The 54,906-nt window shown below is 55.2% G+C and carries 51 protein-coding genes and 2 pseudogenes; 23 read left to right on the top strand and 30 right to left on the bottom strand.

All coding sequences use genetic code 11. From position 1 onward, the window contains the following. The coding region (locus BLO51_RS21910) for an HNH endonuclease (RefSeq protein WP_143006938.1) at positions 1-295 on the top strand (295 nt) is incomplete at its 5' end. 164 nt (positions 296-459) lie between these two features. Here the strand turns inward: BLO51_RS21910 and BLO51_RS21905 are convergent. Beyond that, a protein-coding gene (locus tag BLO51_RS21905; protein WP_090675232.1) for an IS630 family transposase occupies positions 460-1,504 on the bottom strand; the annotation gives its coding sequence in 2 pieces (ribosomal slippage) (positions 460-999 and positions 1,001-1,504; 1,044 coding nt in all). A gap of 3 nt (positions 1,505-1,507) precedes the next feature. Between BLO51_RS21905 and BLO51_RS30470 the strand changes: the two genes are divergently transcribed. Next, the gene (locus BLO51_RS30470; RefSeq protein WP_090675230.1) at positions 1,508-1,888 is read left to right on the top strand and encodes an FGGY-family carbohydrate kinase; all 381 of its coding nucleotides are present in this window, start codon (positions 1,508-1,510) and stop codon (positions 1,886-1,888) included. A 16-nt stretch (positions 1,889-1,904) separates the two neighbouring features. Continuing rightward, positions 1,905-3,695: an L-fucose isomerase gene (locus BLO51_RS21895; protein WP_090675229.1), complete on the top strand. Its 1,791-nt coding sequence runs from the start codon at positions 1,905-1,907 to the stop codon at positions 3,693-3,695. A gap of 106 nt (positions 3,696-3,801) precedes the next feature. Here the strand turns inward: BLO51_RS21895 and kduI are convergent, their stop codons facing one another. Both kduI and BLO51_RS21885 read right to left on the bottom strand, forming a co-directional pair. Beyond that, a complete protein-coding gene (gene kduI / locus BLO51_RS21890; RefSeq protein WP_010497914.1) occupies positions 3,802-4,635 on the bottom strand; it encodes a 5-dehydro-4-deoxy-D-glucuronate isomerase in 834 nt (277 codons plus the stop codon). A 277-nt stretch (positions 4,636-4,912) separates the two neighbouring features. Further along, positions 4,913-5,689: a DeoR/GlpR family DNA-binding transcription regulator gene (locus tag BLO51_RS21885; RefSeq protein ID WP_090675227.1), complete on the bottom strand. Its 777-nt coding sequence runs from the start codon at positions 5,687-5,689 to the stop codon at positions 4,913-4,915. A 246-nt stretch (positions 5,690-5,935) separates the two neighbouring features. Between BLO51_RS21885 and BLO51_RS21875 the strand changes: the two genes are divergently transcribed. After that, a complete protein-coding gene (locus tag BLO51_RS21875) occupies positions 5,936-7,243 on the top strand; it encodes an aminotransferase class I/II-fold pyridoxal phosphate-dependent enzyme (RefSeq protein WP_090675224.1) in 1,308 nt (435 codons plus the stop codon). 48 nt (positions 7,244-7,291) lie between these two features. Beyond that, positions 7,292-7,635, top strand: a pseudogene (locus tag BLO51_RS21870) (cation:proton antiporter domain-containing protein); the annotation flags it as partial. Positions 7,636-7,696: 61 nt separating this feature from the next. On the opposite strand, the gene ilvA reads toward BLO51_RS21870, so the two are convergent. Beyond that, the gene (gene ilvA / locus BLO51_RS21865; protein ID WP_090675223.1) at positions 7,697-8,950 is read right to left on the bottom strand and encodes a threonine ammonia-lyase IlvA; all 1,254 of its coding nucleotides are present in this window, start codon (positions 8,948-8,950) and stop codon (positions 7,697-7,699) included. A gap of 357 nt (positions 8,951-9,307) precedes the next feature. Continuing rightward, a complete protein-coding gene (locus tag BLO51_RS21860; protein WP_090675221.1) occupies positions 9,308-10,537 on the bottom strand; it encodes an S-layer homology domain-containing protein in 1,230 nt (409 codons plus the stop codon). A gap of 340 nt (positions 10,538-10,877) precedes the next feature. On the opposite strand from BLO51_RS21860, the gene BLO51_RS21855 reads away from it, so the two are divergent. Next, positions 10,878-12,491 (top strand): FAD-dependent oxidoreductase, encoded by a 1,614-nt coding sequence (locus BLO51_RS21855; RefSeq protein ID WP_090675220.1) that lies wholly within the window; start codon positions 10,878-10,880, stop codon positions 12,489-12,491. A 169-nt stretch (positions 12,492-12,660) separates the two neighbouring features. Continuing rightward, complete coding sequence (locus tag BLO51_RS21850; protein WP_090675218.1) at positions 12,661-13,107, top strand: MarR family winged helix-turn-helix transcriptional regulator; 447 nt, start codon at positions 12,661-12,663, stop codon at positions 13,105-13,107. 192 nt (positions 13,108-13,299) lie between these two features. Here BLO51_RS21850 and BLO51_RS21845 read toward each other — a convergent pair whose 3' ends face one another. The 3 genes from BLO51_RS21845 to BLO51_RS21835 form a co-directional block, all read right to left on the bottom strand. Then, positions 13,300-13,842, bottom strand: a complete 543-nt coding sequence (locus tag BLO51_RS21845) for a hypothetical protein (protein ID WP_090675217.1) — start codon at positions 13,840-13,842, stop codon at positions 13,300-13,302. Positions 13,843-13,929: 87 nt separating this feature from the next. Then, positions 13,930-15,354, bottom strand: coding sequence for a DEAD/DEAH box helicase (locus BLO51_RS21840; protein WP_090675216.1), 1,425 nt, complete (start codon positions 15,352-15,354; stop codon positions 13,930-13,932). Positions 15,355-15,437: 83 nt separating this feature from the next. Further along, positions 15,438-16,298, bottom strand: a complete 861-nt coding sequence (locus BLO51_RS21835) for an alpha/beta hydrolase family protein (RefSeq protein ID WP_090675214.1) — start codon at positions 16,296-16,298, stop codon at positions 15,438-15,440. An 82-nt stretch (positions 16,299-16,380) separates the two neighbouring features. On the opposite strand from BLO51_RS21835, the gene BLO51_RS21830 reads away from it, so the two are divergent. Next, entirely contained in the window at positions 16,381-16,659 is a 279-nt protein-coding gene (locus BLO51_RS21830; RefSeq protein ID WP_090675212.1) for a DUF2573 family protein, read from the top strand. A 149-nt stretch (positions 16,660-16,808) separates the two neighbouring features. Continuing rightward, positions 16,809-17,306 (top strand): pentapeptide repeat-containing protein, encoded by a 498-nt coding sequence (locus tag BLO51_RS21825; protein WP_090675210.1) that lies wholly within the window; start codon positions 16,809-16,811, stop codon positions 17,304-17,306. Between the two features lie 177 nt (positions 17,307-17,483). On the opposite strand, the gene BLO51_RS21820 is transcribed toward BLO51_RS21825, so the two are convergent. The 6 genes from BLO51_RS21820 to BLO51_RS21795 form a co-directional block, all read right to left on the bottom strand. Further along, complete coding sequence (locus BLO51_RS21820; RefSeq protein ID WP_090675209.1) at positions 17,484-18,260, bottom strand: SDR family NAD(P)-dependent oxidoreductase; 777 nt, start codon at positions 18,258-18,260, stop codon at positions 17,484-17,486. A 132-nt stretch (positions 18,261-18,392) separates the two neighbouring features. Continuing rightward, entirely contained in the window at positions 18,393-18,851 is a 459-nt protein-coding gene (locus BLO51_RS21815) for a chemotaxis protein CheX (RefSeq protein ID WP_090675207.1), read from the bottom strand. A 415-nt stretch (positions 18,852-19,266) separates the two neighbouring features. After that, positions 19,267-19,719, bottom strand: coding sequence for an NUDIX hydrolase (locus BLO51_RS21810; protein WP_090675205.1), 453 nt, complete (start codon positions 19,717-19,719; stop codon positions 19,267-19,269). A gap of 94 nt (positions 19,720-19,813) precedes the next feature. Next, entirely contained in the window at positions 19,814-20,617 is an 804-nt protein-coding gene (locus BLO51_RS21805; RefSeq protein ID WP_245719765.1) for an ABC transporter permease, read from the bottom strand. A gap of 25 nt (positions 20,618-20,642) precedes the next feature. Beyond that, positions 20,643-21,446, bottom strand: a complete 804-nt coding sequence (locus BLO51_RS21800) for an ABC transporter permease (RefSeq protein WP_174551295.1) — start codon at positions 21,444-21,446, stop codon at positions 20,643-20,645. Further along, the gene (locus BLO51_RS21795) at positions 21,443-22,429 is read right to left on the bottom strand and encodes an ABC transporter ATP-binding protein (RefSeq protein WP_090675203.1); all 987 of its coding nucleotides are present in this window, start codon (positions 22,427-22,429) and stop codon (positions 21,443-21,445) included. The genes BLO51_RS21800 and BLO51_RS21795 overlap by 4 nt, the downstream gene beginning before the upstream one ends. 220 nt (positions 22,430-22,649) lie before the next feature. Here BLO51_RS21795 and BLO51_RS21790 point away from each other — a divergent pair, with 220 nt between their 5' ends. Then, positions 22,650-23,573: a hypothetical protein gene (locus tag BLO51_RS21790; RefSeq protein WP_090675202.1), complete on the top strand. Its 924-nt coding sequence runs from the start codon at positions 22,650-22,652 to the stop codon at positions 23,571-23,573. Between the two features lie 62 nt (positions 23,574-23,635). On the opposite strand, the gene BLO51_RS29380 is transcribed toward BLO51_RS21790, so the two are convergent. From BLO51_RS29380 to BLO51_RS21755, 7 genes are all read right to left on the bottom strand, one after another. Then, entirely contained in the window at positions 23,636-23,776 is a 141-nt protein-coding gene (locus BLO51_RS29380) for a hypothetical protein (protein ID WP_167670280.1), read from the bottom strand. Between the two features lie 140 nt (positions 23,777-23,916). Next, positions 23,917-25,242 (bottom strand): GntT/GntP/DsdX family permease, encoded by a 1,326-nt coding sequence (locus BLO51_RS21780; protein ID WP_090675200.1) that lies wholly within the window; start codon positions 25,240-25,242, stop codon positions 23,917-23,919. A 71-nt stretch (positions 25,243-25,313) separates the two neighbouring features. Continuing rightward, on the bottom strand, positions 25,314-26,027 hold the full coding sequence (locus tag BLO51_RS21775; protein ID WP_090675199.1) for a GntR family transcriptional regulator: 714 nt from the start codon (positions 26,025-26,027) through the stop codon (positions 25,314-25,316). A 10-nt stretch (positions 26,028-26,037) separates the two neighbouring features. Beyond that, entirely contained in the window at positions 26,038-27,054 is a 1,017-nt protein-coding gene (locus BLO51_RS21770; RefSeq protein WP_090675197.1) for a sugar kinase, read from the bottom strand. Beyond that, entirely contained in the window at positions 27,047-27,802 is a 756-nt protein-coding gene (dagF, locus tag BLO51_RS21765; RefSeq protein WP_090675196.1) for a 2-dehydro-3-deoxy-phosphogluconate aldolase, read from the bottom strand. The genes BLO51_RS21770 and dagF overlap by 8 nt, the downstream gene beginning before the upstream one ends. Positions 27,803-27,804: 2 nt before the next feature. Beyond that, on the bottom strand, positions 27,805-28,908 hold the full coding sequence (locus tag BLO51_RS21760) for a DgaE family pyridoxal phosphate-dependent ammonia lyase (protein WP_090675194.1): 1,104 nt from the start codon (positions 28,906-28,908) through the stop codon (positions 27,805-27,807). Continuing rightward, on the bottom strand, positions 28,886-29,986 hold the full coding sequence (locus tag BLO51_RS21755) for an amidohydrolase/deacetylase family metallohydrolase (RefSeq protein ID WP_090675192.1): 1,101 nt from the start codon (positions 29,984-29,986) through the stop codon (positions 28,886-28,888). The genes BLO51_RS21760 and BLO51_RS21755 overlap by 23 nt, the downstream gene beginning before the upstream one ends. A gap of 456 nt (positions 29,987-30,442) precedes the next feature. Between BLO51_RS21755 and BLO51_RS21750 the strand changes: the two are divergent. Continuing rightward, positions 30,443-30,886: pseudogene (locus BLO51_RS21750) on the top strand (IS4 family transposase); the annotation flags it as partial. A 404-nt stretch (positions 30,887-31,290) separates the two neighbouring features. Here BLO51_RS21750 and BLO51_RS21745 read toward each other — a convergent pair. After that, positions 31,291-32,601, bottom strand: coding sequence for a serpin family protein (locus BLO51_RS21745; protein ID WP_090675190.1), 1,311 nt, complete (start codon positions 32,599-32,601; stop codon positions 31,291-31,293). Between the two features lie 83 nt (positions 32,602-32,684). Continuing rightward, a complete protein-coding gene (locus BLO51_RS21740) occupies positions 32,685-33,182 on the bottom strand; it encodes a cysteine dioxygenase (protein WP_174551294.1) in 498 nt (165 codons plus the stop codon). Positions 33,183-33,498: 316 nt separating this feature from the next. On the opposite strand from BLO51_RS21740, the gene BLO51_RS21735 reads away from it, so the two are divergent. The 3 genes from BLO51_RS21735 to BLO51_RS21725 all read left to right on the top strand — a co-directional run bounded on the left by BLO51_RS21735 (position 33,499) and on the right by BLO51_RS21725 (position 36,844). Continuing rightward, the gene (locus BLO51_RS21735) at positions 33,499-34,212 is read left to right on the top strand and encodes a response regulator transcription factor (RefSeq protein ID WP_425415825.1); all 714 of its coding nucleotides are present in this window, start codon (positions 33,499-33,501) and stop codon (positions 34,210-34,212) included. Continuing rightward, positions 34,205-35,905 carry a sensor histidine kinase gene (locus BLO51_RS21730; protein ID WP_090675187.1) on the top strand — a complete coding sequence of 567 codons (1,701 nt, stop codon included), beginning with the start codon at positions 34,205-34,207 and terminating at the stop codon, positions 35,903-35,905. Before BLO51_RS21735 ends, BLO51_RS21730 begins: the two co-directional genes overlap by 8 nt. Positions 35,906-36,046: 141 nt before the next feature. Beyond that, positions 36,047-36,844, top strand: a complete 798-nt coding sequence (locus BLO51_RS21725; RefSeq protein ID WP_245719764.1) for an HAD-IIA family hydrolase — start codon at positions 36,047-36,049, stop codon at positions 36,842-36,844. On the opposite strand, the gene BLO51_RS21720 is transcribed toward BLO51_RS21725, so the two are convergent. The 4 genes from BLO51_RS21720 to BLO51_RS21705 form a co-directional block, all read right to left on the bottom strand. Next, a complete protein-coding gene (locus BLO51_RS21720; protein WP_090675184.1) occupies positions 36,841-37,719 on the bottom strand; it encodes a DinB family protein in 879 nt (292 codons plus the stop codon). The two genes, BLO51_RS21725 and BLO51_RS21720, sit on opposite strands and share 4 nt — an antisense overlap. A gap of 115 nt (positions 37,720-37,834) precedes the next feature. Continuing rightward, a complete protein-coding gene (locus BLO51_RS21715; RefSeq protein WP_090675234.1) occupies positions 37,835-39,202 on the bottom strand; it encodes a dicarboxylate/amino acid:cation symporter in 1,368 nt (455 codons plus the stop codon). Between the two features lie 140 nt (positions 39,203-39,342). Continuing rightward, positions 39,343-39,555 carry a hypothetical protein gene (locus tag BLO51_RS21710; RefSeq protein WP_090675182.1) on the bottom strand — a complete coding sequence of 71 codons (213 nt, stop codon included), beginning with the start codon at positions 39,553-39,555 and terminating at the stop codon, positions 39,343-39,345. Between the two features lie 28 nt (positions 39,556-39,583). Continuing rightward, positions 39,584-44,146 (bottom strand): DEAD/DEAH box helicase, encoded by a 4,563-nt coding sequence (locus BLO51_RS21705; RefSeq protein WP_090675180.1) that lies wholly within the window; start codon positions 44,144-44,146, stop codon positions 39,584-39,586. Positions 44,147-44,376: 230 nt separating this feature from the next. Between BLO51_RS21705 and BLO51_RS21700 the strand changes: the two genes are divergently transcribed. Next, complete coding sequence (locus BLO51_RS21700) at positions 44,377-44,811, top strand: MarR family winged helix-turn-helix transcriptional regulator (RefSeq protein ID WP_090675178.1); 435 nt, start codon at positions 44,377-44,379, stop codon at positions 44,809-44,811. 125 nt (positions 44,812-44,936) lie between these two features. Here the strand turns inward: BLO51_RS21700 and BLO51_RS21695 are convergent, their stop codons facing one another. After that, on the bottom strand, positions 44,937-46,496 hold the full coding sequence (locus tag BLO51_RS21695) for an MDR family MFS transporter (RefSeq protein ID WP_090675176.1): 1,560 nt from the start codon (positions 46,494-46,496) through the stop codon (positions 44,937-44,939). 241 nt (positions 46,497-46,737) lie between these two features. Here BLO51_RS21695 and BLO51_RS21690 point away from each other — a divergent pair, with 241 nt between their 5' ends. Next, the gene (locus BLO51_RS21690; RefSeq protein WP_090675175.1) at positions 46,738-47,640 is read left to right on the top strand and encodes a LysR family transcriptional regulator; all 903 of its coding nucleotides are present in this window, start codon (positions 46,738-46,740) and stop codon (positions 47,638-47,640) included. Between the two features lie 9 nt (positions 47,641-47,649). Continuing rightward, complete coding sequence (locus tag BLO51_RS21685; RefSeq protein ID WP_090675173.1) at positions 47,650-48,456, top strand: histidinol-phosphatase; 807 nt, start codon at positions 47,650-47,652, stop codon at positions 48,454-48,456. Positions 48,457-48,544: 88 nt separating this feature from the next. Here the strand turns inward: BLO51_RS21685 and BLO51_RS21680 are convergent, their stop codons facing one another. Continuing rightward, on the bottom strand, positions 48,545-49,066 hold the full coding sequence (locus tag BLO51_RS21680) for a hypothetical protein (RefSeq protein ID WP_090675171.1): 522 nt from the start codon (positions 49,064-49,066) through the stop codon (positions 48,545-48,547). Positions 49,067-49,233: 167 nt separating this feature from the next. Here BLO51_RS21680 and BLO51_RS21675 point away from each other — a divergent pair, with 167 nt between their 5' ends. The 6 genes from BLO51_RS21675 to BLO51_RS21650 all read left to right on the top strand — a co-directional run bounded on the left by BLO51_RS21675 (position 49,234) and on the right by BLO51_RS21650 (position 54,392). Further along, positions 49,234-49,965, top strand: a complete 732-nt coding sequence (locus BLO51_RS21675; protein WP_090675169.1) for a response regulator transcription factor — start codon at positions 49,234-49,236, stop codon at positions 49,963-49,965. After that, complete coding sequence (locus BLO51_RS21670; RefSeq protein WP_090675167.1) at positions 49,962-51,365, top strand: HAMP domain-containing sensor histidine kinase; 1,404 nt, start codon at positions 49,962-49,964, stop codon at positions 51,363-51,365. Before BLO51_RS21675 ends, BLO51_RS21670 begins: the two co-directional genes overlap by 4 nt. An 83-nt stretch (positions 51,366-51,448) precedes the next feature. Continuing rightward, positions 51,449-52,363 (top strand): ABC transporter ATP-binding protein, encoded by a 915-nt coding sequence (locus tag BLO51_RS21665; protein WP_090675165.1) that lies wholly within the window; start codon positions 51,449-51,451, stop codon positions 52,361-52,363. Next, the gene (locus BLO51_RS21660; RefSeq protein WP_090675163.1) at positions 52,360-53,091 is read left to right on the top strand and encodes an ABC transporter permease; all 732 of its coding nucleotides are present in this window, start codon (positions 52,360-52,362) and stop codon (positions 53,089-53,091) included. The genes BLO51_RS21665 and BLO51_RS21660 overlap by 4 nt, the downstream gene beginning before the upstream one ends. Before the next feature lie 26 nt (positions 53,092-53,117). Then, complete coding sequence (locus BLO51_RS21655; RefSeq protein WP_167670279.1) at positions 53,118-53,843, top strand: ABC transporter permease; 726 nt, start codon at positions 53,118-53,120, stop codon at positions 53,841-53,843. A gap of 168 nt (positions 53,844-54,011) precedes the next feature. Continuing rightward, on the top strand, positions 54,012-54,392 hold the full coding sequence (locus tag BLO51_RS21650) for a winged helix-turn-helix transcriptional regulator (protein ID WP_090675159.1): 381 nt from the start codon (positions 54,012-54,014) through the stop codon (positions 54,390-54,392). A 196-nt stretch (positions 54,393-54,588) separates the two neighbouring features. Here BLO51_RS21650 and BLO51_RS31270 read toward each other — a convergent pair. Next, on the bottom strand, positions 54,589-54,906 hold a 318-nt coding region (locus BLO51_RS31270; protein ID WP_425415824.1), incomplete at its 5' end, for a transposase.

Genomic DNA, 54,906 nt, shown 5'->3' with positions numbered 1-54,906 from the left:
AGGCGCGACCGACAAGAAATACAATTTCGAATATTTCTTGAATCGAGCTTACGCTTTTAACCGGGACAAAGGGAAATGCAGGGTCTGTGACGAAGAACTAAAACCGTTCAATCTTCACATCCATCATATTGACCCTCACCTACCACAGGCATCCGTCAATCGAGTCAACAATTTAGCCGCGGTACATGAACATTGCCACAGACAGATTCACAGCCGAGAGGATTATGCTTCGTTAGGGAAGAAGATCTGGAAAAAGATTATAGCGTTCAGAGAAAAGTTGAATCGTCTCATGTAGAAGGTCATGATGGAGCGCCGTATGATTCGAAAGAATCACGTACGGTGCGAAGGAGGGCGAAAAGGAGAGCTGACCAAGTCGTGTTGAAGACTCTCCTTAGCTATTCCTATACGAGAACTTTTCACTGTCCAGAACTATATAAGTTGAACTATTGAATCGACTGGTTAGAGCCTGATACAAAGACGATCAATGATCGACAATGGGGATTTCATGATTTCGTCCATAAACTGCTGAACATTGTTGCGGATTTCTGCCACTGTATGATAGAACACATTGTTAATCACATCAGACTTCAGCCATTTCCACAGACCTTCAACAAGATTCAGTTTCGGGCTGTAAGGCGGTAGGAAAACCAGTTCGAGTCGACTTTTCATATCTTCCAAAAACGGCTGAAGCAACTGGGCATGGTGAATACGGGCGTTGTCCAACACGATGACGATTTTGCCCTTTGGATAGTGAGCGACCACTTTTTGAAGAAAGCTTAAGAAGGTCTCTGCTGTGTACTGCACGTCTTCCTGCCAAACAATTTCGCCAGTGGCATAGTCAACTGTTGCCAGCAGTTTGACGCCGCGGTGCTTGCCTGTGGTGCGGATGATTCGTTGCTTGCCGCGCAGAAACCATGTTTTTTGAATGGCTTGGTAATCGCGGATCATCGATTCATCCTCAAATAGTAAATGGTCAATCTCCTCGTCCATCAATTTTTTTTAATTCGGGGAACGTGACTTCTGAAAACTGGCGCTGCTTTTCTTCATCTGCCGCCGCTAAGGTATACGTGGGTTTTGTATAGCTTAACCCTTGGCGATGCATCATTTTCGAGACGCCACGAAGTGAATACGTATAGCCAAATTCACGTTTAATAAAGGCTGCAATGATTTCTAATGTCCAATTGTGGCGGGCCGTAAAACCCACCTCATGAGGAACCGAATTTACAATGGTCTGCTTCAGTTTTTCCTGCTGCTCTTTCGTTAAGCGAACCGGCGCTCCTGGTGAATGATTCATTTTCAGAGCGGATAGACCACCTGTTTCATAAGCCCGAATATAACCTTTTACAGTTTTGACACTTCGGTCTAGAACAGGTGCAATCGCTTCTGCCGGAGTACCCTGTAAATGTAAATACAGCGCCTGATAACGCTCGAACATGCGGCGATCCTTTGCTTTTTTCATCGCTTGTTTTACTTCTTCAAGTCTTGATGTGTCTTCCATTTTCATTCCCTGCCTGTCTGTTTATGTTTCCTTACTTATTCGACAAGCAGGTATGTTTTTCCTTACCATAGTTTTCTAATCTTTAATTCAACTTATATAGTAGCTGGTGGCGCAATCAAATCCCAATTATGGAGACAAATTATTGCCGATGTGACAGGACATCCGGTTGTTTGCCCCAAACATGATGTCGAGGCTAATTTGGGAGATGTTATGTTGGCAGGAGTAGGTACAGGTCTGTTAAGTTGGGAAGAATTAGAAAAATGGCAAACTCTAGATAAAAAGGTTTATCCAAATGAAAAGGCACATCGTATCTACAACCAGATATATCCTGTTTATCGTTCCAGTTATTTAAATTTAAAAAGTGATATGGATGTATTGGCGAAATTATAAGTTGGGAGGGCTTACAATGTCAATTGAAATGCACCGATATGCCGGCGGATTCCCGAAGATCGGTATCAGACCGACGATTGACGGACGCCGCAGAGGAGTTCGTCAATCATTAGAAGATCAAACCATGAATATGGCGAAGGCGACCGCTGCTTTGCTTTCTGAAATATTGCGTTATCCTAACGGCGATCCTGTGGAATGCATCATTGCGGACAGCTGTATTGGCGGTGTGGCCGAGGCTACCGCATGCGCGGATAAATTTGCCAAAGCAGGTGTGGGGGTATCGATAACTGTAACGCCTTGCTGGTGCTATGGCACAGAGACGATGGATATGGACCCGTCCATACCTAAAGCGGTGTGGGGCTTCAATGGCACTGAGCGTCCCGGAGCTGTATATTTGGCTGCCGTACTGTCCGGTTATGCGCAAAAGGGCTTGCCGGCATTCGGCATTTACGGCGAACAGGTTCAAGATTCTACAGACGCTTCTGTTCCCGACGACGTAAAGGATAAACTGATCGGATTTGCCAGAGCCGGTCTTGCGGTGGCATATATGCGCGGCAAGTCGTATTTGTCGATGGGCTCTGTGTCCATGGGCATTGCCGGCTCCATTGTAAGCGACTCGTTCTTCCAGGAATATCTCGGCATGAGAAATGAATACATTGATATGTCGGAGTTCGTCCGCCGCATCGACGAGAAGATTTATGACGAGGTAGAATTTAACAAAGCGATGGCTCGGGTAAAAGAACATTGCGTAGAAGGCCCCGACAACAACGATCCGGACATTCAATCGACTAGAGAAAAGAAGGATAGAGACTGGGAAACTGTTGTCAAAATGACGCAAATCGCCCGCGACCTCATGATTGGCAATCCGCGCCTGGCGGAGCTTGGCTTCGGCGAGGAAGCGATGGGGCATAACGCCATCGTATCCGGCTTCCAGGGACAGCGTCAATGGACGGATCATTTCCCTAACGGCGACTTTTGGGAAGCGATGCTTAACTCTTCCTTCGACTGGAACGGCATTCGCGCGCCATATTTGGTGGCGACGGAAAACGACAGCTTGAACGGTGCGGTTATGCTGTTCGGCAGCCTGCTTACGAATACAGCCCAAATCTTCGCCGACGTGCGCACGTATTGGAGTCCGGAATCGGTTGAGCGCGTAACCGGGCATAAGCTTGGCGGCGCTGCGCAAAACGGCATTCTTCATCTTATCAACTCCGGTTCAGCGACTTTGGACGGAACAGGCGAGCAAACGAAAGACGGCAAACCGGCAATGAAGCCCTTCTGGGAAATTTCTGAAGAAGAAGCAAATCGCTGCCTGGCTGCGACATCATGGCGTCCGGCTAACATGGGTTATTTCCGCGGCGGCGGCTACTCCTCCGATTATTTGACCAAAGGCGGCATGCCGATGACGATGTCGCGCCTCAATCTTGTGAAGGGTATCGGCCCTGTTCTCCAGATTGCCGAAGGCTATTCGGTTGATCTGCCGGAAGAAGTGCATGAAGCGCTTGATCATCGTACGGATCCTACTTGGCCGACAACTTGGTTTGCGCCGATTGTAACCGGCGAAGGAGCGTTCCGTTCCGTTTACGATGTTATGGATAATTGGGGAGCGAACCACGGATCGATTAGCTATGGACATATCGGTGCAGACTTAATTACGCTAGCATCCATGCTGCGCATTCCTGTAAACATGCATAATGTTGCTGAAGAGCGCTTTTTCCGCCCGCGTGCGTGGGGACTGTTCGGAACAGCGCAAACCGAAGGCGCTGACTATCGCGCATGCTCCAATTTTGGACCACTTTATAAATAGAAGGATCGCTTCACCGGATATTGTACAAACGAAAAAGCACAGCCTCTTGAGCCGTACCCGTAAGGTTCGCGCTTCAAAGAAACTGTGCTTTTTGCTTCCCGGTGCCTTATTTCAAATCTTTCATGGCGACTGCGTCCATGTCGGAGAACTCCTGGTTCTCTCCGGCCATCGCCCAAATGAACGTATAATTGCTCGTGCCTACGCCACTGTGGATCGACCAGCTTGGGCTGATGATCGCCTGCTCGTTGCGGACAACCACGTGACGGGTTTCCGTCGGCTCGCCCATCAGATGGAAAACGACGCCGTCTTCCGGCATATCGAAGTAGAAGTACACTTCCGAGCGGCGGTTATGCGTATGGCAGGGCATCGTGTTCCACATGTTGCCCGGCTTCAGCAGCGTCATCCCCATCACGAGCTGGCAGCTTTGGATGCCGTTCAAGTGAATGTATTTGTAGATCGTGCGCTCGTTGGAGTTGGTGATCGAACCGAGATGCTGCGGCTCCGCCTCGCTGATCGCCACCTTTTGCGTTGGGTAATTTTTGTGCGCCGGAGTCGAGCTCAGGTAGAAGCGCGCCGGATTCGCGGCATCCGCGCTCTTGAACACGACTTGCTTGTTGCCGAGGCCGACGTACAGGCCGTCTTTGTTCTCCAGCACGTAATCGGTGCCGTCGACCGTGACGATGCCTTGGGCGCCCACGTTAATGATCCCGATTTCGCGGCGCTCAAGGAAATAATCCGCCCCCATGTCGTGCTTATCTGCTTCGAGCAGAACCGGCTCCGTCGTCGGTACGGCGCCGCCCGTAATGAAGCGGTCCACGTGGCTGTACACCAGATTCAGCTTGCCCGGCACGAACAAGCCTTCGATCAAATATTCTTGGCGCAAACGTTCCGTATCGTACGTTTTCGTTTCCGTCGGGTTGGTCGCATAACGAATTTCCATAGCCATCGTATAATTCCTCCCGTATTTGTATGGTCACTGCTATTATAAACCATACGTTCATTTAAGTTCAAATGAATTATTTTTGAACCAAAATGAACCAATAAGGACATACAAAACCGCAGACGCAGGTAACGAGCATGTTCGTTCGCCCCCTCCGCCCTTTTCAGCGCATTTGCCGGCCGGATGCGCAGGCTTCCGGATCGCAAGCGTCCCCATGCGGCACTCGCTGCGGCGCGACGGATGGTCAAGCCGTATCTGAGAGCATGCCGCTCCAACGCTACCTTCCGACTCGGCTCCGCCGGTTCCGCTCGATTTGCGTGCCTGCCGCTTCGTAGCTTCGCGCCGTCTCCTCCGGCAAATACGGATCGGTCACGATCACGCCGATTTCGGACAGCTTCGCGAACGTGATCAGGGCGCACTTGTCGAACTTGCTGTGGTCCGCCACGCAAAACACCTGCTTCGCGGAATCGATCATCGCCCGTTTTTGCCCGACGTGGGAATGGGTGAAGATCGTAAATCCATACTCCGGGTGAATCCCGGTCGTGGACAGGAACGCCTTCTGCACGTTCAGCCTACTGAGAAATTCCGCGGCTTCTTCGCTGACCAGCATATTCCGGCTGCGGAAGCCGCCGGGGACGACCAGCCGTACGCGGTCCTTCTTGATCAGCTCGCTGATGATATGCAGATCGTTCGTGATGACCGTCAGCGGCGCATTGTCGAGCAGCTTGGCCATCTCCAGCGTCGTGCTGCCGCTGTCTAGCGCGATAATGTCGTTCGGCTCGACGAACCGCAGCGCCCACTCCGCCGCCTCCCGCTTCTCGTCCGGATGCTTCGGATTCGGCGCGAGCCCGGCCAACAGGCCGGAGTAGCCTTCATTGGCCAGCACGGCGCCGCCGTGAGTCCGGTGCAGCAGTCCTTTGCTTTCCAGCTTCTCGAGATCCTGCCGGATCGTCTTGCCCGTCACCCCGAGCTTGCCCGCCAAATCCGCAACGGACACCTCACGGTGCGCCATGAGCAGCTCCATAATTTTCTCGTATCGTAGAATGGCCGACATCATTGTCCCCCGCTCTGCGGATCGTCGCTCCTCACGCCAATCCGCACCCATATTTTTGCTGCCCCTATGGTAACACAGCTTCTTTGGGAAAACCAAGCCTCCCCGGCAAATTTGCCCGTATGCCCGTTCCCCGCCCCTTGCAGGCGGTCTCTGTCGTTAAATCCGAAACTCCGTGACGCTGCCGTACGAAAAGTGTTATAATATGGTCTAATGTAAGCAATGAAGAACATGGAAGGATGGACCGTCATGAACCCTCTTGCCCAAAGTTTAAATGAAACCATTCAAAAGGAAAACCCGCACGTCTACGAGATGCTGTCCGAGCTCGGCAAACAAATTTATTTTCCGAAGGTCGGCATCCTGAGCCAATCCGCCGAAGCGAAGGCAAAGGCCAAGAAGTTCAACGCCACCATCGGCACGGCGCTGGAGAACGGTCAGCCGATGCATCTGAAAGTCATCCAAGATACACTGTCCACTTACAATCCGAAGGACATTTACGAATATGCCCCGCCGGCGGGCAAGCCGGAGCTTCGCACCGCATGGCGCAGCAAGATGATCGAGGAAAATCCGTCCCTTCAGGGCAAAAACCTCGGCAATCCGATCGTGACGAATGCGCTTACCCACGGACTGAGCATCGTGGCGGATTTGTTCGCCGGTCCCGGAGACGCCGTCATCATTCCGGATAAAAACTGGGAAAACTACGAGCTGACCTTCGGCATTCGCCGTGGCGCCGAGCTCGTATACTACCCGCTCTACACGGAAGACCGTCAGTTCAACGCGGCAGCGCTCCGCGACGCCCTGCTTGCGCAAAAGAGCAAAGGCAAAGCCATCGTCGTGCTGAACTTCCCGAACAACCCGACCGGCTACACGCCGGCTCCCGAAGAAGGACGCGCCATCGTAGCGGCGATTAAGGAAGCGGCGGAAGCCGGCATCAACGTCGTGGCCGTCACGGACGACGCTTACTTCGGCCTGTTCTTCGAAGAATCGCTGCACGAGTCGCTTGCCGGCCAATTGGCGGGGCTTCATCCGCGCGTGCTGTCGGTCAAGATCGACGGCGCGACGAAGGAAGAATACGTGTGGGGCTTCCGCGTCGGCTTTATTACGTACGTCGGACAAAGCGATGCGACGCTGGCGGCTCTGGAGCAAAAAACGATGGGCATTATCCGTGCGACGATTTCCAGCGGCCCGCATCCGTCGCAGACGTTCGTGCTGCATGCGCTGCAATCGCCGGACTTCAAAGCCCAGAAGCAGGAGAAATTCGACATCATGAAAGCCCGCGCCAACCGCGTCAAAGCGCTGCTCGATACCAGCAAATTCGATCAGGTATGGGATTACTACCCGTTCAACTCCGGCTACTTTATGTGCCTGAAGCTGAAGACGGTCGACGCCGAAACGCTGCGCTTGCACCTGCTCGATAAGTACGGCGTCGGGACGATCGCCCTCGGCGAAACCGATCTCCGCGTCGCCTTTTCCTGCATCGAGGAAGCGAATATCGACGAGCTGTTCGAAACGATCTACCAAGGCGTTCTGGATCTCCAAAATGTCGCCGCGAAATAAGAAAAAGCCGAGGTTCGCAAGAGCCTCCGGCTTTTTTTGCATTTGCAATCGACCAAAGCGGTGCTGCTGACGCTCGTCGGCAATTACGTGGCGGGATGCTGGCCGGGCGAAGCGCCGGGCTATCTCCGAAAGCTTCGTCCAACATCGGGCTGACGATCGTCTCCCGGGGAGAGTTCTCCATCATTATGGCCAATCTCGGAAAAGCTGGCGGACTGATGACCGTCCTGCAGCCGTTCGCCGCGCTGTACGTATTGATTTTGGCGATTCTCGGACCGCTGCTGACGAAGGAATCGAAGCTCGTGTACGGCTTGCTGAATCGTTGGTTTAAGTTCGACAAAACGGCTGCTGCGCCGCCGGACCGCTCCAAAGCGCAGGAAAACCATCCGGCCTGACGACGCAAACAAGCCTGACGGAAGGGATCGCTCCCTTTTCGTCAGGCTTGTTCATGTTGGCTTAGATCAACAAATTAAACAAGTTCGGGTCCTTATTAATCTCGCTGAACCGCAGCCCGCGCTGCTCCATCCGTTCGATCAGCGGACCGTAATCGTCCTTGTGCTTGAGCTCGATACCGACAAGCGCAGGACCGTTTTCTTTGCTTGTTTTCTTCGTATACTCGAACCGTGTGATGTCGTCGGTCGGTCCGAGCACATATTCGAGAAACTCCCGCAAAGCGCCTGCGCGCTGCGGAAAGTTGACGATGAAGTAATGCTTCAGGCCCTCGTAGATGAGCGACCGCTCCTTGATCTCCTGCATCCGGTCGATGTCGTTATTGCCGCCGCTGATGACGCACACGACATTTTTGCCGGCGATCTCCTCACGGTAAAACTCCAGCGCTGCCACCGACAGCGCTCCGGCCGGCTCCGCCACGATGGCGTTCTCGTTGTACAGTTCAAGAATCGTCGTGCACACTTTGCCTTCCGGCACGACGATGATATCGTCAAGGAGCTCGTGGCAGATGTCGTACGTCAGCTCACCGACCCGCTTGACCGCTGTGCCGTCAACGAATTTGTCGATCTCGCCGAGCGTGACGATCTCGCCCGAATCGACCGATTGCCGCATCGAAGGCGCTCCGGTCGTTTCCACACCGACGATCTGAGTGGTCGGGCTGACGCCCTTGATATATGTGCTCATGCCGGCGATGAGTCCGCCGCCGCCGATCCCGGCGAATACGTAGTCGACCGGACCCTGCATATCGTTCATCAGCTCCAGACCGACGGTGCCCTGCCCGGCAATGACCTTCGGATGATCGAACGGGTGAACGAACGACAATCCTTCGCGCTCTCCGTAATCCAGCGCTTCCCGCAGCGAATCGTCGAAGGTGTCCCCGGTGAGCACGACGTCGACGAACGGGCCGCCGAACAGCTTGACCTGCGATATTTTTTGCCGTGGCGTTGTCGTCGGCATGAAAATTTTGCCGGGAATTTGCAGCGCTTTGCAGGAATAAGCCACGCCTTGGGCATGGTTGCCGGCGCTGGCGCATACGACGCCTTTGGGCAGCTTATCCTCCGACAGGCTGCGGATCATATTGTAGGCGCCGCGAATTTTGAACGAGCGGACCACCTGCAAGTCCTCCCGCTTCAAGAACACGTTGCAGCCGTATTTTTCGGATAAAATGAAATTTTTTTGCAAGGGGGTCTGATGTACGACGTCCTTCAGCAGATGGCTGGCGACGAGAATATCCTCTAGTTTGATATGCTGTGCGGTCATAGTCGCTTTTCCTCCAACCCGATGTACGTAAGTCTCGCGCCCGGCAGTACGGGCTTGCTCGCAATTTCTCCTAATTATACACCGTTCGGCGCATCTGTCCATCCCCTATGCCCAACTGCGGGGATAACCGGCTGCCGGTGTTGCAAAGCGATGGATGATCCGGTACGATGACAGTATCGAGGCATGACTCGACAAGGGATGAAAGCATTGTCCGCATTTATGAAGCAAATCGAGTATATTCGAACAGGATCTCAGATCTACGTGTAAAAAAACGGACCTTCCAGCAGCATCTGACATGGCTGCAGGAAGGTCCGTTTCCCGTTGCAACTCTAACCTTTTTTAATCGTTTTCTCTCATTTATCGAATGATGATGGTGTGTACGAGTTGGTTTTTGCCTCTCAGCTCCAAAGTGCGTCCTGCGGTCAACTGGCTGACGTCGCCGGAAATGTAGACTTCAGGAGCAACTCCATAAACAGCCGTTTGCACGCCGCCGTTCACGTTTTGGTTAATCGTAATGTTGGCGAGTCCGCCTTTGGCGTTCAGCGTGTAGCTGTTCAGCGTTCCCGTTACCGTAAAGTCGACTTGCTGCTGCGGATCATTGGTCGTGTTCAACACTTCGACGTAGATCGCTTTGCCGCCGTACGTGCGGATCAGCACCTGATCGCCCGTACGCAGGTCGCCGGGAGCTACGCGGGAGCCGTTGCGGAATACGAATACGTTCGAATCCATCTCGACGTTCAGAGCTTCGTTGTTTTGCAATTTAACCGGCAGCAGGTTGTTGTTCAGTGCGCCGGTTACCGTACCTTTCACCGATGCGTGGTCCGGCAGCTGGCTGCCCGTACGATCCAGCAGCGCGGCAAGCTCGGCGCGGGATACCGACTTGTTCGGGCGGAACGTGTTGTCCTCGTACCCGTCAATCAAGTTTTTCTCGATCGCCACGGCGACATAGCCTACGGAACCGGCAGGAATTTTGTCGGCATCGCGGAACGGAAGCTTGGCGTTCATTTTCGCTTTGGCTTCGTTCTGCAGCTTCATCGCTTTAACCAGCAGCGTCGTTGCCCACAGGCGGTCCGCTTCTTTTTCCGGCTGGATCATGTCGTCCGTCTCGGTAAACAAGTCGTTTTGCAGCGCGACGGAAACGTAGCCGGTCGCCCACGGATATTTTTGCTTTAATTTGTCCGCATCCTTGAAGTTCAGGTTAGCCGCTTTCGCATCAGCCGACTCGGCTTGATCGCGCAGACCCATCAAGCGAACTGCAGCGGTAATCGCCTCGATGCGGGTGATCGTTTTGCGCGGCTGGAACGTGCCGTCCTCGTAGCCTTCGAATACGCGCTTGGAAGCGAGAGAAGCGATGTAACGCTGCGCCCATTCCACGTCCTTGCCCTTCAGGTCGTCAAACGTCAGCTTAATGTTAATATTAACATCTTTGCCATAATCCACTTTTTTCACGATCGTGTCGCGGTTGTCACGGTCCTTGTCCTTGTCGTGACCTTTGCCTTTGCCGTCGGCGAAAGCCGCGGTCGAACCGCCAAGCACCATCGCCAAGGTTAATCCGGAAATCACGGTCTTCTTGAATGCTTTGCTCATCATTCATTCTCCTTTGTCAAGTGGGTTGTATCGCGGTCCCCATCCCGACGAACGCACGGACAGCACAGGACCCGCCGCCGCTCGAATAGCGGAGAAAGTCCGTTGCCCGTCGATCAACCAGGCCGGGTGCGATATGTGATGAAGTATGAAAAGAGGATGGTTCAGAACCTTCGCGAAGAGTTCCTGACTTCCCTTACATCGTTCGCCCCCCTGAAATTGTTTAGGGGGGTCACTTTAGAACACCTGCCAAAAATGTTAAACTTAACAACGTACCCCCGGGATTGTCCGTTTTCGGACCCTGTCCCGGTATCTACCATAAACGAAAGATAAGGAGAGAGAGATGAAACTTAGTGGCAAAAAGCTGACGGTTGTTCTGGCTCTGGTGGTCTTGGTCGCTCTGGCTGGGGTCTATACGTTCCTGCAGCGGAGCGCGGACAAGTCGTCTCCGACCCCAACGGCAACCGCAGGTAAAGACAATTCGAACGGCGGCACAACCGCCTCCAAGACGGACGGCAAACAATCCGACCTCCCGGCGGAGCAAACGGATATCGTTGTCATCGGCAGCGAACTGGAAGGGCTCTATCTGGCCCGCGCTGCGGCAGATGAAGGATTGAAGGTCAAAATATTGGACCCGCGCAGTGCGTTCGGCGGCCAAGTGCTGCAGGGAGAGATGCTGTTCCTAGACGAAACCCGCGACGATCAGCACCGGCTGCTGGTCCAAGGCCGGGCGAAGGAGCTGTTCGACGGCTTCCGCAACGGCAAAATCCGCAAGCTGAAGGAATTCGAGCAATATTTTGACAAGCTGAAAAAGGACATTCCCGTCGAGCAGGGGATCAAGATCGAGAGCATCGAGCAAAACCCCGGCCAATTCGGCGGGCAGGCATTAAACGGCATCGTCTACACAACCAAGGACGGCCAGAAGAAACGGATCGTCGCCTCCTATTGGGTGGAGAACACCGATTACGCCGCGATGGTCAGCAAGCTTCAGGCGACCCGGATGCCGGGACTGGAGAAGTTCTACGGGCAAAATAACATCGAGTATATGAGCTCTGGCATGATGATGAAGTTCAAAAACGTCGATTGGGCGAAATTCCAGCAGAGCTTCAACAATATGTCGAAGGAGGATCGCAGCGCCAAATTCGGCTGGGGTTCGGTGGACAACAGCTTCGCCATCAGCCTCGCGGGCATGACGAGCAAGTACAAGCCGACGAACGACCGCGTGTTTCTGCGCGGGCTGAATGCAGTGAGCCAGCGGGACGGCGAAGTGATTATCAACGCTTTCCTGATCTATACGGTCGATCCGTCGGACGACAAATCGGTAGCCGATGCGATAGAGCTCGGGAAGAAGGAAATTCCGCTGATCCTGAACCATTTCCGCAAAAGCTTGCCCGGCTGGGAGAAAGCGGAGCTGAACGGGTTCCCGAACTACCTGTACATCCGTGAATACAACCACTACGAGACAGATTACGTACTGAAGCCTTCGGACATGCTCGGGGCGAAATCGTTCTGGGACAACGTGAGCATCGGCGGCTACCCGCTTGACCTGCAGGGCACCAGCGCCAACAAATGGGGCATCGAGATGGGCCGCCCGGACAAATACGGGATGCCGCTGCGCAGCTTCCTGCTCAAAAATTACGACAACGTCATTATGGCCGGCAAAAACGTCGGCGCCTCCGCCATCGCTTACGGCAGCGCGCGTATTCAGCCGAATACGAGCTTGGCGGCCGAATCGATCGGCGTCGTTCTGGGGCAAATTCAAGGCAAGAAGAAGCTTCGCGAGCTGAAAGAAGCCGACATGCCGCAGCTTCAGCAGTATCTGGCCTCGAAGTATAGCATCAAGCTGACCGGCGTCACCGGCAACAACAAGCTGTCCGGCTGGTCGGCCGACGAAATCGCCAAGCTGGATACCGGCGAAATCGTCTATGCGTCTTATGTGAAAACACGCAAAAAATAACTAGCAAGCCCTCCTGCGCCGGATCATGCTTCCGGTTGTGGGAGGGCTTTGTTTTATGATTCCTCACCTTTTGACACATCGGGTAAAACGGAGTACAATAATTTAGTTCAAAATTTGAATTATTCATAAATAAAATTATTAAGAGCTAAAATTCAAAGGGGGAGACGTCATGCAGGAGCAAGGGCTTCATGCGTCCACAGAGATTGAAAAATGGACCCGGCTGGCGATGCGCCGATGGATCTCCGAAATAACAGGCCGGCTGAAGCACGGGCTGCCGATTCAGCAGTACTATTTGCTGGAAAGCCTTCGGGCGAACGGGACGATGCGGTGTTCGGAGCTGGCGGACACGCTGCAAATTACGCTGCCAGCCGTGACGAACCTCGCCAATAAGCTGGTGGCCGGCGGTTATGCGGAACGGGCGTATAACGAAACGGACCGACGGGTCGTTATGGTGACGATCACGCAGAAAGGTCTGGGCGCTTTGGGCGAGTTGGACGAGAAAGCGGCGGAATTGGTGGCGTGGTTCTGGCAAGGGCTTGAGCCGGGCGAAACCGCTGAATTGACCCGGCTGCTCCGCAAAGCGGTCGAGTATAGAACGGTTGTAGATAGAGACTAGAGAACGGCGGACCGGTTCAGGCTTGGGCGGGGCAAAAGGCAGCCCGAAGCTGCGCCGGGTCCGGGCTTGTCGCAAAAGACTTCGTAAGAGAGCTGACGAAGTCAGGAGAAGATGGGATGGTTTTGTACTTCCCCCCACCTACAAAGGGACGGTTTCCTTCGACTAGGAAGGAAACCGTCCCTTTTGCTTTCATCATAAGCGCAGCCCGAAGGTCACGCGTACCGTGGACCCTTCAAATGCTACGTCCCGAATCGCCACATGCCTTGGCATATAATCGTTCAGATCAACTTGGATCGACTGGAGGCTCAGCCATTCGCCCGGTACGGTAACATCCCGGACGACGGTGCCGGTATGGACGGCCGTCAAATACGGCTCGTTCCAGACAAGGTCGAAATTGAGCCGGGCGCCCACCTTCCAGCGGTCTTGAAGCAGCAGCGTCACGTCTGCCGCGAGCCGTTCTCCCTGAAGGAAAAATCTTGCTCCCGTCAGCTTAACGCCGGGACGAAGCTCAGGCTTGCGGGCAAGCGCTTTTTTCAGCAAATCGCCCACCTCCTGCTCCGTCAACACCGCTTCCGGCTTGAGGTTGATCACCATAGCAGCGAGCTTTTCGCGCACCGGAAGATCATTGTACGACAAGTCCAGCGCCGCTTGCGGCTGCGCGTACCATAATGCCCCGGCGGCCAGCAGCGCGCCCAGAATCACGATCGTGACGATTCCTTTGAAGAGCGATTTCATCTGACTTCCCCCTTAAAAGGAGCCGGTCCACACCTGAGCCTGATGTCCTGTCCCGAAGTTTGACAGGCGGAATCGGCGGCTCGTTCGTTACTTTTTCGGTTTCCCCGACGGATCGCGCTTTTCCTTGAGCCAGCGCGGCGCTCCTTTGTTTTTGCGGTCCCGCTCCCGGTCCGCCTTGCGTTTATCCGGGGCAGCCGGAGCCGGGGGGCGGCCCGTGCCGGTCTGTGTCGGCTTTACGCTCTTGCCTTCCGTACGGGGAAGCTTCGGAGCTCCCGCCTGGGCAATACGCGCTTCAGGTTTTTCCCTTCCCGACGGCGCTTCGTCCGACACACGGCGTTCCACGAGCTTCTTCGCTTCCCGGTGAATAGTCCGCTCCTGCTCGGGATCGACGATTTTGCCATGAAACATCGTCCGCCGCTTGATCTCGATACCGAGCGCTTTGGCGAACTTATCGATAATGAACTGTTCCCGCGGAGTAATGATCGAGACGGCCGTGCCTTTGCGGCCCATCCGCCCCGTCCGCCCTACGCGGTGCACGTAATGGTCCGCATCGATCGGCGGGTCGAGGTTGATCACATGCGTGACTTGCGGTAGGTCCAATCCTCTGGCAGCTACATCGGTCGCCAGCAGCAGTTGGAACTTGCCCGCGCGGAACGCCTGCATCGCCTTGGCCCGCTCTTGCTTGAAGGAATCCCCGTACAAGCCTTCGACCGACAGGCCGACGTATTGCAGCTTCGCCACCGCTTCCCCGATATCGTCGGTCTCATTGACGAACACGATCACGGCCTTCGGGTTATACAGCCGGACAATCCGGCGCAGCATATCGATTTTCTCCCGTTCCTGACATACGAAATACAAGTGCTCCAGCGTTTCCGAGGTGTGCTGCGCCGGATTTACCCGGACGTAGACCGGTTCGCGCATCCAGCGGTCGATGACGTCCTGCAGCGGCGGCGGGAACGTGGCGGAAAAAAACAGCAGCTGCCGGTCGCGCAGCATGCCTTTGAACAACGCCTCCACATCCTGCATGGACCCCAGTTCGAATACTTGATCGACCTCGTCGACGACGACCGTGCGGATTCCGTGCAGCTTCAATTTGCGAAGCTTGACCAGCTCCTGCACGCGGCCGGGCGTCCCTACCACGATCTGCGGCTTGAGCTTCAACCGGTCGATCTGACGCTCGATGGATGCGCCGCCGATCAGCTGCTGCACGCGGATGTCGCTATCCTTCACAAACTGCTCCAGCGTCTGTACGATCTGCATGCCGAGCTCCCGTGTCGGCACCAGCACAAGAGCTTGTACCTCTCTCGCGCCCGTGTCTATTTTTTGCAGCAACGGCAGCGCATAGGCCAGCGTTTTCCCCGTACCGGTCTGCGATTGCGCGACAACATCTTTTCCTTCAAGCGCGATCGGTATCGCTTCCGCCTGTATGTCCGACGGCTCCGTGATACCGAGCTCCTGCAGCCGCTTGACATACTGCGGAGCGATATGTAAAGCTGCAAACCCCGTATTCATTCGATCATCCTCTCTTCCTTTGCGTTTCCTTAGTATACCAGAATATGCGGGCGATTGCCCCCACCCGGCGGGAAACGGCCGGCTTACCGGTCCCGAACTTCCACTCGCTCCCGCTTGCTTGTGATCCATCCGAATATCGCATCAAGCGCGCGTTCGTCGTCCTCCTTCGGAAAGCGGTGCCCAAGCCCGTCGTACAGCTCCATCTTATATTCCTTCCCGGCCCGCTCCAGCGCCGCTCCCAGCTTGCGCGCCTGCTCTACGCTGACCTGCACATCTGCCGTACCGTGCACGATCATGACAGGCACACGGATCGCATCGACCCAGCAGACGGGCGACCGCCGCTCGTAGCATTCGGCCTGCTTGCGCGGATGGCCGACGACCCGCTTCAGCATCCGCCTCAGATCGACCCGCTCTTCATACGTATCGAGCAGATCGCTCACGCCGCCCCAGACGACGATCAGACCGGCGCCTTCACACTCTTTGGCCGCCAGCAGCGCCATCAATGCGCCGCGCGAGAAGCCGATCAGCGGAACCAGTCCGGACTGCACCTCCGGCAGCGATTGCATGAGGGTAATGGCATGATGCACGTCAAAGCGGTCTTCTCCTCCGAAGTCCTCCCGTCCCTCGCCGCCTTCGTTGCCCCGGTAAAACGGCGCAAATACCGCGTACCCGCGCCGCGCCATCGAGAAAATGCGGCGTTTGCGCACCATTCCGACCTTGCGGATGCCTCCCCGGCAGTAAATTAAGCCCGGAACGGGCATGATAGCATCAGGCACGGCAAGATAACCTTTAACCTGAAGTCCTTGGCTAATATATGTCAGCCGGAAAAGCGATATACCCTTCGCCAGGCTGCGGAGACTTTCCCTCTGGACCAGCGTGCCGTCGGCTGGAACGCCGCCGGTTAACCCCCTTGGCGGAAGGTTTGTATCGGTAGGTATAGGCATGTTCGGTTCACTCCATTTTTTGACACAAAGTCGTTCCGGCGTTACACTAAGATGTATTATGACCGGAAAGGTGGATTTTCAAATGAATTCCCGTTTTGCCGCCGAATTCGAAGGGCTGGTCGAGAAATATACCGAGCTGCTGACCGGCGACGCTTCCGCCGAAACGGTGGAAAAAATTAAAGCTTGGGCAATCTACAACCATATCCATAAAACGATGCCGGCTCTCGCCAGTCATTGGAATCAACAGCATCCCGAGGGCAAAGCCGATGTCCGCAAGCTGTTCGAAGAGGTCCGCGACCTGAATCAGAAGCTGAAGGCCGCCAATCAACAGGCAGAAGCGAAGCCGGAGCAAGAAGCCTGATCACTGAGAACCTATGCTACCTTTACCATACCCTGCACGAAGACCGAAAAGCAATCGACCTCGGTCTTCTTTTCTTCATTTTTTCGCTGACAGAGGAAGGCGGAATACCGACTTGCAGGACAAACAACGAATAGGTGGTGGGCTAAAGGATGGATAACAGCAACATCATTGAAATTAAGGACAAACGGGACAGCGGAACGCAAATTAAGCTGAGCAATACGGTATTCGACGGTTCCCAGTTCGAGAACGGGCAGGGCAGGCAAGTTTCGTTCAAAAACGTATTCATGCCCGAACTTTCGTTTCAATGCGGGGATTTGAGAGGAATGAAGTTAACCAACGTGAACCTGAGCGGCTGCCGCATCAGCGACGCCGACCTGAGCGATCTGGAAATCGACGGCGCCCAGCTTGGCGGGGCTTTTATTCACAGCATCGGATTGCCTCCAGAAGGACATCCAGAGCACAAGGCGGGCGCGAAGCAGCGTCCGCTTCGGTTCGAGGATTGCGATCTGCAGGGAAGCCGGATCGAGAATTGCAACCTCGGTGGCGTGAGTATCAGCGGGTGCCGACTCGAAGGAATGACCATCGACGGGATTTCCGTGGAAGAGCTCCTTGAGGCGTACCGGGCGAAGCAAAACCATGCGAACTAGCCAGCCGCTTCCTGAAAGCTATTCGCAGCTGCGCGGCAGCGCAGTCCCGGGTCCGCTAAGACGAGCCGAATAAAAGAAGACCGCCGCCCCTCGGAGGGTGTCGCGGCCTTCTCGCATGTAATCTGCCCATTTGCCATACGGCGCCGCATTCCTTCGCCTTACAGGTCGGACGTGGGGCTATTTCTTGTTGAGCAATTTATAGGCTACGCGGTCGAATAGCCGCGGAAACAGCTGATACAGCTTCACTCCGGCAGCCGCCATGAACGGCAGGTTCACCTCGGGCGTTCCCCGCACGATGGCTTCCAGCACCGCCTGAGCGACGCGCTCCGGCTTCAGCATAAACCACTGGACGTTTTTCACGTAGCTGCCCGAAGGGTCGGCCCGGTCAAAAAACGGCGTATCGATCGGTCCGGGGTTGACGGCGGTCAGACGAACGCCGGTGCCGACAAGCTCCTGCCGCAGACAACTGGTCAAGCCGAGCACGGCATGCTTGGTGGCGGAGTAGCCGCTCGACTTGGCCGAGCCGATCTTTCCGGCCATGGAGGCGATATTGACGATATGGCCGCTCCCCTGCTTCAGCATGGAAGGCAGCACCGCTTTCGTACAGCGGACCGTCCCCATGTAATTGACATCCATCATGCTCTCGAATTCGCTTAAGGGCGCCGTCACGAACGGATCAAACACGCCGTAGCCCGCATTGTTGATCAAAATGTCGATCCGGCCGTATTCGGCGATCACTCGCTCCATCGTTGCCGTCACCTGCTCCGCCGAAGTGACGTCGAGCCGATAGACGCCGTGCTGGCCCTGTATTTTAGCGGACGCCTCCGCCAGCTTTTGCTCCGACCGCGCCATCAGCACAGGAACGGCTCCGCGCTGCGCCAGCATCTGCGCCATCAGCGCGCCGATCCCGCTGGACGCTCCCGTGATTACCGCGATTTTGCCCTGAAAATCCATCCTCCGGTTCCTCCTGTCTTCTATACGAACAAAAAAGCGAAGCGCTCCCGGCGTTATCGGAACCGGAGAAACGTTCGCTTACAGCTTACACGTTATGGACTTGTCATTTCAACTATAGAGCATGCCGCTCGGTTAAGCGATCAGCACTTGAATATCCAGCTCCCCGATGCCTTCCATAATCAGCGGGATCGTCAGCGCCTTTTGCGCGTTAAAGCCGACCGCATGCGCGGAATGAAGCAGCTTGGGCGGCGTAATATCAACGCGAACCCCTTGGTTGAACAGCATCGTGCTGGCATTGCCGCTGATCATATTACTGAGCTCGGAGATGGCGCTTTTGCCGATATCGTTCATTTCGGTGATCGAGAATCCGCCCATCATGGCGGACACGACCTTGAGCGCAACTTCCTCGTGCAATCCGAAGACGATGTCCCCTTCCATTTGCCCGGTCATGCCGATTTGAATCCAAATGTATTTTTCAGCAAACTTCACGTCCTTGATGCCGAGCTGTCCGGTGGTCGGTCGTACATTGGCGACTTGTTCGATGACGATTCTGGCCGACTCCAAAAACGGGTTGATAAGCTCTGCCTTCATAAGATGACCGGTCTCCTTTTTTCGACAATATGCCTCAGATCCATAGGACTTTTTTGTTATTTCATTATACCTAAATTCATGATGTAAGTATAGAACTTTTGTCGCGTTTCGTGTGAAATATAACAAAAAACACAGGATTGAAGCACCTTTCAAAAAAACGGTCTGATTCTTTATACACACTACAAGCGGCTCCCTGGGGACTTCGCCGGGGCCGGCTTTCTCCTACAAGCAGGGCTTGTACATTATAATGGCGTGGTTCTCGGCAACGAACTGTTCGTCCCGTCCTCCCCTCCCTACCTCCATTCTAGCAAAAACCCGATCAGCTTACTACGAAAAATCGACACATGCGTCGAATTTTCGTCTAAGATGACAAAAGGCGGCCAAGCTCCCCGAACGGGTCTCTCCGCCGCCTGCCTTATTCCTGCCATCCGTAGCTGTCGTAAAATACGCCCGCCAGCGTGTTCTCAACCGCTTGGCGCACATGGGGAATCATATCTTCCGGAAGGCCGTCCAGCGGATACCATGCCATTTCGGAGCATTTGTCCGGTTCCCGGTTGTGCGGCTCTCCCTCCCATCGCTTCACGGTCAGAAAAAAATCGATCCATTCGCCCGTATCCGAAAGCCGGTGCATGACGCTCGCTACTTCCAGATCGCCCGGGTCCACCCGGACGCCGCTTTCCTCCCACGCTTCGCGCGCAGCCGCCCGCTTCACTTCTTCGTTCCCGTCCATTTTGCCTGCTACCAGACTCAGCTTGCCATCCTCGTAGCCGGTATTGGTCCGGCGAAGCAGTAGCAGCTTGTTGTCCCGCACAAGGAGCAGATACACGGCGCTGTGTACCCGAAACCACTCTTTTTCGGTCGTATTCATAAGCGTCCTCCGCAGTCATTTATCGTAGGGTCGATCCTAGAAATCAAGCTTCACCTTTCATTCCAGAACCATTATACACCTCTTGGGACGGCTTTCACATCCGAAGCCCCATCGCGTTGCCGGAGCTGTACCGCCGCAAGCCGCGCTGAAAGAACCATAGGCCGGCCGCGGTGACGATCCCCGCCATGCCAAGCGCCTGCAGCGTGAACGCAAGATCCGCTTCCCGCAGCAGTCCGATCGGCAAATAGCTGATGAATCCGGCGGGGATGACCGTGAACAGAATCAGCCGGCCCCAGCCGCTGAAAATGCCCGTCGGATAAGTGGAGAAGGTCATAATCGCGTTAAACAGCTGCAGGCCGATGCCCTCGGCCTGCCCAATGTAAAAGGCGAGCGACTGCGTCGTCACCACGAAGAACAGAAAAATCAGCATCGCGATCAGCAGCGCCAGCGCGAATTTCAGCAGACCGAGTGGCGAACGGTCCCCAAACAGCCCATATAGCAGCAGGGCGAACAGCACGTCCCCGATCGCAGAGACGGACATCCGGCTGACCAGGATATGAAGCAGCACCGGCTTCGGCTGCGTCAGGTACAGATCGAGCTGACCGCCCGCAACCAGCGAGGCCAGTCGGTACGCATTGCCGAACAGCACGGCGGACAGGCCGAAGCCGCCGGCGCTTACCGCCCACATCATCATGACGTCTTGCAGCTCCCAGCCGTTCACGACCGGAAACCGATGAAAATAAAGCCCCCAGAAAAAAATCCAAACGGCATTGTTCACCATCATCATACCTGCTGTCATCAGAAAACTCAGCCGGAATTCCATTGCGCCGGTTAAATTGAGCTTCCAGCACGTCCATACGAACCGCAGCAGCGGCATCATTTTCGAATTTTGGCGCAATGCGCCTCCCTCCCTTCCTGGCGGCTCAGCCGCCGTTGACGTTCAGCTTGCGGACGCCTTTCCGATAGATAAGCCAGACGACCAGCGCCAGTACGACCACCCACGCCCACTGGACCGAAAGCATCGGAGCAAGATGGACTTCCTCCCAGCGGACGGCGGTTTTGGCCGGAAAATACAGCACGACCTGAAACGGCAGCCAGCGGCACACCTGCTGCAGCGCTTCGGGAAACAGTTCAAGCGGCATCAGCATGCCCCCAATCGTAAACAGCAGCTTATTGTACACGAACTCCAGTCCCCGCGTCTCCTCGACCCAGAACGCGCTCAGCGACAGCGCCATGTTGAGCATAAAGTTCACGGTCATCGCTCCGAGACTCATGGTGAAAAATCCAAGCCAACCCCAACCGAACGACGGAGGACCGAAAAAGGCCAAGCCGAGCGCGCAGCCGACGGCAAGGTTTACAAGCAGCCGGACCGTCACTTCGCTTACATAAGCCATATAATGGTAGCCTATATAGCTGAACGGCCGCGTCAGCTTGTAGCCGACATCGCCGCTCTTCACTTCCTCCTCCACGCGGGTGCACAGGCTGGGAAACGCCATCGTCAGCGCTTCGGCAAACAAAATGTACCAAATGATCTGCTCGAAGCTGTAGCCCGCGATCAACTGCGACCCTTCCCCACGGTACGTCGTCTGCCACAATTGAATGAAGATGTACATGATGATGATCAGGAAAATCGAGCGGATTATAAAGTCCAGCACGTAAGCAAAATGATTCCGCAGGCTGATCCGCCCGATCGCTCCGTATTTCAGCAGCTTCGGACTCAGATTCATACGCTTTCCTCCCGCTCGTAAATATGCGTAATGATGCTCTCCATCGGAGGATCTTCGATCGTGATATCCGACACGCGGTATGCCGCAACGAGGCGGGAAAGCACCTCCTGAGCGGCAATGGCCGACGTATCGACGGAAAGCGCCAGCTCTTGGTCCGTTTGCGTCAGCACTTCCACGCCGTCGTGCCGGAACGGCGGGCCCGGTTCCAGCAGCTTGAGCCGGATCGTCTTGCCCGTCAGCAAATCCCGCTTCATCGCCTCGACCGTATCGTCGAAGATCATCTGCCCGTGGTTGATGACAACGGCCCGCCGGCAAAGCTGCTCGATATCTCCCGCATCGTGGGAGGTTAGGAACACGGTCGTCCCTTCCTCCCGGTTCATGAACCGGATGAGCTCGCGTATGCTCTGCTTTACCACCACGTCCAGCCCGATCGTCGGCTCGTCAAGGAATAGGATCTGCGGCCGGTGCAGCATCGCAGCCGCAATCTCGCAACGCATCCGCTCGCCGAGCGACAGCTTCCGCACGGGAGTATGTAAATACGGCTCCAGCTCGAAGCGGCGGACGAGATCGTCCCGCCGGGCGAGATAATCGCTGCGCTTCAATTCGTAGATGCGGCTCATCAGCTCGAACGAGTCGGCGGGCGGAAGGTGGTACCAGAGCTGCGATTTCTGCCCGAAGACGGAGCCAATCCGGTAAGCCAGCTTGCTGCGCTCCTTCCACGGACAGTAGCCGAGCACCTCCGCGTATCCGCCGGACGGATGCAGAATGCCAGTCAGCATCTTGATCGTCGTCGATTTGCCGGCGCCGTTCGGTCCGAGAAACGCCAGCGTCTCCCCCTGCGGGACGGTCAGGTCGATGCCTTGCACCGCCGTCTTCTCGCTGTACTGCGGCCGCAGCAGCGAACGTACTCCGGCCTTGAAGCCTTCCTCCTTCCGTTTCACGGCGAACCGTTTTGTCAACCCTTCGGCCCGTATCGCATTCATGTTCCTCCTTCTCCTTTCCTCTGCTAAAGCAGAAAAGACCCCATGCCGTTTCGCCTTGTCGGCGGAACTTGCACGAGGTCTTTTATCCCTACGGTGTAGCGCGGCTCCAGGAGCTGCGCGCCGGCTTCGCTTGGTTCGCCCGGCCGTTCAGCCGTCGGATCCCTAGAAGCCCTTCCACGTTAATTGTTATATACTACCATGCGATGTAAGGAATGACAAGATGAAATTGTTCAAAAAAAACGAGATGAGTAAAGCGACCTTGGACGCGGCGAAGGCATCCCACTGCTATTTGCTGACCCGTGCACCGAAGCATTTGAAAATCGTCAAGGCTGCGCTGGAGGCCGCCGATGCGCCGGATGCGCCTTGGGCGGAAAAAATCTCGTTTGTGTCAGCCAAGGAAGGCGCCACCTACCGCTGGCTGGCCTCGGAGGCCGAATACGAAGGACATTCGCTTCGCTTGGTCGTCGTGGAATCCAGCGCCTTGGACAAGAAGAAAGAACATACGCTAAACAAGCAGCGGGAAGCTGAGCGCGTTCGCTTGGAGCAAGCCGCCAAGGACTTGGCCTGCTCGCCCTTCCATTGTGAGGCCGATGCCAAGAAGGCAGCCGAAGCTTTTTTGAACGAGCAAAAGTCTCAGTTTCATGGGCTCGCCGTACAGACTCTTGCTCAGGAGGTCATCCGCAAAAAACGCGGAAGACCGAAACAAGGGGAAACGCCGCAGATAGAAACGATCTATGTGCGGCAGATCGCGGTGACCCCGGACGAAGCACGTTTTCAGGAAGCGCGCCGACGAGCGTCCCGATTCGTGTTGGCAACCACGTTACCAGCACAGTGGCGAGGTGAAGCGATGGATGGAGCCGCCGTACTCGGGTATTTGTTCTTGTTCGCTTTGACGATTTACCGAGTATTTCAGCGGCGTATCCGTCAGCACATTACGGAGCAAAAACCGATGCATGGGGCAGGCGGGCGTATCTTGCGCAAACCTACGGCGGCAGCTATTTTTCAAATCTTCAAGTACCTGAGAGTGGTTACCTTCCGATTACCGGACGGAACGCGAGTCCGGCAATTCGGCAGCCCCTTGACCAAAGAACAGAAGCGTGTGTTAACCAGTCTTGGTTTCGATGAATCGCTGTATCTCGGATAACTTTCATAAGCCCCTTAGCGATAGTTCATTTGGCCATCGCTAAGGCCGTTTGTTTCCTCCATTTACCACAAAAATTCAATCCGCAGCCTCGCTCGTAGGGTGCGGATTGTGAGATCAACATGATCGATATAATCAATCAGTTCCGCATCAAATCCGAGTGTGTTATAGTAGTGATAGGGCAGCAGTTCAAGCTGCAAGTCCATGAAAATGCACCTCGCGTTGTTGGTTTAATGGTAGTGTGGTACTTCCATTTTACCATGTTTCGCATAGGTGCATTTTTGTTTTTTATCCGATATTATGAGCTTTTTGAACAGGCTCTATTAGGTTAAAAGTCGTCTCTTGTTTAAAAGAATATGTCAACAAGTAGTACAGTTCCGAAAGCAATGAAGGAAAGCATCGTTTCAAGTACCGTCCATGTTTTAAAAGTTTCTTTAACTGAAAGTCCAAGATATTCTTTTACCATCCAGAAGCCAGCGTCGTTGACATGGGAGAACATAAGAGAGCCCGCGCCGGTGGCGATAACTAACAGTTCCAGATTGACGCCGGACATATGCTCGATAATCGGGGATACGATACCTGCCGCGGTCGTCAAAGCAACCGTTGCCGAGCCTGTCGCAATCCGGATCAAACCAGCAACGAGGAAGGCGAGAACCAAAGGAGATAGCGACAAATGTTGCGCCATTTCGGCGATCGACGTACCGACACCGCTTTCAATCAAAATTTGTTTGAAGCCGCCGCCCGCGCCGATGATCAGAATGATTGAAGCTACTGGCAGCAAGCATTCGTGCGCTAACTTGTTGATAACCTTTTTGTTCATTCCTTGGCGATAACCAAGGAAGAAAAATGCCGCAAAACACGAGATGAGCAGTGCAATAACTGAGTTTCCAATAAATGTCACAAACTTCATCAAGCCGGCTGGAATCGGTAGGAACGGTGCAATAACCGCCATGACCATCAGCACGACCGGCAGCAAAATGACGAAGAAGGAAATACCCGTGCTTGGCAATTTATCCGGCGCAACATTTTCACTAAGCAGTTCCGGCTCCCCTTCGGGTACAACGCGCTTGCTTACCCACTTGGCGAACAACGGCCCTGCGATAATCGCTGCCGGCAAACCAATAATCAAAGAGTAGATCAATACTTTTCCGATATCGGCATTATAGATGCCAATCGCTGTCATCGCACCCGGATGCGGCGGGACAAGACCATGTACGATCGATAAGCCAGCGATCACCGGAAGTCCGATCAACAAAATACTTTTTTTGGTCGATTTATAGATCGTAATGACTAAAGGCAGTAGCATGACGATCCCCACATCGAAAAAAACCGGGATCCCGATAATAAAACCTGATAGCAGCATAGCCCAAGGTAATCTCTTCTCACCGAACACGCGGATGAAGAAATTGGCTACCTGGTTGCCTGCGCCGGATTCCGACATCATTTTACCGAGAATCGTACCTAAAGCCAAGATGCCGACCAAATGTCCCAATACGGCGCCGACACCGGTCTCATAAGCTGTGACGATCTTGTCCATCGATAATCCGGACATAATCGCCAGAAACAAGCTCGCCACCGTCAAGCTAATAAATGCATGCCACTTCCACCAGGCTACGCCCAGAATCACAATTACAATCGCCAGCAAAGTGATCAGTAGGAGATACATTGTCATGGTTATTCCTCTTTTCTTTATGTGAAGTAAGCGATTTCATGTAAGTCGAGGAAATACGGGTTCCGTGGTTCCTAGACGTCGTAATTTACGACATACCGATGCATGTCCGTATTGTAATACCCATGGCTGTACTCAATTAGTTCGCCTTTCTCATCGTACGAAAAGCGTAGTCTATTCAACAGAGGCGTTCCTTTCTTGACTTGCAAAGCCTTCTCTACATGGGAAGGCGCTGGCCCTACAGCAAACTCGTCCCGGTACTTCTCCAGGTTGACTTCCTGCTCTTCAAGTAAGTCGTATAACGATTGTGCATTCAGATCCGACAGCTCGATCGTTGCCACCCGCATCGTAAAATAATGTGTGTAATGGATATATGGCACGTCATTCAGGTGATAGAGTCTTTCGATCCGGAGGCAGTTCTCCCCAAATAACTGGTAAGGCTCCGACCCTTCTTCATTGCTGACGACCTCCGCAAGGACCAGCTGCTTGCGGATTCCATGCCCCTCTTCGACCAGAACTTCCGTGAATCGTTTCCACCTGGAAAGCTTAGAAGCGGAGGTATTCCGGATGACCTTCGTCCCTTTACCGCTAGCTTTTTCTAGATATCCTTCCTGCACCAACTCATTGATCGCGTTACGAACCGTAATTTTGCTGACGTTAAACTCCTGTTCGAGCTGCGGCTCCGAGGGGATATTCGTCCCCATCGGATATATGCCGTGTAAAATGCGGTCCTTCACAATGTTCATAATTTGCAAATATAACGGTCTCTGCTTGTGAGACAAGCTCATGCGTACGCCACTACCTTTCTACATCACTTACTCTTTCCGTCATCGCGCGAAAAATCTCACCCACTGACGACATCGGCGTATCACCTACGATCGTATGCGCCAGTATGCTTGCAGCAGCAGCAAAGTCGACCGTTTGTTGAGGTGAAAACTGCTCGATTTCCCCATGTATGATACTGCTCGTATAGGCATCGCCTGCACCTATTCTGTCATAAACGGAAAAAGTGAGTAGGTTAGAAAAGGTGAAGACTTGGTCCTTGTAAATAAAACCTCTCAGGGAATGCGTATTGTCCCCGTTTATAAAACGATGCGTGCCTGCGATAACCGAAATTCGATACTTCCTTGCCACGTCCGGGATTAGGTCCATGAGCTGCTCTTCACGTTCACATTTATCCGTAGGCATGCCCAGGGTCAGTATCGCGTCTTTTTCATTCATCATCACAATGTCCGCGAGCTCCAGCATTTCCTCGTAATGCGGCTTCGCTTTAGCGTAACCACCATCCCGCCAGTGGGCTGGACGATAGTTACAATCGAAAACGACGGTGCCACCGTTCGCTTTGACCGCCCTGGCCAAAGATTTCATATGCTGCCGAACGTTATCGTTCATCGCCAATGTGATGCCGCAGAAATGAATCATATCGATGCTTTTTGCAATTTGGTCAAAATCATAAGTGCCTTCTGGCGCCGTATTGAAACTGCTCGCCTGCCGATTGGTGTAAGTAACACGGCTGGGCCGCGCTCCAAAACCGTTTTCAAGGAAATACATACCCAAGTGCTCGCCTCCACGGCTAAGAAGGGACTGGGAAATACCTAACTTTCGCAAATAGCTTTCCGCCGCATCCCCCAGCGGATTCGAAGGCAGTCTGGAGATCAGGTATCCCTCATGTCCAAAGCGCGACAACGCTGAGCTGACGTTAACGCCTGTTCCGGAGAACGAGTATTTCAAACTGTCGGCTTGGGACAAAAGTTCATACCCAGGTACCTGCAAGCGCATCATCACTTCTCCAAAAGCCGCTATACGCTTAGCCATGTCGATCAACCAATCTTTTCATGACCTTAAGTAATTCCCTTACATCTTGAACTTTAGTTTTGCCCGTCGTTTTGTCGATAATCGATGAGTACACGTGAGGAATGACTTGCGGTACTTTGGCTTCGAGCGCAATACGCAAAATGGCTTCGAAGTTCTCCTTATCGATACCGCCGGTCGGTTCCAGGGCAAATCCTTCTTCTCCACATGCTTCGGCGACGGCACGAAGCTCATCTTCGCATTGCAAGCCGTTCATCGGAAAATATTTCAAAGCGTTGCCGCCCATGTCGCGTATAAGTGCGATTGCCGATTTAACAGGTACGATCGCATGCTCAGCCTGTGCCGCGCTTACCGGTCCCGTTGAAATATTCACATAGCCGACTCGGCCGGTTGGCGATACCAAGCTGTTGATCCAGCTGTCTTGTCCGCCCAAATTCGCGCGCGTGGCTCCAACTGCAGGGAACACCTGGTTGATGTGGCTTCCAGGGTAATGCTTGGCAATCTCGGCAACAACGGCTGCCTGACGATTATCACCGGCGCCTAAGCCGATTGACACAGCTTCGTCAATCGCCTGGCCGTATTGTTTCATTGCGGCTACGGCCGTTTCAACGGTCGGGTAGTCTTTAGACAGAACGCCGACTACAACAAAACCTTCCGCTGCTTCGAACACTTCCTTGGCGTTTTCAACACTGTTAGCTAGAACGTTTAGTGCTGCACGACCTTTGTACAAACGTTTTGCAATGTTGGACATATTTAGTTACCTCCTGCTAGTTTCCGTATTTGTGCCGCGATAACCTCAATGTCATCGCCTTGAAGCGGACGCGGATCGATGTCAAAGTACCCTTGTCTGACGCCATAATCCCGGGTATAGATCGCAATCTCACCGTTTTTAAGTCCAGCGACGATATCCTTGGCCGTTGTACCGGCATGTGCCGGATCGATTTGAACACGTGCTCGAAAAATGGCGCGTCCTGCTTCGTCCTGAACGATCGTTACTTTGATGCCTGCCATTTCGTTTAGCGGCATTAAAGTTTGCAAGGCCTCTTTTTCCTGCTCGCTCTTATCATGTTTGACGCCGTACTCGTCGAGCGCTTGAAGCAAGCCGAAAGACGTTTCTTTACCGACTTTCATGCTACGTCCGATCCCATGCAACTGCACTTTGACCCATTCGATATATTGGCGTTTGCCGCCGACAATCCCTGAAGTTGGACCTTCGATCGCTTTCGATCCACTGTAGATGGCAAGGTCGGAGTATTTTACGTATTTCTGAATATCTTCTTCAGCTGCAGCATCGACGATAAGCGGCACTCGGTTTCGCTGCGCAATCTCCCATGCTTCTTCAACGGAGATCATGTTTTTTTGAACGGCGTGATGAGATTTCACGTACAAAATAGCCGCCGTGTTTTCCGAAATCGCATCTTCGATATGCTCGGCTTTGCCTTCGTTGGCGTATCCGACCTCAACGAGCTTACCTCCGCCTAAATAAACCATCGTTTCAACCGGAGCGCCGTATTGGACGTTGTGACCTTTAAGGATGATGATTTCATTTTTGGCAATGGGCTCCTGATGAAGCCGTTCGCTTTTGCGGCGATTGCCTTGCGTGACAATACCCGCGACGGACAATGCGATGCCGCTCGATGCCGAATTGACGATCACCGCTGCTTCGGATCCTAGAATTCGCGCCACATAGTCACCTGCTTTGTCGACCAGATCGGCAATTTCCACATAGCTTTGGCCGCCGTGCTTCATGGCTTCCATCACGGTATCTGACGGAGCCGATACGCCTAGAATACTCATTCGGCCGCTGGCATTAATAACGCGTTTAAGTCCGTATTTAGCATTCAATGAAACTGCCATTTACAAACACTCCCTTGGTTTCGATTCTTCGTTCGCCCATGCGCATATCACCTTCGGAATCCATGAGAGCCGTCGGTTCTTCTTCTATCGTGAATATGGTCAGGTTGGCCTTATCTCCGACCTGAATGCGGCCGAGTTCAGGCCTTTTCAACCAATCTGCTGCATGCGTGGTGACCGCAGCGATGACTTCTTCCAGCGAATAGCCTAGATAAAGGAATTTAGAAAGGACGTGGGCCATGCTGTAGACCGGTCCATTAAGCCTGTTACCGCGATAAATGTCCGTGCTGATCGTTTGAAGCTCGATACCGTGCCTTTTGGCGGCTTCCGCCACTTTAAAAGAGAAGCTTCTCGTACCGTGGCCAACATCCAGATGCACGCCCCTGGCGACGGCGTCTTTGAGTACTTGAAGCGGCTTCCCTTCGCCATCGAAAAGATTATTGGCCTTTCCATTCAAATAATGCGTGATGACGTCGCCCCGTTCGAGCAGTGGAACGATCTCCTCAATATCCGGCGGGCCGGACCCGATATGGACCATGATTGGTAAAGAAGTTTCGCGAGACAGGCCACGAGCGATGAGTAACGGTTCTATACCGCTCTCCCCCACGACGCTGTTACTGATTCTCGCCTTCAATCCGACGATTAGATCTTTGTGCGCGCCCACCGCCTGCACGGCTTGTTCGCGATCGATCCACGCCAAATTAGACAACTCATCTATTCTTAGCAAACCGATCCGGGATATGTTCAAAAATGCGAACAAATTCGTCTGCGCCCGCTCACGGCTTGCTGCCAAATCCGCTATCCGATCGGCCCCGCAGCTTCCGGCATCAACTATCGTCGTCACGCCCTGCTTGACGCCGATCTCGTCGATTTCATCGCCATAAGGGTCGAATTCTGGAAACGCGTGAACGTGCATATCAATCCATCCGCTCGATACATAGGCTCCCGGATACTCGATAAGACGATCACCTCGCCCTCTGCCGGCAGCCTCGATCTGGGCAATCACGCCATTCTCGATGACGATATCAACCTTGTCACCGCCGACACGTTGTACATTTTTGATTACAGCCCGTTCTTTCATACAGTTCACCTCGAATCTCAATTTTAAGCGCTTACACTAGGGTTGTATCGATACTTTAATTCACTATAACGTTATAATGTTATATTAGCAAAAGATATTGATGTTTTAAAGTATAACGTTATAATGTTTGTTGTCTAATTTGTGTCAGTTGTTAAAGGAATAAAAAGGCGTCGCTTTTGTCTTTCTTCTTACAGTGTTATCAATGTAACTCAACTTTCGCACCAAAAAAATCAGCTTAACTGCACGAGCAGCCTAGATTTAAACCGGATTATATCGTAGCTTGACAACATAGAAAAACACCGCTCTGTTTGGTAAAGTGAGAGTGTCCAGCAATCACTACCACACAGAAGAGGTGTCCTCTCTATGATAGAACAAAAGCAGTCTCTCGATCAACTGCCTAAAGAAATTAAAGCGGCATTTATGGAACTAAACATTCTCAAACACTTGAATGGTGCAGGCGAGCGACTGGATCTGAAGGCGCTGTACTCTGTTGCGCCGCGTGTCGAAGGCAAGAACCGCAATGTTCTTCGCATGATTCAAACGGTATTGGCTCCTGGTATCCCGGTAACGGTTGTTTTTGTCCATCATCGTTCTAAGAAGAACGAGTGGCTTGCCATCCTTTCGACCGATCTGACTTTGACTGCCCAAGACATCATTCGAATTTACAGGATGCGTTGGGACATTGAGGTCTTCTTCAAATGCGCCAAGTCACTCTTGCGCTTACAAAAAGAGTTTCAGGGACGTTCATATGATTTGTTAATCAGCCACACGACCATTGTGTTTTCACGCTACATCCTATTAGCTTGGCAGCATAGACAGAGTACCGATCAGCGGACGTTAGGCGGTCTGTTTTATTTACTGTGCGATGAAGTCGCTACAATCGATTGGGCCACTGCTTTACACTCACATTCCGCACCCTTCGTGGAAATTCGAAATACATTAATTTTCAAGCATTTTTTCATCTAAAATCAATCCAATTATGGGGTTTAATAACAGGAAATGTATTGTTTAAAGCCTAACTAAAGTAAAAATTTTGCATAAAAATAAAAATCCTTTGAATAAATAAACAAGGGTGCGGAATGTGAGTTAAACAAAAAATTATTTGCCTTATTATTTTTATTTTCAATGGAGGATAAAAGATTATATCCTGCCAAAAAATCCGTAATATAAAAATTGTATTTATCTACAAAAAAAGAAAAAACATTTTGCTTCTTAGTTGTATAAATGGTTTGGGATTTTAAAGTCTTTGTGTGTCCAATCGATAAACGGATTTAAAATCATGGTAGTATGGCATGCCTCCAACTTTATATTAAACTACCAAATAGTTGCATTCCGGATCGATACTGGCACACCGCCGCGTACTCCTTCGGATCGACGATGCTGCCGAGGAACAGCAAGCTGCCGGTCTCCGTACTCTGAATCGCCATCAAAAACGGCCGGTCGACGATCATCTCGAACGGCTTGGCTACCGGAGTGATCGCAGAGCCTGCTTCAGCTCTTACCGAGGTGACCGCTGCGGCTTCCGTGCCCTGCTCGTTCATCTCCACGAACGTCTTGTGCTTCACTTCGCTGATCAAGACCGGTTTCGACGATAACTCGGAAAAGTCCGCCTTGGCCGGGTCGAACGCCGCAGGCATGCCCATCGCTTTCAGCGTGCCGTTCAGCTCGTATCCCAGCTCCAGCTTCAGCCTCGGCAGCTTCAAAGTCCCGTTCGCGGAAGGAAAAGGCTTGTTCCAAAACGCCTCATCCGCCCACAGCTTCTGCTGCACCTGATCCAGCCCGGCCTTTTCGTAGGGCAGGACGACGACCATCGCCAGCTTGCCGTCCGCGTAGGGCAGGCGAACCGCCTGGTAATCGGGCTCCTGCACATAGTCGAACTGCCGGGTCAGCTTCATCAGATTCACCAACTTCGTCTGACCCGACCCCGTACGGAACGTGCCGGGCTTCGTGTCTTGCTCCGGAAACGGATGCTGCCACCGCGCTTTGAAATAAACGGCGTTCAGCAGGTACATAACCGTTTCCGATGAAATCGGCCCCTGCACGATGCTGTCGATTTTGCCGTTCGTTCGCTTGCCGACCCACTGATTGATTTTTCGAACCGCGCTGTCCTGCGCAAAATCGAGCGTATCCGTCTCCGCGCCGTAGAAGTCGCGGTTTCGCTGCAGGAAGCTTTCGTGAAACGGCACGCCCTTTCTGGCCCAGATCGAATTCGCGATGGAGAGCTGCGTTTCCTTGCCCGAATGCTCCAGCAAATCTCGAAGCACCTGATGCCCCCGATTCCACTCGTCAACGGACAAGCCTTGGCCCTGCAGCGTTTTCCCGATCTGCTCACGCGTCGCGCCGCCTGCTCCGTGGTAAACCATCGACAGCGCCATCGATACGCTAAACGGGGATACGAACACGTTGCTGCCGGGATTTTGCTCCGCGATCGTACGGTGCAGCTTCAAGCCGAACGCATTGTCGGCCTGCACGATCCGCGCATCCAAATCCGCTGGCGTATGCTTTCTGAGGCTAACGTCACCCCCGGCATTGGTAGCGGTGCAAGCCGAGCATAACAGCGCGGCCGCCAGCAGCAACAGCATTGTTTTTTTCATGATGACTCCGGATTTCGGCATCTCTCCATCCTCCTCTGTCATGATATGGAAATGGACGCTACTGCCGCTCCGAAGGTTGCACCCGCGCTGAAAATCGCAAGAGCTTAGATCACATAATCGAGCACCTGCTCATATGGAAAATACGACTTCCCGGTGGGCGCAGGAGCATACAGATGAAAGGCCACCGCGCGCTGCGGGCCGGAATTGCGAAGCTGGTGAATTTGTTTTTTCGGCGCGTAATAATAGCTTCCCTCCTCGATTTCAACCTCCCCGGACAAACAAGGGTACCCGTAGCCTTCCAGCCGGAACATCCGGTTCGTCAGCGTGCCTTCGAGCAGCCGCGCACAGCCGACGGATAAGCCGTGATCGTGAATGTACGTTTCGGTTCCGGGAGGGAGATGGATCAGCACCGCTTCGGCGGCATCGTTCCGGTACAGGCATGTTCTTCCGTAAGGCAAGTCCGCGGGCTCCGCAATGTAGGGCGATAAGGCTTCAAGCGACAAATCCATGCCTCTCATGATCGCCTGAAGCTGCTTGGACGAGGTTCTGCGTAAGGGCAGCAGCGCGTTCAGAATCCGTTCGATCGTTTCGATCCGGCTCATGGGTTTCCTCCGTTCATAACATTCTTTTACCACTTTAATAAGTTTGCTTTATAATCCAATATATTCCTATTTCAATCAAAAGTGACCTTTTCGTAAAAAACGTCGGCGGCTTCCCGCTTCCCTTAAGAATGTTTTAAGATTTTGAATCGTTCGTCGTTAAGATTTGCTGGCTATACTAGGTGACAGTCAACGTTCGGAAAGGGGAGTGCCCGCATGCCGTTTGTCAAGGTTATCCCGGCGTGATATGCTTTTTTTGTCGTCGGCGCCGCCCCGAATGCACGCCGACTCCACTCCGCAACAACCGAGATTTTTTGGAATGAAAAGGAGGTCGGCCCCTGTGGCGCAGTCTACAATATTGCTCGTCGACGACGAGAAAGAAATTATCGATTTGCTGGAAATTTATTTAAAAAACGAAGGCTACCGCCTGCTGCGCGCAAGCAATGGCATCGAAGCGTTAAGCGTGCTGCAAAAGGAAGATGTCGATCTGATTGTGCTCGACATCATGATGCCGAAGATGGACGGCATCGAAGCCTGTCTGAAAATACGCGAACAGAAGCATATGCCGATCATCATGCTATCCGCCAAAAGCCAGGACATGGACAAAATTCTCGGCTTGAGCACCGGCGCGGACGATTACGTCAGCAAGCCGTTCAATCCGCTTGAGCTGGTCGCCCGGATCAAGTCGCAGCTGCGCCGCTACACCCGGCTCAATGTTCAGCGGCCGAATAAGGAACACGAGCTGGAGATCGACGAGCTCACGATCAATACCGCGACGCATGAGGTCAAGCTGGACGGCCGGGACATTAAGCTGACGCCGCGCGAATTTGCCATCCTGGAGCTGCTGGCCCGCCACCGCGGTACGGTTTGGAGCATCGAGAAAATTTACGAGACCGTATGGAAGGAAGCATATTTCGATTCGGACAATACCGTGATGGTTCACATCCGGAAAATTCGCGAGAAAATCGAGGAAAATCCGCGGAAACCGAAGTTTATTAAAACGGTTTGGGGAGTGGGATATAAAGTTGAGTAAACAAGAAAAGATCAAACCGCCGCGCAAGCCCATGCTTGACCGCTTCCCGTTCACTTGGTTCCCCTTTAATCTGCTGCGGGGCATGATCCTTTTCCTCCAAGACCTGTACAGAATGGCGCGCAGCCACGTGCAGCGCAGCATCCGGCTGCAGCTGATGCTGACCTTTGTCTTCTGTTTCGGCGTGTCGCTGGCATTCTACGGCATCAGTTCGGCGCTGTTCGGCGCCGTTAACAAGAACACGGTCATTGATTACAGTCAAGGGATGGAAAGCATCGATCATGAAGCCCGCTCGCTCGCGGACCGGTTCCTTACGCCCCCGAGGCGCAGCGGCAACGAAAACGAAAGCGGAACAAGCAACGAATCTCCCGGCGGGGGGACGCCGACGCCCAATACCGGCACAGCCGTTCCTGTCCCTCATGCAAACGGCCAAGAGCCCGGCAGCGTGCCCGAGGCCCCACCAGCCTATTCACAAGCGAAGGAGGAAGCCGACCGCCACAAAGATTTTGAGAATACGGTCAAACGGCTCGTTACCAACGACAAGCTCAAAGTTGTCATTACGGATCTGGAAGGCAAAGTCGTCTTCCGCAGTGAAAATGCGCCGGAAACGTACGTCGACGTCCACAGCGTCATCCGCAACGCGATGGAAACGCGCAACCAGGAATCCGACTCCCGTTCGGAGTTTTCCAGCTTTTATCCGGTGACGTATAACAATCAGAAGGCATACTTAATCGTCAGCGGCATCCCTCAGCCGAACATCAGCTACCATAAGGGCGAAAACCCGCTTTCCATCTTAGCTTCGCTCGCGGTCTTCATCTTTTTGTTCTACTTTTTAACGCAGCGGAAAATGAAATATATCGAGGAGCTTGCGAGCGGTCTTCGGATTATCGCTACAGGCAATCTGGACCATCGGGTCATCGAGCGTTCCCAAGACGAGCTCGGATCATTGGCGCGGGACATGAACTTTATGGTGGCGGATCTGCAGCGAAGAATCGAAGAGGAACGGCGCGCCGAACAGCTCAAAAACGAGCTGATTACGAACGTTTCGCACGATTTGCGCACACCGCTGACGCTGATCATGGGGTACTTAAGACTGCTGCACGACAAAAATTTCGAAACGTCCGAGCAAGCCGCCGGTTATGCCAGTATCGCTTACAGCAAATCGGAGAAACTGAAAGGGCTGATCGACGATCTGTTCGAATTTACAAAGCTCTCCAATCATGACGTTCCGCTGCACAAGAAGGGCGTCGCGATCAATGAAGTGCTGGAGCAGTTGCTGGAGGAATACGTGACCCTCAGCGAGGAGCAGCAGCTCACGCTGATCCGCAGCCTGCCGCAGGAGCGGCTGCTGGTGCGCATCGACGTGGACAAAATGATCCGCGTGTTCGAAAACCTGCTTGGCAACGCGATCAAGTACAGCCCTAAGCCCGGCGTCATTACCTTCGGCATGATCCGCGAACGCGAGCACGCGATCATCCGAATCTCCAACAAAGCGGACGCTTTGACCCGCGACGAGCTGGAGCAATTGTTCGACCGGTTCTATCGGGTTGATAAAGCCCGGACATCCGATACCGGAGGCTCGGGACTGGGTCTTGCGATCGCAAGAAGCATCGTCGAATCGCATGAAGGCACCATTTGGGCCGAGTCAGAGAACGGCGAAATCCATTTTTACGTGAAGCTGAAGCTGGCATCTTAGGATGCCGGCTTTTTGGCTAGTTGGGCGAGGCGGATCAAGCGGCCGTTCGCCTAGGAAGGCAATGCGCGGTATAATGGAGCGAACAACGCAGCAACGAGGCGGGCCCGCGCGGCACGCCTCGTAAGAATGGAGAATCGGATCATGAGTCATGGATTTTTGCTGGATTTGGACGGAACGCTGTACCATGGGGACCGTCCGATCCCTTATGCGGCGGAATTTATCCGCTGGCTGCGGGAGAAAGGCTACCCGTTCCTATATGTGACCAACAATTCGTCTCGGACGCCGGAGCAAGTTGCGGCCCACCTCATCAAGACCGGGATTGAAGCCAGGCCGGAGGAAGTACTCACGTCCTCGCAAGCGGCCGTGATGTACTTGCAGGAGACCGGCGCCCGGAACGGACGCGTGCTATGTATCGGCGAGGAAGGACTGAGAACGGCCCTGAAGGACGGCGGCTTCGAACCCGTCACGGAGGACGCGCCGGAAGGAACGATCGCTGCGGTCGTACAAGGGATCGACCGGGCGTTCCATTACGGCAAGCTGCTTGCGGCCGTCCGTCACATCCGCGGCGGAGCCCCGTACATCCTGACGAATCCCGATCACCTGCTGCCATGGAACGGCGAGCTGACGCCGGGAGCGGGCTCGATCGCGGCTTCGATCGAACGAGCAAGCGAAACGCCGCCCGTTGTTATCGGGAAGCCTTCGCCGATCATTATGCGCTACGCCGTCGCCAAGCTGGGGTTAACTCCTGCGGAGATTTGGACGGTCGGGGACAACTTGAACACCGACATCCGCGGCGGAGCGGACGCAGGCTGCCGGACGGCGCTCGTGCTGACCGGACTGGCCAACGCCTCGAATGTGGACGAGCAGATCGCCCGAACGGGCGTGCATCCCGAGCGGATCTGCTCGCATTTGATGGGGCTGGCGGAAAGCCTCGGCTAATCGATGGCGTGCCGCTTCCGGATTTCGCCGATCCGGCGAATGTGGACGTTCGCGTGGCCGGCCATCATTTTCATCAGGCGGCCGGCCGTCTCTTCCCTGCCGGAGGCGATGACGCTGCGCGCCAGCGCTCCCGGCGTATGCTCGCATACGCTGAGCACGTGCTCGCGCAGCAGCCGAAACAGCGCGACCTCGGCGCGGACCGGCCGTGAGGCGTAACGCATGCCCGCGGCCCACGCGTCCTGCGAGAAGCCGTTGCCGTTGTAGGCGCGTCCGCGTTCCGGCCCGGCCAAAGCGAACTTGAGCTTGTGCAGCGCCGCAAGCTCCAAATCCACCACATGGAGCACCTGCTCGCGGATGCTCCATGTGCCGGGCGCCCGGGCCAGATCGAGCCCGGCCTCGCCAAGCCCCGCCAGCGCGGCCTCCAGCCGGTCCGGCCCCGCTGCGAACAATACGAGCGTTTCCTCGTCGCTCGGAAACAGCTCCTGCCAGTACGCCGCGCGGTAGCCCTCCGGCGTCGTGATCGTGACGGTCCGCCAGCAGCCCGGCTCCGTCTCGTCCCTACAGCGCCCGCCGGCCTCCTCGGCGCGCTGCTGGAGCCACTCCAGAGCCTGGCCGGGCGGCGCTGTCACATAAAACCGGCCGCTGGGCGACAGCTCCCGGCATGCCGGAGCTTGCAGGCGGCGGATCGCCTCCACCGCCATGCCTCCCTCGGCGAGCAGCGCGATCTCGCCGCCCGGCTGACGCAGCAGCGCATAGCCCGCTGCCGCGCATAGCTCCAGGCGCTCCCAGCCGAGCGCCTGCTCGTAAAAGAGCAGCGCCGCCGTCACCTCTGGCACGCGCAGCAGCAGCTTCGCTTGAACGGCGCTGGTTTCCATTCGCCTTCCCCCTTTGATCAAGCTGGATTCGCCCTATTTTACCATACACTGGTCCAACAAACGTCGGAAACGAACAAACACCGCCCTTTGCAAAAAGAGCGGTGTTTGGCATTTGTCAACCGCTGACGACGGTTTTGGACCCGCCGCTGCGCGAAGATACGTCATAGTTATCAAGCTCTTCGTCCGCTCCATTGTTGAACGCCTCGCGGTCGAATTCTTTCTCCGTTACGGCGACGACAAGAGAGCTGACCGTTGTACCCGTTGCGTTGATGGCCGTCCGGGCCATGTCGAGAATCGCGTCGATGCCGAGCACCATCGCCATCCCTTCGATCGGAAGACCGACGCTGGCCAGCACGACCGTCGTCGAGATCGAAGCCGGTCCGGGCACCCCGGCCACGCCGATAGAAGCGATCATTGCCGAGCCGACGATGAGCAGATAATGCGTGATCGTCAGATCAATGCCGAACACTTTGGCGACGAAGATCGCCACAATCGCCGGATACAAGCCGCCACAGCCGTTCATGTTGATGGTTGCGCCCAGCGGGGCGACGAAGCTGGCGATCCGATCGGATACTTTAAGCCGCTTCGTGATCACCTCCAGGTTGACCGGCAGCGTCGCATAGCTGCTCCGCGTCGTGAAAGCGACGGCCAGCACGGGATAAATCTTTTTCAGGAAACGGATCGGATTGACCCGCGCCACGAACGTGACCAGGAAGCCGTAGGTCAGAACGAAGTGCAGCAAGCAAGCGATGTAAACGGCGAGCACCACTTTGCCCATCGGCAGCAGCGAAGCGAGGCCGTATTTCGCCGCCATCGCCGCCATCAGCCCGAACACGCCGTAAGGCGTCAAACGGATGATCAGCTTCGTCACGCGGAACATCACGACGGCGAACGATTGAATCACTTCCTTGATCGGCCGGACCGATTCCGGCTTGCGGTTGCCTTCGATCGTAATGGCGACCGCGACGAACATAGCGAATACGATCACCGGCACGACCTTGCCGGTAGCCATCTCGTTCACCGGGTTCGCCGGTACGAGATCCATGAACACTTTCAGGAACGACGGTATTTCTCTGGCGGCGAATTTCGCATCCTGCACGTAAGGAATGCCCGCGCCCGGATCGATGATCACCGCAACGACGACACCGATGACCGCCGCGATGCCGGTCGTGATCAGGAATAAGGCGATCGTTTTCGTTCCGATCTTTCGAAGCATATTGGGATCGGATATGGACGTAATGCTGGAAATGATCGTTGCCACAACGAGCGGCATAACGATCATTTTGATCAGGTTGACGTAAATGGAACCGATCGCTCCGAGATCGGTCGCCTCTTTACCGAACACCGCCCCGACGACCACGCCGAGCACCATGGCGATTAATACGCGCGTCCCGAAACCCATCTTTTTCTTGGCCGCGAAAAATAGCAACAGCAGGACTACGACAGCCACAGCCCAGCTGGCAATGTATAGGGAATTCACAATCCTACGCCTCCTCGGGAGTATATCTAATAATACCAACTTGTTTACTAGGTATTCTATTCCCATTTTCTGTGACTGTCAATAGTGTGTTTTATGGCTTCATTTATTTTTCGCGGACCATCCGACGGCGCGGCATAAACCGGCTATTCTCTTAAGGCGTCTCTTAATTTCGTCGACTCGTACCGCCGGTCCGCCGACTGCGCGAGTGCTTTGCGCAGCCGCTTGTTTTCGCCCGCCAGCCTCTCGATTTCTCCGATCAGCTCCATCGCGAGGTCTTGAGCCGCCTCGCCGGATTCCCGGCTAACGGAGCCCGCCCTTTCTTTATATTCGTTCAACCGCTCTTCTATGCTTTTCATCCGGTTCTTCCTTTCCCGAAAACAAAATTTATCGCAACGAGCTCGGCCACAGGACGAGCGAAGCGCGGTCGGCCTCTGCTCCGAGCTGCCGCAGCGTACCCGCGGCAGGCGTATCCAGCACAGGCTCCCCGTTCCACGTATCGATGACCACTTTGCGGACGCCCGGCTTCTTCAAATACGATTGCAGCACGGCCCGAAGCGTCTGCAGCCGCTCTTCCTCCGCCAGCCATGCCTCCTCGGGCGTATCAGCTAACCCGTGCAGCGTGTGCATGCGCCTGCCGTTATTTTCGCACCACAACACCCAGCTGCCGCCACGGAATACGAGATCGTTGCCCGCCTTGCGGGCAAAAGCGACGCCCGGCACGGCCGGCCATTTTACTGTCAATCCGAACGGATTGGCAGGATCGGCGGCCGGAAGCAGCACCGTTTCGCCGCCTCCCGCTTCCCAATCCGCCTCGCGGAGACGCCCCACCGTCTCCGGCGCGGCAAACTGCATCGCCACAATATTTTGTACCCAGAAGCCGCGGGTCAGCATCCCCCACAGCTCCAGCTGCTTCAACGAGCCGTACACGTCGTCCCAGGACCACGGCAGCAGCGTACCCGCGAGGTCCCGCGTCAGCAGCGCGCTGCCGTCCAGCGCTTGCTTTACCCAAGCGCCCAGCGAATCGCCTCCGCCCGGCTGCACCTCCGCCAGCGTCTCCAGCGCATACCAGCGGCCAAGGCCGGATTGGAATTTGGCGGCGCTTTTGGCGGCGGTCTTCCTACCGCTTCCGTTCATCCGCAGCGGCGCAAACTGGTCGTTGGAGACAAGCCCCTCCCAAGCCAGCTCGATCAAATTCGCTGTCAGCTCCGACGGGACGCTTCCCGTTTCGCGGCTGAGCGCCGACAGGAAGCTTGCGCCCTTGCACCGGAGCAGCTCCAGCAGCGGCTCGTGCTTCGAAGCCGCTCCCCGCTTGAGCAGGGGGGCGTAAAGCTCCTTCGCTTCCGCCAGAAGGAAGGCGACCCGGCCTTCCTTTTCTCCCGCTTCCTTGCGCCCGATCCAGATCACCTCGCCCGCCGCGCACAGCCGGTCTAGCGTTTCTTTGCGGTAATCGGTCAAGCGCAGCGGAAACACCGACGCCTCCCATTCCGGCAGCGGCAAAAACCAGCCTTGCAGCTTGCCGATCACGTCCCGGAGCCCCTCCTCCCCGCTGAGGCGGCTGCCCGGAAGGACGTGCTGCGCGGCCATCAAGAACCGGCAGTACCGGACCGGATCGACCGGCTCTGCCTGCTCGCGCAGCGCCCGTTCGGCTATGCGGATACGGCGCTCTGCCGTTTCGCGGCTCACCCAAGTCCGCGGTCCGGCTTCGTTCCCGCCAAGGACCGGTTCGATTGTCCCGTCCGCGGCCCACTGCCCTACAAGGTCGTCGACAAGCGGCAACGCCGCGCCGTACCGGGCGGCAAGCTCTTCCGCTGTAAACGACGCGCGGTGCTCCATATAACGGGTCAGCACAAACCGCACGGCCAGCGGATCGTCTGCAAACCGCGCATACGTATCCGCTTCGTCGGAACAGATCCAGCGCTTTTCTCCGCCAATTTCGATCCGACGCACTCGGCCTTCCTCTTCCAATCGGCGGAGCAGCCTGCCGATCTCTTCCGCTTGCGTTTTCGCGCCCGCAGGCGCTGCCGAACCCGGGCCGCTCCCGCCCTCCGCCTGCTGCTGCGCCTCGTCAGCGCCGCTACCGGCGGCCAGCCTCGCAAGCTCCGCGGCGCTCCGGTCGCCTCGCTGCTTCAGGAGGCGCAGCAGCGTCTCCGGCTGCTCCAGTGGAGCGAAAGCCGGCCACGGCTCCTCCTCCGCAGCGCCCCGGTCCGGCTGCCCCGCCTCAAGCACCGGACTCTCGCCGAACAGCCGCCCGGCCTGCGCCCGCTCCAAGCCGAGCAGTTGCAGTTGAATATCTTTGCCGACGGCGTCGGACTCGTAGATTTGAGCGCCCATGAACTCGGTTAGAAACGCAGCAGCCAGCGGCGAAGGAAACAGGCTCTCGCGCACGTTTACCTCGAGCGATCCGGCCTCAATCTGTTCCAGCGCCTCCCGCACCCGCGGCATGTCCAACTCCTCTTGCAGATAAATGCGCATCGCCTCGCCGAGAAAAGGAAAACGTTCGGCGTACGGCAGCGATTCCCGCAGCAGCTCCTCGCTGCGCAGCCGCTTCTTCCACGCCGGCGTGCGCGTAAAGCTTCGCGACAGCAGCAGCGACGTCTCGGCCAGACGGCGGAACGCCGCCCCGAACTGCGGCGAAGACGGAACCGCTTCGCGCAGCAGCGCTTCGAGCCGGACGGACGTCACGCCGCGAAGCATCGCCACGAAGCTGGCCGCCATTCCCTCGTCGGCGCCGGACAAGACGAAATGAATGCCGTTGTCCTTGGCATTCGCGAACAGCCGCACGGGGAGCCGCTCCTCCCCATGCTGTCGAAGCGCCAGCAGCCACGTTCGGTTAAACGTCCGGCCGAACGTGCTGTGCACGATGACATGCCACTGCTTCAGCTCGTCCCGGAACCGCTCGATGACGATACGGCGGTGCGTCGGTACCGCCGACACGGCCTTCTGCGACCGGACCAGCGCGATCAGTTCACCCGCAGCTCCGGCGTCCAACCCGTAATCCCGGATCAGCCAGTCCATCGTACTGTGCGGCTCCTCCCGTTCCAGCCGGCGCTCCAGCTTGTCCATGAACCGCCCGATGTCCTGCGACAGCTCGAACGTACGGCCCTGCCCTTCGCCCCGCCAAAACGGAATTTCGCTGAACCGGTTGCCCGCTTCGACGACGTACACCCGGTCGTTTTTGATCGATTGAATTTTCCAGGACGACGTTCCGAGCTGGAACACGTCGCCGACCCGGCTTTCGTGAATATATTCCTCGTCCAGCTCGCCGATATGCACGCGGCTGTCCGCATGATGCACCGGGTACGCGCTGCTCTGGGGAATCGTGCCGGCCCCCATAATGGCGGCCATGGCCGTTACCCCGCGGCGGGACAGCACGCCTGTGTCGCGGTTCCAGTCCAGGAGAGGGCGAACGAACGGGTAGTACCCGGACAGCACCTGCAGCACGTCCAACAGCCGTCCCCGCGGAAAATCCCGGTACCCGTAGCTGCCGGCCAGCACCCGCGCCAGCTCGTCGATCGTCCAATCGCTCCCCGCCACCATCGCCGCAATTTGCTGGCACAAAACGTCCAGCGACTGCACCGGGATGCGGATTTCCTCAATATCGCGCTCCAGCACCCGACGGGCCAGCACCGCGCATTCCGGCAGTTGGCCGCGGCTGCGCGCCAGAATGACGCCCCGGCTGATGCCTCCGACGCTGTGTCCGGCCCGGCCGATGCGCTGTATTCCCGCGGCTGCGCTCTTCGGCGAGTCGATCTGCACCACCAGATCGATATGGCCGACGTCGATGCCCAGCTCCAGTGAAGACGTCGCCACGAGGCAGCGAAGCTCGCCCGCCTTGAGCGCGCGCTCCACCTCAAGACGCTGCTCCCGGGAGACGCTGCCGTGGTGCGAGCGGGCCATTTCGTAGCCGACATGGTCGTTCAGCCGCAGCGTCAGCCTTTCGCAAAGCCGCCGGTTGTTCGTGAAGATCAGCACGGACCGGCTTCCGTCCATCAGCTTCACGAGGCGTTCGGTGACTGGTCCCCAGACAGCCTCCTGCTTGTCCTGCGTAATGAACGTTTGCTCCGGCATCGTGACGACAAGCTGAAGCGCTTTGTGCATCCGGCTCTCCACAATGTTCACCGGACGAGGCCGCATAGGGACGTCGGCCATCGTTTCATTACCGGCTTCTACGGCCATACCCGCCCCGCTATCGTCCGATCCGGCAGCTTTTCCGGCTTGAGCTTTATCCGATCCGCTATCCTCTGCTCCCGCTCCTCCGTTCGCGTCCCCCGTCTCCACAGGCTCCCAGCCTCCGAGAAAACGAGCGACCCGTTCGATCGGCTTCTGCGTCGCCGACACGCCGATGCGCTGCGGAGAACGTCCGCACCAAGCGACGAGACGCTCGAGTGTCACCGACAAATGCAGCCCTCTGGCTCCCTCAGCCAAGTCGTGAATCTCATCAACAATCACATGGCGAACGGTCCGCAGCATGTCTCTGCCTTTCGGAGATGTCAGCAAAATATACAGCGACTCGGGTGTCGTCACGAGCACGTCCGGCGGCTGCCGCAGCATCGATGCCCGGGTGCTCTGCGTCGTGTCGCCCGTACGGATACCGACGGTCAGTCCCGGCCACGGCAAGCCCGTCTCCGCCGCCGTCCGCTCCAATTGATCGATAAAGCCGACAACGTGATGGTGAATATCGTTGTTCAGCGCCTTCAGCGGCGTGACGTACAGCAGCTTTACTCCCCGGACCGGTCCGTCCGCGGCCTTGCCGGTCACGATCCGGTCCAAGCAGGGCAGCAGCGCCGCAAGCGTCTTGCCCGAGCCTGTCGGTGCGGCAATCAAAGTATGAGCGCCCGATCCGATCGACTCCCACGCCCGCAGCTGCACCTCCGTCGGCTCCCCGAACGTCTGCCCGAACCAGGCGGCCAGCAGCGGATGAAACCCGATTGGCGACTCCGCATCCATGTTCGTTTCCCTTCTTCCCCTAAGTTACTTTCAAAAATAGTTGTTCGATATCGGTATCATACCAAAAACCAAGCATCGGCACATCCAAGCGAATTCCGTCTTTTCCCGCCGTCCGGGCCGCGGTCTTCCATTGACACATTTGAAACGGGGTGCTACGATTCATTCGAATAAATTAAATCTAACCTATTCACACTTTAAATACGGATTATTCGAACGAGGAGTTGAAAAGCATGGCTGATCCTATGGATCACGCGATCGAGCGGTTTGAAAAAGCGTTTTTTACAATGTTCCAAAAAATCGGACCCGGATTGGCGCTGCCTTCCGATCTGAATTTGACGGGGCCGCAGATCATGATGCTGTACACAATCGTCAAATGCGAGCCGTGCCAGGTCGGCCGGCTGGCCCAACGGATGGAAGTGACGCCGAGCGCGATTACCGTCATGATCGATCGTCTGGTGCAGAACGGATTCGTGCACCGGAAGCACGACGAGAACGACAGGCGCGTCGTGCTTCTGGAAGCGACCGAGCAGGCGCGCGAGGCGCTGCTCCGCATCCGGGCGCTCCGCTCGGAAGTGATCAGCAACTACTTGTCCTATCTGGAGCCGCACGAATTGGAGCCGTTCCTGCAAAGCTTCGAGAAAATCGCCCATAAAATGTCCGAATAAAACATAGAAGGGACCGCCCCGACGAGCTGCCCCCAATGGTTAGACACAGTCTAACAACATTGGAGGCGAGATCATCGGAGCGGTCCTCTTTATGATTTTTACATTTAAAAATTCGGGTTTGAGTCTTACATATGCTGCGGGGCATGAATGCCGGAGTCCTCATCCGGACTGCCGTCTTCTTTGCGGGGGCCTTTCGCCGGGACTTCCATTTTGGCTTTGCCCATTAGCAGAATAAAGACGAACGCGAGCACAGCCATAACGATGGTCACTTGAAATACATAGGCGATGGAATCCGCAAGCCCTACCATCATTTTCTCCAGCACCGGCTTCGGAACGTGCGCCTGAAATTCCGGCGACAGCAGCGCCCTCGGATCGGCCGGCGTCTTCGCGCCCGCTCCGGCGGGCAGCAGCTCGGCCAGCCGGCGGCTCAGCGCAGAAGCTTGCAAAGCACCCAGCACCGTCAGACCGACGGCCGAACCGATCGAACGGAAAAAGCCGACAAGCGAAGTGACGGTGCCGCGAAGCCGGAAATCGACGTTATGCAGCGAAGAAATCGACGTCACCGGGAAGCCTGTGCCGATGCCGAGCCCCATGAGAATCATATATAGCGTAATTTGCCAACGGGGCGTATCGATGGACACGAGGCTGAGCAGCGAGGTTGCGATCAGCAGCAGCAGGACGGAGCCGAGCATGATGCCCCGATACGACAGCTTGTCGATAAACCGCCCGCCGATCGCGCTGCTGGCAACCACGCCGAGCATCATCGGCGTCAGTACGAGTCCGGCGCTCGTCGCCGACCCTTGAAAAACGCCTTGGATGAACAGCGGGATGTACGTCGCCGCGGAAATCATCAGCGCCCCGTAGAAGAAAGAGACGCCCATACTGGCGGTAAACAACCGGTTGCCGAAGAGCGGAAGCGGCACGATCGGGGAAGCGGCGCGCATCTCTACCCGGATGAACAGCAGAAGGAAGACGACCGCTATAGCGAACAAACCGATGATCTGCACCGAATCCCATGCATATTCCTTGCCCCCGAGCTCCAATCCGAACATCAGGCTCAAGATCGAAACGGTGAAAACTACCGTTCCGAGCCAGTCGATTCTCTGATTCGGATTGTTCGGCAGCACCGGATGATAAAACAGCGAAATGAGAATCAGCGATACGATACCGAGCGGCAGATTAATGTAGAAAATCCACGTCCAGTCCACGTGATCGGTGAAGTAAGCTCCCGCCAACGGCCCGAGCACGCTCGATATGCCGAAGACGGCACCGAACAGACCCTGCATCTTGCCCCGCTTCTCCGGGGGAAAAATATCGTAAATGATGGCGAACGTAACCGGCATCAGCGCGCCGCCGCCGATCCCTTGGATGGCTCGGTAGACGATCAGCTGCGTCATGGTCGTCGACGTGCCGCAAAGCGCCGAACCGATCATGAACACGACAAGACCGAGCAGGAAAAACAGCTTCCGGCCGTACATATCGCCGAGTTTGCCGAAGATCGGCATCGATATGACGTTGGCGATCAAGTACGCGGAAAATACCCATATGTACTTGTCGAGTCCTCCGAGCTTACCAATAATCGTCGGCATGGCGGTCGAAACGATCGTCTGATCGAGCGAGGCCAGCAGCAGCCCGAGCATCAACGCGCCGACCGTCCATGCGGTATTCGTTTTCTTCTGAACCATAAGTTGCTCCTTACTTTACCTGGGTGTATTTTTAGTACTAAATTAAATTATATTCAAATTTGAGTAAGCGACAAGTGCGAGTGTGATTTTTTTCTCTGGGGCGTAGTTTGCCCTAATCTTTTAAGTATCATATAATGGAGTAAGTCAAGAAATTGTATTTATCCTAAATAAATTAACGATAAAATTTTCTTATTTTGAGAATGCTATTGAAAGCGTTCACGCCCCGGTGAGGAGGAACGATGTGAATCTCAATCAGTTGGAAACGCTCATTACGATATCCAAGACCATGAGCTTCCGCAAAGCGGGCGAAATTCTGAATCTGACCCAGCCGGCCGTCTCGGCGCAAATTAAAAGTCTGGAAGACGAATTCAAAACGGTGCTGATCGACCGCAACCAGCCGGTTACGCTGACCGACAGCGGCCAAGTGTTTCTTGAGCATGCGGAGATCATTTTACAGACGGTCGAAGATTTGAAGCAGCGGCTTTCGGATTTGAACCAAACACCACAAGGACATATTCACCTCGGAACGACGACTTCGATCGCGATCCAAATTTTGCCGAGGGTGCTGTCTTATTTTCAGAACCAGTTCCCCTTGATCAAAACGACCATCCATTCGATGACCACCTCGCAAATCATGCACAGCGTCGAGAACGGAACGATCGATATCGGCATCACCTACCTGTTCGACAAGCATCCCGCGCTCGAAAGCTCCGTGCTTTATTACGATACGTTCGAGCTGGTCGTCTCTCCCGAACATCCGCTTGCGCGTTTTGCGCATGTGCCGATCGAGCGGCTCCACGAACTGCCGCTGATTATGCTGTCTCCGGAAACGGCGGGACGGAGGTTCGTAGATCAAATTCTGAAGCAGCTGTACATCACCCCGCAAGTGGTGATGGAGCTGTCCAGCAGCGAGGAAGTGAAACGGATGGTGGAGCTAAATCTCGGGGCCGCGATCATCTCGAAGATGTCGATCCAAAGCGAGCTGCGCCTCGGGACGCTCAAGATGATCAAGGTGAACGAGCTTGAGATTAGCCATCCGGTCGGGGTGGTGTACAAGTCGGGACGCTATCTGAGCTCGGCGCTGCACCAGTTTCTGGAGGACTTGAAAGGCATGCAGGAAACTCAATTCATAGGTTCGGAGTGAGGGAACGCCATGAAATTCGATTTGCATACGCATCACGAACGGTGCGGTCACGCGACCGGAACGATCCGTGATTATATCGAAGCGGGGATCAAAAACGGCCTGCAAGTCATCGGAATTTCCGATCACTCGCCATACTTTGCAAGCAGCTCGGACCGGGAGCAGCCCGGCATCGCGATGGCGAAGAGCGAGTTCGCCCGTTACGTGGAGGAAGTGCTGAAGCTGAAGGAGGAGTACCGCGGACGTATCGACGTCCTGCTGGGAGTCGAGTCGGACTTCTTCCCCGAGGTGGCGGACGTGTACCGCAAAGTGTACGAGCAATATCCGTTCGACTATATCATTGGATCGGTGCATTTGTCGGGCGGCGTCAGCATCTTCAACCGGAAGCGGTGGAACGGACTGACGGACCGCCAGAAGGTGGAGCAGAAGGAGCTGTATTACGATCTGATCGAGCAGTCCGCACGCAGCGGCATGTTCCAGATTCTTGGCCACATCGACGCCATGCGCGGCTTTTACCCAGCCTTCTCCGATATCCAGACCGACGCGGTAGACCGCACGCTGCAGACCATCGCGAAGTACGACATCGCGATCGAGATCAACACCTCCGGCAAAACGAAGGATTGCGGCGGCTGGTACCCGATCGACGAGATTCTGGAGCGGGCGCTTCATTTCGGCGTCCAGGTTTCGTTCGGTTCGGACGCGCACGTCCCTTCCCGGGTTGGCGACGACTGGGATGAAGTAGCGGCGAGGCTGAAGGAAATCGGGTTCCGCGAATGGGTATACTACAAGGAAAAACAAAAGCAGGTCGTCCCTTTATAAAACGAGGGCAAAAAAATATCCGGCAAATTCCCCCAGGGCTGAGGAATTTGAGCCGGATATTTGTGCTTTGACGGCCGCTCGGCCGCGCCTATCTTGTAGTCCGCTTTGGTCCCGCGGCTCGCGCGGGCTTCGCAAGCGCCCGGGAACGAGGCTTGCGTACGGCCTTAGCCGGAAGCAGAAGGCTCTTGACCTTCGCTCCGCCTCCGAACAAACCACCCAAGCCCCCGAAGCTGCCGAACAGCTTGAAGATCGGGCCGATCTGCTTTACGATGGTGAACACCTTCTGCGCCTTCCCCATAGTGGAAATGATGCCGTCGAGACCTCCGATCGAATTGAAGAACGAGAGGAAGCCCCCACCACCGGCGCCTCTGGCCACTTCCGCAGCGCCTACACCGCCGCCGGGTACGCCGCTTACGGTACGTCCAATGCTGGAGAAGCTGCCCAAGCCTCCGCCGATGCCGAACGGGCTGAACAGCCCCCGCACCTGTGCCGTATTCATATGGGGAGCGGGATGTACCGGACGCAGCGGGCAGGAAGCGCCTCGTTTTGCCGATTTGGCTGTACGTGCCGAAGCTCGTTTTGGAGCAGTACGATGCTTTTTATTGTTCATTCGTCGATCCCTTCCTTAGCTGAGAAACTGAATCCGACTTGTCTGATATTTCAGCGTATGTCGGTCCGCCCTTCCGCGTATAGGTATGTGGACCGCTCGAAGGAAAATGGGTGTATATATAGGCAAAACACATGTACATGAACGAAACCTGCAAAGGAGGAAGCGCCATGCTCCATGAGATGAACGATATCGTGGGCAAAAAAATCGCCATCATTGACGATGAACCAGACCTCGTCAACCTCCTCGATGCCGTGCTGCGCAAAGAAGGCTTCCGCCTAGTGTTCAAAGCGGCCACCGGTCTTGCCGGCATCGAGCTGTGCCGCAGCGAAAAGCCGGATTTGATCGTCCTCGACGTCATGCTGCCGGATCTCGACGGCTTTGCCGTCTGCCAGCAGCTGCGGCAATTCACGCTTGCGCCGATCTTTTTTCTGTCCGCCAAAAACGAAGACGTGGACAAGCTGCTGGGGCTAAGCCTCGGCGGCGACGACTATATTACAAAGCCGTTCAGCCCGAAGGAGGTCGCGTACCGGATGAAGGCGTATTTCCGCCGCAACCGGTACGCAGCCATGCAGGAGGAAAGCCGAAGCACCTACGAATTCGGCAGCGTGACGATCGACGAGAAGCAGGGCGAAGTACGCAAGCACGGCGTTCCCGTGACGCTCACCGCCAAGGAATACCAGCTGCTGCTATTTTTGGCCCGGCACCCGGGACAGCTGTTCAGCAAGGCGCATTTGTACGAAACGGTGTGGGGCGAATCGTATACGGGGTATGACAATACGGTGATGGTGCATATGCGCCACCTGCGGGAAAAGCTGGAGGACAAGCCGTCGGAACCGGAATATTTGCTGACCGTGCGGGGACTTGGCTATAAGCTGCAGCGAAAGGACGGACGGCCGTGAAGTGGAAAGTCATTATCCAATTTTTACTGTCGATGTCGACGCTGGCGATCTTGATTCTGATCGTCAACTATACGGCGCTCTATTTTTTAGCCGGCGGTCCGGCCTTCAAAAACGGAAGAACGGCCGCTTTCGCCGAGCGGTTTACACACGACTTCGGGCAGCGCATCGCCTTGCAGGGGGGACGCCCGTACGTCACCCCGGAAGGTTTGGACGAGTTGAACGATCAGCGAGCGTGGATTCAAATTCTGGACGAATCCGGCGCGGAAGCCTACGCCTATCATAAGCCGCCGCATGCCCTGACACATTACTCGCCCAGCGAAATCGCATTTTTTTATAAATATGCCGTCAAAGATTTTACCGTCTTTATCAGCCGCGTCGAAGACGGAGGCTACCACTGGAGCTATATGATCGGGTTTCCCGCGGAAACGGTGGCCAAATATTTTCTATATATCAGCCCGAAAAATGTGCAAACGTTTTTTCCGAACGGCTTTTACATACTCCTCGGGGTGACGCTGGGCGGTACGCTGATCATTGGCTATTTGTTCGCCAGGAGACTTTCCCGACCGGTACGGACCGTCATCGACGCGATCCGCGAGCTTGCTGACGGCCGTTATAAGCTTCGCCTTGCGCCGAAAGGAATATATAAGGATGTGTACCGCAGCCTGCTTCACCTCTCCTCTACCCTGTCGTCCCTTGAGCAGCACCGGGATCGCGTGGACCGTATGCGGGAGGAATGGATCGCCGGATTGTCCCACGATTTGAAAACGCCGCTTTCCTCCATCAAGGGCTACGGTGAATTGCTTGCCGAGCCAAGCTACGACCTTAGCCCCGATGAGCGGACCGGCTATGCGGCGACGATCGTTCGCAACGCCGTTTATATGGAAGCTTTGCTGGACGATTTGCGGCTGACGTCTCAGCTTAAGCACAATCTCCTGCCGATGGATAAGCAGGAGAGCGATGTCGTCCGGCTGCTGCAGGAAACCGTCATTCTGCTGCTTAACAGCCCAGAAGGCGAGGACCGGATGATTTCGTTCGATGCGCGTCCGCAGACGATCCCGCTATCCTTTGACGCCAAGCTGCTCCAGCGCGCGTTTCTGAACCTTCTCTTCAACGCGCTCGTCCACAATCCCGCCGGAACGCAGGTGCAAGTCGCCGTATCGGGCGACGAGAGCGGCGTACGCGTGGTCATCGCCGACAACGGCGTAGGCATCTCCAAAGAAGATATGGCCAAGCTGTTCGACCGGTACTACCGTGGCACGAATACGGCGGCAAGCCATCAAGGCTCAGGGCTGGGCCTTGCGATCGCCCGGCAAATTATCGAAGCGCACGACGGAAAGGTCGAAGCGGAAAGCCGGCTTGGGCACGGTACGACGATCATTGTCCATTTTCCGCAAACTTAAGCCGGATTTAAGGTAAGCTGAAGCGAAGCTTAAATTCCATACGATACCATGCTCTTGTCGAACGAAAGGAGCATGGTTTTTTTATGAGCGAATTCATCTTGGAAACAAAACGGTTATCCAAACAATTCAAGTCGTTCGCCGCGGTCAAAGGGATCGACTTGCAGGTAAGAGCGGGCGAAGTGTACGGCTTCCTCGGTCCCAACGGCGCAGGCAAAACGACAACGATCCGCATGCTGCTCGGGCTGATTCGTCCGACGCAGGGCGAGGTGCGCGTCTTCGGGCAGGACTTGGCCCGGCACCGGCTCGATATCTTACGCCGGGTCGGCTCGCTGGTCGAGTCTCCGTCGTATTACGGCAATCTAAGCGCCTATGACAATTTGGAGATCACCCGCAAGCTGCTCGGCGCAAGGAAAACCGACATCGACAAAGTGCTGGAAACGGTAAGGCTGTCCGAATGGCGCAACAAAAAAGTTAAAACGTTCTCCCTCGGCATGAAACAGCGGCTCGGCATCGCGCAGGCGCTGCTGGGCAATCCGATGCTGCTCGTGCTCGATGAGCCGACCAACGGCCTGGACCCCGCCGGCATTCTCGAAATCCGCGAGCTGATCGCCCGCCTGCCGGAAGAACGCGGCTTATCGGTGCTCGTCTCCAGCCATATTTTGAACGAAATCGAGCTGATTGCCAGCCGTGTCGGCATTATTTACAAGGGCGAGCTGCTGTTCCAAGGCTCGCTTCAGGAGCTGCTGCGGGAGCAGAACAAAACGATGCTGCGGATCGATGCCGCTCCGCTCGTGGAGGCGGGCAATTTCCTGCTGGCCCGGGGCCATCAAGTGGAAAAGCGTCATAACAGCCTGTACGTGGACATGTTGGCAACGAGCGCTGCCCGTTTGAACCGCGAGCTGGTTACGGCCGGCTTCGACGTTTCGCACGTCAGTGAAAATACACCGTCGCTGGAAGATATCTTCCTGACGATGACGAAGGGAGCGCAAAGCTTGTGAAGGGCTGGAACGTCTTTGCGGCGGAACTATACAAGCAGAAAAAAGGCGTCCTGTGGAAGCTTGCCTTCGGCGGTCCGGCCCTGGTCTCCCTGCTCATTTTCCTGAACATGTCTCTGCGCTACGATTACTTAATGCAGCGGCATGCAGGGAAAACGTCGTGGGAAGCGATGCTGAACGAAGTGTTTTTTCTGTGGGCCTTCTTCCTCCCGATCGGGGTTACGCTTCTCGCGGCTATTGTTCATTTCCGCGAATATAGTGAAAACGCCTGGAAGCACCTGCTGAGTCTGCCGGTGCGGCGGGGACACGTGTATGCGGCCAAGTGGCTCGTCATTGTGCTTGCGACCGTCTTGTCGGTGCTGGCGCTGATGGCCGGCCTGCGGCTGTGCGGGCTCGTCATCGGCTTTCCCGAGCCGTTCCCCTTCGGCCTCTATGGACAGTACGCATTGTACCTGATCTTTTCGTCGCTCGGCATCGCCAGCGTGCAGCATTGGCTCAGCTCCCGCTTCCGGAATACGATTATTCCGGTCGCTGTCGGCGTATCGGGCACCGTAGGCGCGATCTTCCTCGCCCAATCGGAATGGATGCGCTACTTGCCATATGCGGCCCCGCTGTTCACCATGCCGGGTCCCGAAGGAGACGCCGGCGTCTCGATCGTGAGCGGGCTGCTCTTCGGAACCGCAGCGCTGCTGGCCGGTATGCTCGAATTCGGAAAAAGGGATATTTTGTAACCGTACGCCAAGGAGGTACGCTGGAGATGAAGTCTTTATTTGCCGCCGAATGGCTAAAATTAAAACATTCGCGCATTTTATGGATCGTTATTCTCATGCCGATTCTGTTAACCGCTCAAGGCGTCGGCAATTTTACCCGCTACACCGACGTGTGGACCCGGGACGATTGGACCGTCATTATCGAGCAGTGTCTCATTTTTTACCCTCCGATGCTGCTGCCGTTTTTTATCGCCATTGTTATCGTGCTTATGCTCCGCATCGAGCATAGCCATAACGGCTGGAAGCATCTGCTTGCGCTGCCGGTGAGACGCGGGCACATTTATGCGGTCAAGTTCGGCATCGCGCTGCTGCTGGTCGTTCTGAATATCGCCGTCTTCGGCGTAAGCGTCGTCGCCGCCGGCCTGGTTGTTGGGGCGAACGGCCCTATCCCGCTGGACCGGATCGCGCTGCCGCTTCTGCGCCTGATCCCGGCCGTGCTGCCGATCATGGCGATCCAATTCTGGCTCAGCCTGCGGTACCGCCATATCGGCATCCCGCTAGGCATCGGGATCGGGTTGGCGATCCCTTCGATCCTTGTGGCCAATACGAAATATTGGATCGTCTATCCGTGGACCTACCCGACGATGGCCGCGCTCGCGAGCCAAAGCAGCACCTTCAGCAAAGGCCCGCTTCTGTACGGCGCGGTAGCTCTTGTCTTTCTTCTGGTCACCGTCTTCGGCTTCAACGAGTTCAGACGGCGGGACATTCTGTGAATTGCATAATCCCTAAGCGAAGGCTTCCCGTTTCCGGGATCCTTCGCTTTTTATTTTTGCAGGAGGATTTTTCATACCAATGGGCCAATTGTGTGATATACTTAATGAACGTAGATACATTCAAAAATGCTTATAGTATCCATTTATATACCGAAAGGAAATGAGCGAATGAGCAAGAAGGTTAGCGCTGACTGTATTGTTCCCAGTAAAGAAGGGTGCCCTGTCGAGTTTACGCTGAATGTCATCGGAGGCAAATGGAAGGGCGTGCTGCTCTACCATCTGATCGACGGAACGAAACGGTTCAACGAATTCCGCCGCATCTGCCCGGCCATTACTCAAAGGATGCTGACCCTGCAGCTTCGGGAGCTGGAAGAGGACGGCATCGTGCATCGCGAAGTATACCAGCAGGTTCCGCCCAAAGTGGAATATTCGCTCACCGAGTTCGGCCGGACGCTGGAACCGATCATTTTGCAAATGAAGCAGTGGGGCGAAGCGTACCAAGACCGGATAAACGGTGCGGCCAAAGCCGTGGCTGCGAAGCAAGAATAGCTAAAGGAAAATAATTCTGGACACATGACGAAAGGCTGCCTATTTTCCTTTTCAACATCAGGCAAGATAGTTGCAGCTAAAACTGAAACTTTTTTCCATTTCCTAGCGTCTTCTTACTGAAGGTATCAATTCTTAGTTTGGAGGCGATGTGGTGGGCATCGTATACGAAAGGTATACCGAGGGCCACGCCTGTTGATTAACCAACTTTTGGGATATCAAGACGTGAGAAATAGACGTATTTATCCAGAATCTTAGTAACAGCAATGAGCCATTCCGCCTGGAATTGATTCTCTTGCATGAGTTCCTTAAATCGGATGAGTGGCATGGACTTGCAAGCGATGATGAGCGATTTGGAATGGTCATATAGCCATCTCAAGACGACATACGTCATGAGTGCAGCGAACAACTGGTTGAATACGGCATTTTTCGTGGATCCAAACAGAACAGGGACATTCAAGTTTTGCTTGATCCATCGGAAGAAAACTTCGATGCCCCATCTTGCCTTGTACATCTC

It is taken from the genome of Paenibacillus tianmuensis (genome assembly GCF_900100345.1).
In the GTDB taxonomy this organism is placed as follows: domain Bacteria; phylum Bacillota; class Bacilli; order Paenibacillales; family NBRC-103111; genus Paenibacillus_G; species Paenibacillus_G tianmuensis.
The sequence above is the reverse complement of the archived record's forward strand: the minus strand, read 5'-3'. Positions and strand labels throughout refer to the sequence as shown.

Excerpts from the sequence above, each read along its gene's own strand:
- BLO51_RS21895 (WP_090675229.1), top strand. The coding sequence starts at position 1,905 with ATGTCAATTGAAATGCACCGATATGCCGGCGGATTCCCGAAGATCGGT.
- kduI (WP_010497914.1), bottom strand. The coding sequence starts at position 4,635 with ATGGAAATTCGTTATGCGACCAACCCGACGGAAACGAAAACGTACGAT.
- BLO51_RS21885 (WP_090675227.1), bottom strand. The coding sequence starts at position 5,689 with ATGTCGGCCATTCTACGATACGAGAAAATTATGGAGCTGCTCATGGCG.
- BLO51_RS21875 (WP_090675224.1), top strand. The coding sequence starts at position 5,936 with ATGAACCCTCTTGCCCAAAGTTTAAATGAAACCATTCAAAAGGAAAAC.
- ilvA (WP_090675223.1), bottom strand. The coding sequence starts at position 8,950 with ATGACCGCACAGCATATCAAACTAGAGGATATTCTCGTCGCCAGCCAT.
- BLO51_RS21860 (WP_090675221.1), bottom strand. The coding sequence starts at position 10,537 with ATGAGCAAAGCATTCAAGAAGACCGTGATTTCCGGATTAACCTTGGCG.
- BLO51_RS21855 (WP_090675220.1), top strand. The coding sequence starts at position 10,878 with ATGAAACTTAGTGGCAAAAAGCTGACGGTTGTTCTGGCTCTGGTGGTC.
- BLO51_RS21850 (WP_090675218.1), top strand. The coding sequence starts at position 12,661 with ATGCAGGAGCAAGGGCTTCATGCGTCCACAGAGATTGAAAAATGGACC.
- BLO51_RS21845 (WP_090675217.1), bottom strand. The coding sequence starts at position 13,842 with ATGAAATCGCTCTTCAAAGGAATCGTCACGATCGTGATTCTGGGCGCG.
- BLO51_RS21840 (WP_090675216.1), bottom strand. The coding sequence starts at position 15,354 with ATGAATACGGGGTTTGCAGCTTTACATATCGCTCCGCAGTATGTCAAG.
- BLO51_RS21835 (WP_090675214.1), bottom strand. The coding sequence starts at position 16,298 with ATGCCTATACCTACCGATACAAACCTTCCGCCAAGGGGGTTAACCGGC.
- BLO51_RS21830 (WP_090675212.1), top strand. The coding sequence starts at position 16,381 with ATGAATTCCCGTTTTGCCGCCGAATTCGAAGGGCTGGTCGAGAAATAT.
- BLO51_RS21825 (WP_090675210.1), top strand. The coding sequence starts at position 16,809 with ATGGATAACAGCAACATCATTGAAATTAAGGACAAACGGGACAGCGGA.
- BLO51_RS21820 (WP_090675209.1), bottom strand. The coding sequence starts at position 18,260 with ATGGATTTTCAGGGCAAAATCGCGGTAATCACGGGAGCGTCCAGCGGG.
- BLO51_RS21815 (WP_090675207.1), bottom strand. The coding sequence starts at position 18,851 with ATGAAGGCAGAGCTTATCAACCCGTTTTTGGAGTCGGCCAGAATCGTC.
- BLO51_RS21810 (WP_090675205.1), bottom strand. The coding sequence starts at position 19,719 with ATGAATACGACCGAAAAAGAGTGGTTTCGGGTACACAGCGCCGTGTAT.
- BLO51_RS21800 (WP_174551295.1), bottom strand. The coding sequence starts at position 21,446 with ATGAATCTGAGTCCGAAGCTGCTGAAATACGGAGCGATCGGGCGGATC.
- BLO51_RS21795 (WP_090675203.1), bottom strand. The coding sequence starts at position 22,429 with ATGAATGCGATACGGGCCGAAGGGTTGACAAAACGGTTCGCCGTGAAA.
- BLO51_RS21790 (WP_090675202.1), top strand. The coding sequence starts at position 22,650 with ATGAAATTGTTCAAAAAAAACGAGATGAGTAAAGCGACCTTGGACGCG.
- BLO51_RS29380 (WP_167670280.1), bottom strand. The coding sequence starts at position 23,776 with ATGGACTTGCAGCTTGAACTGCTGCCCTATCACTACTATAACACACTC.
- BLO51_RS21780 (WP_090675200.1), bottom strand. The coding sequence starts at position 25,242 with ATGACAATGTATCTCCTACTGATCACTTTGCTGGCGATTGTAATTGTG.
- BLO51_RS21775 (WP_090675199.1), bottom strand. The coding sequence starts at position 26,027 with ATGAGCTTGTCTCACAAGCAGAGACCGTTATATTTGCAAATTATGAAC.
- BLO51_RS21770 (WP_090675197.1), bottom strand. The coding sequence starts at position 27,054 with ATGGCTAAGCGTATAGCGGCTTTTGGAGAAGTGATGATGCGCTTGCAG.
- dagF (WP_090675196.1), bottom strand. The coding sequence starts at position 27,802 with ATGTCCAACATTGCAAAACGTTTGTACAAAGGTCGTGCAGCACTAAAC.
- BLO51_RS21760 (WP_090675194.1), bottom strand. The coding sequence starts at position 28,908 with ATGGCAGTTTCATTGAATGCTAAATACGGACTTAAACGCGTTATTAAT.
- BLO51_RS21755 (WP_090675192.1), bottom strand. The coding sequence starts at position 29,986 with ATGAAAGAACGGGCTGTAATCAAAAATGTACAACGTGTCGGCGGTGAC.
- BLO51_RS21745 (WP_090675190.1), bottom strand. The coding sequence starts at position 32,601 with ATGCCGAAATCCGGAGTCATCATGAAAAAAACAATGCTGTTGCTGCTG.
- BLO51_RS21740 (WP_174551294.1), bottom strand. The coding sequence starts at position 33,182 with ATGAGCCGGATCGAAACGATCGAACGGATTCTGAACGCGCTGCTGCCC.
- BLO51_RS21735 (WP_425415825.1), top strand. The coding sequence starts at position 33,499 with ATGAAAAGGAGGTCGGCCCCTGTGGCGCAGTCTACAATATTGCTCGTC.
- BLO51_RS21725 (WP_245719764.1), top strand. The coding sequence starts at position 36,047 with ATGAGTCATGGATTTTTGCTGGATTTGGACGGAACGCTGTACCATGGG.
- BLO51_RS21720 (WP_090675184.1), bottom strand. The coding sequence starts at position 37,719 with ATGGAAACCAGCGCCGTTCAAGCGAAGCTGCTGCTGCGCGTGCCAGAG.
- BLO51_RS21710 (WP_090675182.1), bottom strand. The coding sequence starts at position 39,555 with ATGAAAAGCATAGAAGAGCGGTTGAACGAATATAAAGAAAGGGCGGGC.
- BLO51_RS21705 (WP_090675180.1), bottom strand. The coding sequence starts at position 44,146 with ATGGATGCGGAGTCGCCAATCGGGTTTCATCCGCTGCTGGCCGCCTGG.
- BLO51_RS21700 (WP_090675178.1), top strand. The coding sequence starts at position 44,377 with ATGGCTGATCCTATGGATCACGCGATCGAGCGGTTTGAAAAAGCGTTT.
- BLO51_RS21695 (WP_090675176.1), bottom strand. The coding sequence starts at position 46,496 with ATGGTTCAGAAGAAAACGAATACCGCATGGACGGTCGGCGCGTTGATG.
- BLO51_RS21685 (WP_090675173.1), top strand. The coding sequence starts at position 47,650 with ATGAAATTCGATTTGCATACGCATCACGAACGGTGCGGTCACGCGACC.
- BLO51_RS21680 (WP_090675171.1), bottom strand. The coding sequence starts at position 49,066 with ATGAACAATAAAAAGCATCGTACTGCTCCAAAACGAGCTTCGGCACGT.
- BLO51_RS21675 (WP_090675169.1), top strand. The coding sequence starts at position 49,234 with ATGCTCCATGAGATGAACGATATCGTGGGCAAAAAAATCGCCATCATT.
- BLO51_RS21665 (WP_090675165.1), top strand. The coding sequence starts at position 51,449 with ATGAGCGAATTCATCTTGGAAACAAAACGGTTATCCAAACAATTCAAG.
- BLO51_RS21655 (WP_167670279.1), top strand. The coding sequence starts at position 53,118 with ATGAAGTCTTTATTTGCCGCCGAATGGCTAAAATTAAAACATTCGCGC.
- BLO51_RS21650 (WP_090675159.1), top strand. The coding sequence starts at position 54,012 with ATGAGCAAGAAGGTTAGCGCTGACTGTATTGTTCCCAGTAAAGAAGGG.